Here is a 56,014-nt window from a genome sequence, read left to right as displayed (position 1 = left end):
CCCACGACCGCGGGTCGTACGCTTTCTTGTTGCCGTACTCGCCGTCCACCTTGAGGACCTGGTCGTACTTGCTCAGCATGTGACCGGCGATGGACCGGGTGAAAGCGTATTGGGTGTCGGTGTCGATGTTCATCTTGATCACTCCGCTCGCCACCGCGGCCGCGATGTCTTCTGCACTGGATCCGGATCCACCGTGGAACACCAGATCGAACGGATTGTTCTTGCCGGTCTCGGCTCCGACGACATCCTGAATCTCGGCAAGGATTTCGGGGCGCAGGTGTACCGAGTCGGGGTTGTAGACACCGTGCACGTTTCCGAACGTCAGGGCAGTCATGTATCGACCGCGCTCCCCGGTGCCGAGCGCTGCGATGGTGGCCCGCGCATCGTCGACGGTGGAGTACAACTGTTCGTTGATCTCGTGTGAGACTCCGTCCTCCTCGCCGCCGATCACGCCCACCTCGATTTCGAGGATGGTGTTCGCCTGAACCGACAGATCGAGCAGTTCCCGTGCTACACGCAAATTCTCGTCCAGCGGCACCGCCGAACCGTCCCACATGTGCGACTGGTACAGCGGCTCGAGTCCACGTCCGCGTCGGTCGATGGAGTCGGCCAGCAGGGGCCGCACCCAGTCGTCCAAATTCTCGGCGGGGCAGTGATCGGTGTGGAGGGCAACCGAGATCGAATAGTGTTGCGCCACTTCGTGAGCGTACTGGGCGAGCGCTTTCGAGCCGGCGAACCGGTTCTGCACGGCGTTGCCGGACAGATAGAGCGCGGTTCCGACCGACACCTGAATGATGCCGTCGCTCTCGGCCTCGGCGAAGCCCTGCAGCGCTGCATTGAGCGTCTGCGAGCCGGTGACGTTGATCGACGGGTAGGCGAACCCGCCCTCCTTCGCACGGTCGAGCATGGCCGCGTACTGATCCGGACTGGCGATCGGCATGGTTGGTCCTATCTTTCGGGTGCGTCTGGTATTGCACTGCAGCCGCAGGAATTTCGGTGGTTGAAGGTGGTCGGCACACGGATGGACCGGGGTGCGTCCTCGTGCCCCTCGATACGTCCGAGCAGCAGGTCGGCTGCGGTTCTGCCGATCGTCTGCACGTCCTGCGCCGCCGCTGTCAGCCGAGGCTCGAACAGATCCGACCACTCGAAGTCGTCGTAACACACGAAGGCGAGGTCGGCAGGGATCGACAAGCCCAGTCCACGAACCGCTTTCAACGACCCGATGGTCATCGAGTTGTTCATCGACACCAGTGCCGATGGACGATGCGGACTCGACATCAACTCACGCACAGCAGACTCGGCCACCTCCACGTTCGATCGACCGTCGAGGATCAATTCGGGATCCAATTCGATACCGCGATCGGCGAGCGCGCGGGCATAGCCGTCGAATCGTTCTGTGGTAGAGGAGATTCCCGCGATACCGCGGACGATCGCAATGCGGCGATGACCGGAATCGAGCAGGTGGGCGGTGAGGTCGTACGCCGACGCTTCGTTCTCGGGGCCTACTTGATCGCAGGGGAGATCGAGCATGCGATCGATCAATACCAAGGGGGTCCCACTACGCACGATCTCCGGAATGGTCGACGACTCCGATCCCGCTGCGGGAGCGAGGATCATGCCGTCGACCTGGCGGTCCAGCAGCGATTGGGTCACTCGGCGCTCGGACTGGGGCTCATCGTGCGAATCACCGAGAATCAACACGTAGCCGGCCTCGGACAGTCGCCGCTCGACGGCATGCACCAGACTGCCGAAATAGGGGTTGGTCAGCGCGGCGATCGACAGCCCCACCGTATTGGTCCGGCCGGCGGCGAGCGAGCGCGCTACGACGTTGCGTCGGTAGCCGATCTCGACGATCGCCGCGTCGACGCGTTTCCGGGTAGCCGGGTTGACCTTGCGGGTGCCGTTCAGGACGTGCGACACAGTCGACACCGAGACGCCGGCGATGCGTGCGACGTCGTCCATCGTGGGCACGTCAGCGGACCCGTCGTACTCGGATGTTCGCAGACCTCATGTCAGACGCAGTATTCGATCGGCTCGGCCCGCTGTAGACCCGATCAGTTCGGCGTTGCGTTCGTCCGAGCCCAACGCCCAGAACTCTGCGTCCTCGTGCGATTTCCCGTAGGCCTCGTGCCGAGCGACCAGCCGCTCGTGCCGCACCCTCGTGTGCGGAGCCAGAAACCAGACCTCGTCGATCAGCGTCCGTGCGGCAGGCCACGCATCGGACTCCATCAACAGGTAATTGCCCTCGGTGACCACCAGCGGAACACTCGACGGAACCGGGATCGCCGAACCGATGGACTCCTCGATCTCGCGCCTGAACCTCGGTGCGTACACGATGGGATCACCGGGGCGTTGCGCGTGAATTGCCGCGATCAGTCTCGCGTAGCCACCGTCGTCGAACGTGTCGTGGGCACCTTTTCGATCGAGCCTGCCTAGGTCGATCAACACCTCGTTGGCGAGGTGAAATCCGTCCATCGGAACCAGTACCGCCAGCTCCGGCCCGAGAGCATCGACGAGTTGCTGCGCCACCGTGGACTTTCCGGCTCCGGGAGCCCCGGTCAGGCCGAGTATGTGCCGCTCTCCGGTGACCGCGAGTGCCCGGGCCAGCTCCACGAGCTCGCCGAGGGTCGCTCTCTGTACGTCCTGATCAGTGCTCACCGTTGTCGCTTCCGGGTTCATGGGTAGTGAAGAGTGTCAGTGGAAAGTCGGCCGAGCCACGCTCTGGGACCGATCACCGAGCAGCGCAGTGCAGCAACGTGGGCCGCCCCAGCGATGCGCTCGGGAACGGCATCCGTTTGCGTGGAGTAGTAGGCATACGCGCCGTGGAACGCATCCCCGGCACCCAGAGTATCGACCACCGCGACCGGCTCCACATCGACCGATCCCGAGAACCCTTCGGACCACCACTCCACGGGCTCGCCGCCGTGGGTGGTGACGACGGTGCGTACCCCGGATCCGACGATCGCGGCAGCCGTGGTGGCCGTGTCCGACGTGCCGGGAATGCGAAAGTCCGCCGAGCACACCACATCCGTGGCGTGCGGGATCAGCTCACTCATCACCGGCTTCCAGCGACCGGCGTCCACGACCGACGTGGTAACCCGCGCCGCCGCATGTTCCGCGGCGGCGCAGGCGATCAGGGGGTGGTGCCCGTCGACGAGAACGACGTCGGCACCGGCAACGACGGCCTCGAGATCCGCGGGCGGCGAGGCGTCGGAGTTCACGGCGTCGGCCGAGACGACCGACCGGTCGCCGGTCGATTCGATCACCGTCACCGCAGAGACGGGTACGGACCTCATGGAGCCCTCGGCCGCGTCGATCACTCGTACTCCGAAGGTCAACAGGTCGGCCTTGACCAGCGCTGCCACCGGATCGTCTCCGAGCGCGGTGACGAGCACAGCCGTCCCGCCCAGTGCCGCGAACGTGACGGCCGCGTTGGCCGCAGGTCCGCCCGCTGCCACGAACTGCGTGCTCGAGGTGATCTTCTGGTTGGGCGCCGGTGCTGCCGACACTCGATGGATCACATCGAGTGTCGCCAGCCCGACGAAAACACCGACCGGAGTTGTCGATTCAGACGCCGGCGCGTTCATCGTCGGTCGGCTCCTCCGCGCCGGTCATCAGTGCAACGACCTCGGACATCGTGCGATTCTTCGGATCGACGACGCCCGCACGCTTGCCGAGGCGATGAATGTGGATTCGATCGGCAACCTCGAACACGTGGGGCATGTCGTGGCTGATGAGCACCACCGGTATGCCGCGGTCGCGAATGGTGCGGATCAGATCGATCACCATGCCCGATTCGCGCACGCCCAGAGCGGCGGTCGGCTCGTCCATGATGATCACTCCGCGTCCGAATGCTGCGGCCCGTGCTACCGCCACACCCTGACGCTGACCGCCGGAGAGCGTCTCGACAGCCTGGTTGACCGACTTGATTCCGATCTTCAAGTCCTGCAGGTGCTTCGACGACTCCTCGCGCATCCTCGGCATGTCCAGTCGACGAAACAGCGCGCCGCTGATGCCTTTTCGCTTGATCTCACGACCGAGATACACGTTCGACGCGATGTCGAGAGCGGGTATGACGGCCAGGTCCTGGTAGACCGTCTCGATGCCGGCTGCCCGCGCATCACGGGTGTTCTTGAAAGACACCGGTGATCCGTTCATCAGGATCTCACCCGAGTCGGGAATGACGGCCCCGGCCAAAGCTTTGATGAGACTCGACTTTCCGGCCCCGTTGTCGCCGATCACCGCCAACACCTCACCGGCCCGCAACTCGAAATCTGCACCGTTGATGGCCGTCACGCTGCCGTAGGTCTTGACCAGACCGCGCGCTTCCAGAGCGAGGGGGGCACTCACTGGGACCTCCTACGTGCGAATTGGTCGACGGCCACCGCGACGATGACGAGAATGCCGGTCGCGATGTTCTGGTACAGGCTGTCCACGCCGGCCTGAGTGAGCCCGTTGCGCAGCACACCGACGATCAGAGTTCCGATGAGTGTGCCGATGACGGTGCCGCGGCCGCCGAACAGGCTGGTTCCACCGATGACGACCGCGGTGATCGACTCGAGGTTGGCATTCTGATACGCGTTCGGATCGGCATTGGGAATCCGCCCGAGCGCCGCCCACGCCGCGATCGCCGCGATGACTCCCGTGACGATGTACACCGAGAACAACACGCGACCGGACTTGATACCGGATCGATCCGATGCCTGCGGGCTACCGCCGACCGCGTAGATGTGCCTGCCCCAAGAGGTTTGGGACAACGCGTACCACATCACCGCGTACACCAGCAGCATCACCACCACGCCGTACGTCGTGGAGAAGCTGCCGATCTTGAACGAGTTTCCGAGCAGCGTCAGCGGTCCGCTCGGCACCTGGTAGGTCTCGGAACCGGCCAGCAACCGGGTGGCTGCTTGGATCGCGGTGAACGTACCGAGTGTGACGATGAACGGCGGCAGTCGCAGAACCGTCACCAATCCACCGTTGATCGCACCGAACGCCACGCAGACGGCGAGCGTCGAACCCAGTGCGACCACCGGACCGTTCGCGCCGGCCGACTGCGCCATCACGATGGAACCCATCACCGCCACCGCGCCGATCGACAGATCGATTCCGGAGGTGAGGATGATCAGCGTCTGGCCGACGGCGAGGATGCCGACCACCACCGACTGCTGCAGAATCAGAGACACGTTCTGCGGGTTGAGAAACGAGCTCGAGATCGAGCTGAAGACGATGACGGCTATGAGGAGAGCTGCCATCGGCCCGAGCAGCGGTTCACGCAGGATGGTCCCCACGTCGAACCGGCTCGAGGCCTTGGGCTTGGCAGCGGTGTCGGTACTCACGAATCAGTTCCCTGTGTTCGCCGGTACTCCGCGATCAGCCCCAGCAATTCTCTTCGCCCCATGCGGTGTCCTGCGAATCGATACCATCGACGGGCTGATCGGTGACCAACTGCGAGCCGGTGTCGTTGAAGCCGCTGGGCTTGGTGCCGTCCTCGGCGAACTTCACCACCGCGTCGACACCCTGCTCGGCCATCTTCGCCGGGAACTGCAGCACCGTCGCGCCGATGATGCCCGACTTGACGTTCGCGATGCCGGTGCAACTGCCGTCGATCGAGCCGATGGTGATCTGATCGGCACGGCCTGCGGACTGAATCGCCTGGTAGGCACCCGCGGCTGCGGGCTCGTTGATGGTGTAGAGCGCGTTGACGCCGGGAGCGCGCTGCAACAGATTCTCCATGGCGGTCTGCGCCTTGGTCTGATCGCCGTTGGTGTTCTCCTGGCCGACGATCTCCGGCGAGCTGTCGGTCAAGTCCATGCCCTCGAGGAACCCGTCGTGACGGAAGGTGTCCACCGTGCCGCCCGCGGTGCCGTCGAGCATGATGACCTGGGGTGCGGTGGTTCCGAGTGTGGCCTTGACCCAGGCACCCTGGCTCACACCGGCCGCCTTGTTGTCGGTGGCGAACGTGGCGTCCACCGCATCCTCGGGGTCGGTGGCGGTATCGAGAGCGATGACGACGACGCCGGCGTCACGGGCTTTTTTGATGGCGTCCAGCACTCCGGTCGAGGAGTTCGGGGTGATCAGAATTCCCTTGACGCCCTGGCCGATCAAGTTCTCGATGGCCGCGACCTGGCCCTCGTTGTCACCGTCGAATGCACCGGCCAGAGCCACCAGCTCGGCCCCGCTGGAATCCGCCTGAGCCTGCGCTGCCTCGCGCAGCTTGACGAAGTACGGGTTGGAATCCGTCTTGGTGATGAGCCCGACCTTCACGCTGTCCGAGTCCGAACTGCTGCAGGCGGTGAGGCCGAAAACGAGGGAGCCGGCCATGAGCGCGGTCCCGATCGTCAGCGCGGACTTCCGACGGTGATTGAACATGTGTGGACTCCCTTGTCCCCTGGGCCACGCGGTTCGCGTCGCTCGATTGCAGGAGCCTAAAGCGCATACAAGCGCTTGCGCATGCGCTTTCGCGTAAACAAACCTGGATTCTTTTTCCACCGACCGGCTGACCGGTTCGTGATGGGGGTCACTTGCTCGACGGCTCAGCCTCAGCCCCCGCCACTCCCAATCTCCCGCCACCCCCGATCCCGCCACCCCCGATCCCGCAAACGCACGCGCGTTTGCCATGCGCGAGCAAAGTCGCGCCCGATCCCCTCACCATTCCGCTCGCAGCTGGCGAACGCGCACGCGTTTGCGCCACCCCGACCGGCCCCGGCTCACCGCACCATCGGCGCGCGACTGCGTTCAAGAAGTCGCAGCGATGCTCGCCATCCCACTGGTGTCAGAAATGAGGTCGAGGCGGGCTGAGTGTCCACAATTCGCCGCTGGTTACGGGATCCCGCTCGCGAGCACAGATTGTGGACACTCAGCTCAGTTGGTCGAGGAGTCCTCCCCCGCCACCGATTCCGGCTCGTCGTACGTGACCGTGATGTCCTGGAATCCCTTGTTGCGCTGAGCTTCTGCTTGACCGGTGTAGGAGTTCTTGTCACCTTCGGTGAGTTCGACGTTGTCGGTGAATGGGGTGAGCAGTGCCCGGGGATGCAGGTGATCGACTCGTACCGCATTGATTTCGATGCACAGCACGATGAGGACCGATGCGACGTACAGGAAGCCCAGCAGACCGAGGACGATGGCGAAGATTCCGTTGGCGGCGCTGGCATTTCCGACAACGTAGCGAATGTAGATTCCGCCGAACGATTGCAGCGCCTGCCAGATCACAGCAGCGATCGCGGCGCCGGGCAACACCTCGCGAACAGTCAGCGCGCGTGCGGTTCCGATACGGAATGCCGCCGTGAACACCACGACGTTGACGAGCACTGCACCGATCAGCGCCAGCGCTCCCCCCGCGAATCCGAACACGCCCGAGGACGCGACGCCGTTGAGGACCGTCAATCCGATGACCGCAGTGCCGACGGTGCTCAGTAGCACCAGCCCGCGCAAGCGCCCCTTGATCGGATCCGGTTGCTCGTTTCTGGGCACCGACCACGCAGTGTTCATGGCGTATTGGGCGGCCAGCGAGACGCCGAGTCCGCCGTACAGCGACCCCACGATGCCGATGACGATGGCGGTGGTTCCGCCGCTGAGGCGATCCGGCTGCGCGAGTTGATCACCGATGACGGGGATCTGGCTCATCGCCGAATCGATGATCCGGGTCTGCAGTTCCGGGTCACCGGCCAGCACGATCCCCAGCACTGTGGTGAACAACAGCAGCAGTGGAAACAGCGACAAGAACGAGTAGTACGCGATCAGCGCTGCGAGATAACCGCCTCGGTCGTCGAGAAACTTGTACAGCACGGCCAACGGAAAACCCGCTGACGGGTGTTTGCGCTGATAATTGTCCACCTTGGCGACCATCATCGGTCGAATGTATCCACAGCCGACCTCGCGGAAACGTCGACGGTGCGTGTGACCCAGATCTCACCGAAGACGCGTGCGGTTTCGCAGACCGCCCTCGACTAAGTCTTCAGTACCAACTCGGAACGAGGAAAGGAACTCACATGAGCTTCATCGACAAGGCCAAGAACGCAGCAGAAGATGCCATCGGCAAGGCCAAGGAGGTTGTGGGCGACGCAACCGACAACAAGGACCTCGAGGCCGAGGGCAAGAAGGATCAGGGTTCTGCAGGCGTGAAGAAGGTTGGCGAAAACGTCAAGGACACCTTCAAGTAAGTAGTTATCCAGCCGAGGGCCGTCGATCGAGTGATCGACGGCCTTCGCTGCGCTTCGGGCGTATAAAGTGCTCAGAACCGGCCGAAATGTCGGTTGGCGTCCAGCAAAAGGCGCATGTTCGTGGATCTCTTCGGCGAAGAGCGGCTGGGGTCCCATGCGAGAGGACTGTGAATGTCGCACCCATCGACAGATGTGCACCCTGCCGATTCGGCCCGCGCTGCCAATTCGTCCCCCGCATCGACGCTGGCCGAGTTCGCGCGCTCCTTGCGGGACACTCGCCGTTCGATGCCCGAAACGATGAGCGAAATTCTGCGGACAGCGATCCGGCTCATTCCGGGAGCAACCGTCGGCTGCGTCACCACGCTGAGCAAGGGTGAACGATCCGTTGTAGCGTCCACCGATCCTCTCGCCGAGGAACTGTGTCGACTTCAGTACGAACTCGACCAGGGCCCGATCCCCACCGAGATTCATCACTTCGACGTCGTCGTCTCGGAGGACCTCAGGTCCGAGCCGCGGTGGCCGGAATTCGCCGTGCTCGCCGTCGCCGAGGGATTCAAGTCGTTGGCCGCCTTCCACCTGTACAGCAACGCCGACGACCTCGGCGCGCTGGTGTTGTACAGCAACGAACCGGGAGCTTTCGACGCCGACGCGGTCGAAATCGGTGAGGCGCTGGCCGCTCACGCCGCCATCGCCATGCTCAGTGCCCGAGACAACGAACAGTTCCGCACGGGCTTGGCGAGCCGAGACATCATCGGCCAGGCCAAGGGCATGATCATGGAACGCTACGATCTGGACGCCGTGCAGGCGTTCGAGCTCCTGGCGAAGTTGTCGCAGCAACAGAATCTGCCCCTGCACAAGGTGGCCCACGATCTGATCGAGACCGATCACCCCACCAATTCGACCTTCTGACGCCTCGTCGGTTTCGATAACCCGCTCACGAGGAAGGCTGTCGGCGGTATCGCAGTGCAATTCGCGATATCCGCGGGCGGTTATGTCGTTGAGCCAACAGCGATCGACCGCCCGTCGCTACTGCTCGGGTTGGCACCTGGGACACCACCAGGTGCGACGCCGATCGGGGTCACCCGGGACCTCCGCCACGACCCGTATCGGCACCCCGCATCGCAAACACGGCTTGCCCGCCCGTCCGGCAACCCAGTGCGACCGGCCCTTTCGAGTGTCCCCGGTGGTGACCTGCATCGCTCCCGGCATCGTCGCCGAATGACGCATCGCTCGCTCGAGCAGCCCAACCAATTTCTCCGCATTCACGTCACCCGACGGGGTCCACGGCCAGAGCCCGCGTAAAAAACACAATTCGTTCGCCCACAGGTTCCCAGGACCGGCGATCACCCGCTGATCCAGCAGAGTGGCGATGATCGGGCGGCCCTTCTGGGCAACCACGTTCGCGGCCGCCGTGTCTGCATCGAAGACCGGCTGCAGTGGGTCCGGCCCGAGATGCGCGACCAACGCATTCATGTCCGCGGCCCATCCGTAATCCACCACCGGCAGGAGGATGCCGTACGCGGTGGGCCCGTCGACCACTCCCAGCTGCACGCGAACGTCGGGACGGACACGCTGTGGGATCGATCGACCGGCGCGCACCACCGTCCACGAACCGCTCATTCGCAGGTGCGTGTGCAGCGTCGTGCCGTTGTCGAAGTCGGTGAACAGATGCTTGCCGTGGGTTCGATGCGCGACGACGGTTCGCCCGGCCAGATTCTCCACCGCATGTGCCGGCACGTTCAATCTGCCGGTCCGCAACGTCGCGCCGTCCAATGCTCGACGCAACCTCGTGGCCAGCACGAACACGGTGTCGCCTTCTGGCATGCCCATCGTGTATCCCGCTCGACGCGGCGGTAACCGCACTCGGGCGGCGGATCCACCTTCAGCTCCCTTCGATGTAGCAGATTGCTACACTGCAACTGTTGCCGAAAAGGGAGTAGCCATGACCAATGTCGCCGACCGAGTGACACGATTTGCCTCGGACCTCGTGGATGATGCGGCCGCCGAGGGGGAGCGCGAGAACCGATCGGCGAGGCAGCAACTGGAACATTGGGCCCGCATCGGCCGCGAAGTGTCGAGTCAGCGAGCGGTGGCTCGACGGCGCGTCGAGGCTGCGCTTCGCGGCCGAACCCCACTTGCGGAGCTGTCGCCGGAGGAAGGTGTGGTCTTCAACGCCGAGACTGCCGCGGCACTCGAAGAATCGCTGGCTACCGGCAACCACCTCTCCGAGCGCACCGCGCAAGGGAGAACGACTGTGTTCCTCGATGACCTCGGACGGGTTGTGAAGAACCTGCCCGACGGTACTCAGATCGTGTTGTGAGGCGCCTCGATCTTGTCATCGGGCCGAATGGTTCGGGCAAGACCACGCTCGTCGAGCAGAGGTTGTTTCCTCTACTGCCGATGAGCACCTTCGTCAACGCGGATATCATCGCCAAACAAAATTGGCCGGACGCCCCGGAAAGTCACTCGTACGAAGCCGCCCGAATGGCTGCACGCATTCGTGATTCGCTCGTGGGGCGTGGTGAGTCGTTCATCGCCGAGACCGTGTTCTCGCATCCGTCGAAGCTCGACTTCGTCGCCGCGGCAAAGCAAGCCGGCTACGTCGTCGTGCTGCACGTGATCGCAGTGCCTGTCGAATTATCGATTGCGCGAGTTGCTGTTCGGGTGGAGGAAGGTGGCCACCACGTCCCCGAGGACAAGATCCGTGAGCGTTACACGAGACTGTGGCCGCTGGTTTCACAGGCGATCGATCTGGCAGATCACTCGACCGTGTACGACAATTCGCGCCCGGATGTGACTGTAATCGTCGCTCGTTACGTCGACGGTGACGCTGTCGGCGAAACCCACTGGCCGGCGTGGGCTCCCAACGAGCTTGTCGACAGACCGTAAATCTACGGAGCGGATCACCACGTCGCCGTTTCAGAGCGAGGACGGTTTCGAGGTGTTGCTGACCGAAGCGAAGTCGCTGTTCGGCGTCGACCGCATCGACGTCACGGAGCGCTGGCAGGGCACCTACTGCTCGGCACCGGGTTCGGAGTTCCTGCTGGAACAGCCCATCGATCGCGTGCACATCGCCACCGTCACCACCGGAATCGGCATGACGACCAGCATGGGCCTGGCGCTGTCCAACGTGGACAGCGCTCTGGTACCGGCCTGAGCGCACCCAGTTGTTCACGATCGAACCCCGGCTGCGGGATCCCGCGAGCCGAGGACGATCGTGAACGCTCAGGTGCGGCTGACCCGGCCGAGCACGACGTCGACAGCGATGAAAGCCACCAAGCTCAGTCCGAGGAGCGGGACGAACCAGCCGACGGCGACCGCAACGATCACCAGTACGACGACGGACATCGGTGACATGCGGCGAAGACCACCGCGCAGCGGCGGACGTCCCGTGGTGAGGCCGGTTGCCTTGGTGGGGCGGCGTTTCCACCACATCATGTATCCGCGCACGATGACCGATGCCAATGCGACCGCAAGAGCAAGCAGGACAAGCTGATTGGCCACACCGAACAGCGTCCCCATGTGCAGTTGAATACCCCAGGCCGACAGCTTGGCTGGGAGGGGCCAGTCGGAGAACAACGAGGTGTCGACCACCGCGCCGTTGCTGCCGTCGATCGAGATGGAGTTGTTCGACAGCACCCAGGGCTGACGAGTTTCGGCGACGACGAACGCCGTGTCGTCGGACGCCGGGATCGATGCCTCCACTGCTCCGTCGATGCCGTTGGCCTCGGCAACGGCGAGAACCGAATCGATGCGCCCGACGTTGCTCTCGATCGTCGACGCATCGGCGGGCATGTCCATCGAATGCCCGCCGTGACCGGCATGATCGGTCGATACCGCGTCGGACGATCCGATGGTCTTGCTGACGGCGGGGGTAGTCCAACTCAGTGCCGTGCGCATGTCGGTGACGTTCTCACCAGCGTAGGTGGACCAGGTCAGTCCGGTGGCGGAGAGGAAGATCAGACCGACGGCGACCCACATTCCTGCCACACCATGCCAATTGAGAGACCTGTTGCGGCCCTTCGACTTCCGATCGAAAGTGAGAAGTCGTGCCATGGAACGATTGCGTCGGTAGCGCTCGAACCACAGATACAGGCCACCGAGCGCGATCACCCACAGCCACGACGCGGCGAGTTCACTGTAAAGACGTCCGGGCTCACCGAGGTGCAGGTGACGGTGCAATTCCGAGATCCAGGTGCGCAGCGGTAATGCACTGGACGAGCCGTAGACCGGAAGTTCACCGACGGTCGTCGCGGTCGCTGGATCGACGAAGACGGCCAACCGCTGGGATTCACCCAGTCCGGGGTCGGTGAACAGCACTCGGGTGGTGTCGCCGGGGTCGGCGGCGGGACGCACTGCGGCGACGGTGAGATCCGGCCGCTGGGCCTGCGCTGCCCCGATCTGATCCGCCACCGGAGCGGCCGGGCCGGTGTCGTCGACGTGCAGGTAGTCGCGGTACATGACTTGTTCGAGGGTCGGCGCGATGGCATACAGCCCGCCGCTGATGGTGGCGATCAAGATGAACGGGGCAATGAGGATGCCCGCATAGAAGTGCAGGCGCAGGATCAGCGGACGCCAATTGCGTGGACTGGTGGGTGGAGATGGATCGGCAATGCGTTCTTTTTCCGGTGTGGACACGGGGACTCGTTTCTACAGAAAGTTGATGGGCGCGCGAGAGGACATCGCACGATGGATCGAGCCGCGCGTCATGGCAGCGCGAATCACCAGGGGTGAGATGCGAAGGACGGCAACAGCCCGCCACCTGACGCCTGACGATCAGGTCGAGTGAGACAGGGGGTTGCGCTCAGGCAGTGCGAGTCGGTGGTCCGCGGTTTCCGCAGCCCGAGAGGTCGAGCAGTCGGGATGATCCCGGGATTCGGTACACCGGGAGCGGCGGAGCGATGCGGGAATCGTCGACCACGAGCGCAGTCAGCAGGGGCAGCGCCCTGCGAAGCGAGGTGACCGCACGTCGGATTCCGTGTTCGGCTCCGCGGATGGCAAGTGCTCCGGCCAGGACGGCCACGGCATGCGCGACGAGCATCTGCTGGGTGAGCATCGAACCGTGATGGTGGCCGTCGACGGCCGTGAGCAGTAGGTGTCCGATCGCCTGAGCCGTGGCCAGAACCGCCAGGAGCTGTGCCCTCGGTGCCATCGCGGTCGGCATCGCCGATGTCGCATACCCGACGGCCGCGCACACGAGCACCAACAGAACCACCGCCGCGTCGGACGGGAACATCCCGCCGCCGAATGTGTGCGCGGTGGTGGTGACCAGCGCGGACAGAGTACCCACGGAGGCACCGCGCAGTGGCGCGAATGCATCCGTGTCAGACATGACCGGGATCCTACTATCGACTACGCCGCGTAGTAATCGAGGAGTTGCGCTCACCGAGACCGAGAAGACGAACGCGTACAGCGTGGGTCAGGCGTCGCCGACGACCGCAACTATCAACTTCGCCAATTCCCCGGTTGCGTCCTCGGGAGCAAGCACCCCCGATACCGCAGCGTGCGACAGGGCGTCCGCGGCCCCGAACACTGCTGTGAGCGACGGCGTCGAGACACCGCCGGCGGCAAACGGCTCGAGGATCGTCCGACACCGATCGGAGTATGCCCGCTCGGATGCGCGCTTGACCTGTTCGAGTTCGGGCGAACCCTCCAGCGCCGCAAGTACGCCCGTCAATTCGCGCCCCTGAGCCAGCGCGCAACCGACGTACGAGTTCGCTATGGCCTTCGCCCGTCCGTCCAGGGACTCGGGCGCGGCAGCGAGGCTTTCCTCGAGCATCGCCGTCGATCGATCGTCGAACTCGGTGAACAATGCGGCCAGGAGTTCGGCTCGCGAACCGAAGTGGCTGTACACCACAGGTTTTGCTACACCGGCGTGTTCCGCGAGTCGGCCGAGCGTCAGGGCGTCGGCACCCTCTGCTCGCACGAGAGCCCACGAGACCTCGACCAACTGGTCGTACCTGTCCGATCGGGACAGTCTCGTTCGAGCCATCGCGATCCTCCTTGCGCTATATACGAATAGTAACCTACTCTTGGTACATAGCCGCTCGCATCGAACGAAGGATCAGCCATGACCGCACTCGTCGTAGTCTCCCACTCCGATCCCGATTCACTCACCCACCATGTCGCCACAACCGTGTCGGACGCGATCCGCGCCGCAGGCGGCACTGTCGAGACAGCCGACCTCGCTGCAGAGAACTTCGATCCCCGATTTTCCACCGCAGACCTGGATCTGTTTCGCGGTAACGGCACCCCGCCCGCGGACGTGATCGCCGAGCAGGAACGAATCGATCGCGCAGACCATCTGGTTCTTGCATTTCCGATGTACTGGTGGTCGATGCCCGCCCTGCTCAAAGGCTGGATCGATCGCGTCTTCGTCAGCGGATGGGCGTTCGATTACGACCCCGGAGTCGGCTTGGTCAAGAAACTGAACCGACTCACCGTCCACCTGGTGGTCGTTGCCGCCGAGGGCTCCGAGAGCTTCGCACGTCACGGCGTCGACGAGGCGTTCCGGACGCAGATCGAACGCGGCATTGTCGAATACTGCGGGGCGAGCGTCGGATCGACGACATTCGTGCACGGATCGGACACCCGGGATCGTGACGATCTCCGTGCCGAGATCACCGAGGTCGGCGCTGCCGTTGCCGCGCGCGTACTGGGCCGAAATCCTCGCACGGATGGCGCACTGTCCGTCTCGAATTCACCAGCGACGGTGTGACTCTCGGACAATGTGGCGATCAGGCAGGTATCAACCGGAAGATCGGAAACCGGCGCCCCTCGGCGGTCTCGACGTACTTCGCGAAGCCCTCGGACGCGTCCAAGAACTTCTGCCAGTTCGCGTCCCACTCGTCGTCGGGGATCTCCGACACGGTAACCGGAATGGTCCGGACGGCACCGTCTTCGGGAATCTCCACGTCGATGGCGGGGTGGGCCCGCAGGTTGTGCACCCACGCAGGATGTTTCGGCGAACCTGCTGCGGACCCGACGATCAGCCAACTGCCGTCCTCGGGAATTGCCATGAGCGGATTCAACCGGATCTCACCACTCTTGGCACCGATGGAGTGCAGAACGACCAGCGCATCACCGAAGCCCGCCGTCGACACGTGCCCGCCGTTGCTGCGGAACTCGTCGATGATCATCTCGTTGAAGTCGGCCATAGCAAAAGTATGACGCGCAGCACGTTACTTCGGACCCGATCGGATCCCACGATTTCCGTCGGAGCTACCCAAAGGTTAGCCTGTGCTCACACGTACCTCACGTACGGTGCGCCGTCGGGAACATCCCGGTGGCTCAGTGCTGTCTGAAGCAGAAGGACATCCTCGAGTGCTCAACGTTCGTCGCCGCGCCGGCATCCTTACCACCGCGATCGCCCTGGCCGGATCGCTGGTCGCTTGTGGGTCCTCGGAGGAGGTTCCCGACGCGGTTTCCGACGCCACCGCCGGTGGGACGTCCTACCCCCTGACGATCGAGAACTGCGGCGAGTCGGTGACGTTCGCCTCGGCACCGCAGCGAACGGTGTCGCTGGATCAGGACGCCACCGAAATTCTTCTCTCACTCGGCGTGCAGGATCGCCTGGTGGGCACCGCGTCGTGGACGGATCCGGTCCGGGAAAACCTCGCCGAGGCGAACGCGTCGGTTCCCCGACTCGCCGACAACGCACCTACCTACGAGGTGGTGCTGGATACCGAACCCGACTTCGTCACCGCGTCGTTCGGACGGCATTACGAGCAGGGCGGCGTTGCCGAGCGGTCTCGTTTCACGGAAACCGGCGCTGCGACCTATCTGTCACCCACCGATTGCGACGCCGGTCGCAGCGTGAACGCTGGCAACACTCGCACCCAGACCCTGACCATGGATTCGCTGTACCAGGAAATCACCGAGCTGGCGGCCATCTTCGATGTGAACGAGCGCGGTGCCGAGTTCGTCGAGGAACTGAAGAACCGCATGGCCGACGCTACCGCCAAGACTGCGAACTCCGATGTCTCCGTAGCTTTCTGGTTCGCGGACACCAAGAGTCCCTTCTTCGCAGGCGAACGTGGTGCGCCCGGTCTACTGGCCGATCTGGTCGGAATGCCGAACGCATTTCCGGAGATCGACGATGACTGGTCCGCCGTCGGGTGGGAGACAGTGGTGGACAAAGACCCCACAGTGCTCGTCCTCGGAGATCTGGCTCGAAACCGGTTCCCCGGCGACCTACTCGCCGACAAGATCGCGTTCCTCGAATCCGACCCCGTCACCAGCACCATGGCAGCTGTGCGCGACAAGCGCTACATCTCCCTTCACGGTGCCGAGATGAACCCGTCCATCCGACTGGTCGACGGTGTCGAGAAGATGCTGGCTGGCTTGAGCGATCTCGGGCTCTCGTCCTGATCACCACCGCAGTCCGCCGCCCTACCGTCGATCGCTCGCCGTCCTCCCGTCATCTGTGGCGGTGGGTGCTGGCAGCGATCGCCGGAATCGCACTGTGCGTGGCGTCGGTTCTCGTCGCCATCACCCTGGGGCCGGCCAACATTTCGCTGGTCAACGTCCGAGACGTGGTGCTCAACAATCTCGGCGTCACCGATGTGCCGGTGAAGATCTCGAAGAACGCGATCATCTGGGAAGAGCGGCTTCCTCGGGCACTCGTCGCTGCGGCCAGTGGCGTCGGACTCGGCATCTGCGGAGTCATCATGCAATCGCTACTGCGTAATCCGTTGGCAGATCCCTTCGTGCTCGGGGTCTCGTCCGGTGCATCGACGGGTGCAGTGGTGGTCGGTGTCCTGGGTGTCGGAGGTGCCGCCCTCGGCCTGTCCGGCGGAGCGTTCATCGGCGCACTCGTCGCATTCGCACTGGTGCTGTTCCTAGCGCGGATGTCCGGCAGCGGAACCGACCACATCATCCTCGCCGGAGTCGCGACCACTCAATTGTTCTCGGCACTGACTTCTTTCGTGATCTTCGCGTTCGCGGACTCCGACGAAACCCGCGGAGTGATGTTCTGGCTGCTCGGATCGTTCGAGGGTGTGCGGTGGAACGACGTCGTGCTCTGTGTGACCGTGGCCGGCATCGGCGCAGTGGTGTGTTGCTACTACGCCTACGTATTGGATGCGTTCGCGTTCGGCAACTCGGTCGCGTCCTCGCTCGGCTTCGATGTCAAGAAGGTGCGCCTGGCCCTGCTCGTCGGCACGGCCCTGATCACCGCGACGTTGGTCAGCGTGGCCGGGGCGATCGGTTTCGTCGGACTCATCCTGCCGCACGCCGCGCGGCTGCTGGTGGGCCCCAACCACAGTCGACTCGTACCGGCCACCGCGATCGTCGGTGCCGTCTTCATGGTGTGGGTCGACGCCATCTCCCGAGTCGCGTTTGCCCCAACGCCACTTCCGGTCGGCGTCGGTACGGCACTCGTCGGAGTCCCGGCCTTCATCGCGATCATGGCTCGTAGAAGGGGAACTCGATGACACTGCACGCGTCGAACGTGTCGTGGAAGCGCGGCGGTGTCATGGTGGTCGACGGGGTGACCCTGCATCCGAGTCCCGGCCGCATGGTGGGACTGTTGGGGCCCAACGGTTCCGGCAAATCCTCGTTGCTGCACCTGATGGCCGGGGCGGTGACACCCACTGCCGGTGTCGTCGAACTCGACGGCACCGAACTGGCGTCCCTCAAACGCAAACACGTCGCCCGCGCCGTTGCCGTCGTCGGTCAGCATGCCCATACCGACGTCGACGTGACGGTCCGCGACGTCGTGCAGCTCGGACGCATACCGCACCGCGGGGCATTCGGTGGCACCGATGCCGACGAGGATGCAGTCGACGACGCGCTCGCACAGACCGGGCTGACGGACAAGTCGAATCGTCTGTGGCGCACGCTGTCCGGCGGTGAGCAGCAGCGGACGCACATCGCCCGCGCTCTCGCTCAGCAGCCTCGAGAGATGTTGTTGGACGAGCCCACCAACCACCTCGACATCCATCACCAGCTCGAGCTGCTGGCACTCGTCGCCCGTCTTCCGATCACCAGCATCGTTGCGCTGCACGACCTGAACCTGGCCGCGATGTTCTGCGACGAGGTGCTGGTGCTGAAGGCCGGAAAGGTCGTCGCCGGCGGTACTCCAGCGGCCGTACTGACCGAGGAACTCATCGCCGACGTCTACGAGGTGCGGGCCCGAGTGTCCGTCGACGGCGACGACGGACGCGTACACATCAGATTCGACGCGGCTGCCGGGTACGAGTTCGGCAGAGACGACCGAGCGCGCGGAACGCGGGCACTACTGCACCCGTGATCCGGGGCGGGCGAGTCGGTGTGCAGGGTTGAGGACGGCACCCGGTGGCTACCCTCGAACCATGAGTGGATCCCCGACAGACTCGGCAGCAACCACCACAGATGTGCCCGCATTCGGGTTCGAGTCGACCTTCGTCGACGACGTTCCCGGCGTCACGGTGCCGTGGCAGGGTGCCCACGCGCCGGATCCGCGAGTGCTGATACTCAACGATCGGCTGGCTCGGTCGCTTGCGCTGGACCCGGCGTCCCTGCGCGGCCCAGGCGGTGCGGGCGTGCTGTCCGGGTCCGTTCCTCCGCCGGGCACCGCCACCGCGGCGATGGCCTACGCGGGTCATCAATTCGGGAACTTCGTCCCGCTGCTGGGGGACGGACGAGCTCTGCTGCTCGGCGAGCTTCACGACGACCAGGGCCGTCGAGTCGATCTGCATCTCAAAGGATCCGGCGCGACACCGTTCTCACGAGGTGGTGACGGCCGCGCCGTGGTCGGAGCCATGCTGCGTGAGTATCTGATCAGCGAGGCCATGCACGCGCTGAACATTCCCACCACCCGCTCGCTGGCTGTCGTCACCACCGGGGAACAGGTCGTCCGAGAGGGAGGTCCACAACCCGGTGCCGTCCTTGCCAGAGTCGCGTCGAGCCATCTACGCGTGGGCACCTTCGAGTTCGCAGCTCGACGGGAGGGGCTCACGCAGCCCCTCGCGGACTACGCGATCGCTCGCCACTACCCCGCCTTCGTCGATCTTCCGGCCGAAGACCGCTACCTAGCCTTCTTCGAGGCCGTCGTCGAGGCCCAGGCGTCTCTCGTCGCGCAGTGGATGTCGGTCGGGTTCGTCCACGGTGTGATGAACACCGACAACACGACGATCTCCGGCGAGACCATCGACTACGGGCCCTGCGCATTTCTCGACGCCTACGATCCCGCAACGGTATTCAGCTCGATCGACCACGGCGGACGCTACGCCTACGGCAACCAACCGGCGGTACTCGGGTGGAACCTGGCACGCTTCGGTGAAACCCTTCTGCCGCTGGTGCATTCGACGCCCGATACCGCCATCACCGCTCTCACCGCCGTGCTCGACACGTTCGGAGAACGCTACCTCCGGCACTATTCGGCAGTGATGGCCGAAAAACTGGGTCTGAACGGGAGCTCTGGAGACGAGGCACTGATCAGTGACCTGCACCGGCTACTTACCGACCATCGCGCCGACTGGACCCTGACCTTCCGCGCCCTCGCCGACCACCTCCGCGGACACACGTCCTCTTTCGACTCCCTCGTTCCGCCCGACGCGTCGGCGAATTGGCTTGAGCGTTGGCGCACTGCGGTGTCCACTCGGGACGCTCGTACGGTCGCCGACGATATGGATCGCGTCAATCCGGTCTACATTCCGCGGAATCACGTGGTCGACGCTGCCCTGAAAGCCGCGACCGACGGCGATCTCGAACCTTTCGACCAGCTGCTCGCGGTCGTCACGTCACCGTTCGATCGACGGAACGACCGGTCGAACTACGCTTCACCTGCGCCCGAGAACTTCAGCGCCGGATTCCAAACCTTCTGTGGGACCTGACTTCCTGGGTGATCGGTTGTCACTGCGGCGGCTCCATGAATTCGATCGTCTCGCCATGCGGACCCACCGCGTACATCACCCGGGTACCAGCCTTGGCCCCGCCGGCAATAGGTTGAGGAGTTCCCTGCGCCGTCCACCCGAAGTCCGCGATGCGCGTCAGGACCGCGTCGATGTTGTCGACCTCGAAGGCAAGATGCGCGAAACCAGGATCGTAGGGTCGAGAGGACCCCTGCTCTCCCTGGACGTTGCGATATTCCAGCAGTTCGATCGTCTGACCCGCAACGGATACCACCGCCATGCGGACTGCAGCACCGTGCGCTCCGGTGACCTCTCCCAGAAACTCTCCACCCATCTCACCGGTACGTTCGAGGACCGCGCCGAGACCATCGATCCAGAACCGAAGGGCGTCATCGAGGGAACCGACGGAGAAGCCGACGTGGTCGGAGCGAAGGATTCTGAACGACATGCCAGGACCCTACGCCTGGCATGTTCACGAACTGCGCTTCTGTTCGGCTCTGATCAGTCCGCCGCCGACGATCAATCGTTGTATTTCGCTGGTCCCCTCGTACAGCCGCAGCAGTCGCACGTCCCGGTAGATACGCTCGACCGGCACCTCACGCATGTATCCGGCACCGCCGTGGATCTGGACGGCGAGATCGGCCACCCTACCCACCATTTCGGTACAGAACAGTTTCACCGCGGACGGCGCGATACGCCGATCGGTCCCCTCCACCCACGCACGGGCAGCCTCACGCACCATCGCCCGGCCCGCCATGACACCGACCTGCTGATCGGCGATCATGGCCTGCACCAGCTGAAAATTACCGATCGGCTCACCGCCCTGAGTGGACGCCGCAGCGTGCGACACCGATTCGTCCAGTGCACGCTGCGCCTGACCGACAGCCAGCGCCGCGATATGCACCCGCCCCCGCGCCAACGACGTCATCGCCGCCTTGTAGCCGATATCGATCATGGGTCGTTCCGAAGGCTCCACTCCTGCCTGAATGGGTCGTTCCGCAGGCTCCACTCCTGCCTCAATGGGTCGTTCCGCAGGCTCCACTCCTGCCTCAATGGGTCGTTCCGCAGGCTCCACTCCTGCCTCAATGGGTCGTTCCGCAGGCTCCACTCCTGCATCGCCGGTACCGCCGACCAACGCATCGGCCTCGACCCGCACGTCGGTGAAGTTCACGTCGGCGGTGCCGGAGCCCTGCTGCCCCATCTTCGCGTCCTTGACGCCCACCTCGATACCGGCGGTGTCGGCGGGAACCAAGAACACGGCGATGCCGTTGCCGCTCTCCGGTTTCGGGTCCAACTTGGCGAAGACGACGAACATGTTCGCACTCGGCGCGTTGGTGATATAGCGCTTGCTGCCGTTGATGACCCACCCGCTGCCATCCACCTTCGCAGTGGTCTTCAAGCCCGCCGGATTGGATCCGGCCCCGTCCTCGGTCAGCGCGAACGAGGCGACAATCTCGCCGGTTGCCATGCCCGGCAACCACTTCGCCTTCTGCGCTTCGGTACCGAAGCCCACCAAGACCTGCCCGGCGATCCCGTTGTTGGTGCCGAACATCGATCGCAACGACAACGAGGTGTACCCGAGCTCCATCGCCAACTCGACGTCCTGAACGAGGTTCAGACCCAATCCGCCCCACTCCTGGGGAATCGCGTACCCGAACAACCCCATCTCGGCGGACTGCTGCCGAAGATCGTCGGGAATCGAATCGGTGTTCATGATCTCGAGTTCCCGCGGCACGACACGCGACCGCACGAAGTGCGAGATCTGCTTCAGCACGTCCGCGAAGACGTCATCCGGTACTTCAGAGGCCATCGTGTCCATAGGACAACTATCGGGTACGCGGTCATCGTTCGTCCACTACCCAGCGGGCCGTACCTCAGGGGCCGGACGTCGATCCCAAGACGCACCGCCCGGCCCGGATGCCACCGAAGTGCTCCGGGCCGCGCGGTGTGACTCTGTCGATCAGGTCTCGTCCGGATCCAGTGCGTCCTTGATCTTGCCGACGACACCCTTTTCCGTGCCGAGTGCGGGCGAAGACGGGTCTCCCTTCGCGCCGTCGTACGTGGCATACAGCTTGGGATCGGGAGCGGGAGCAGATGCTTTGCCGCCCAGCGGTTGTGGATCGGCAAGGAAGCCCATTTGCCGCTTGCCGTCGGGTGCCAGCCGATTCGCCCAACCGCCTGTTGCCGAGAATTCACCGTCCGACAGATGCCACAGATCGGTGGCGTGCTCCGAAGCCTCCTCGTCGAGAAGCGCATTCGGCGCGACGACGTCCTCGACGCCGTCTGCTTGCAGTTCTTCGATTGCCGCCAACCACAGGTTCTGATGGTGAGTATCGCGCGCCAGATTGAATTGCAACATTGCCTTGACGCCCGGATCGTCCGTCATGTTGTACAGACGCGCAGTCTGCAACCGACCCTGCGCCTCGGCAGCGACATTGGCACGGAAATCAGCAAGAAGGTTACCGCTGGCGACGATGTACCGTCCGTTCCACGGGTAGCCGTTCGAGTCGGCAGGAAGCGCTCCCCCTCCTGCCACGATCGCCTGTTGTGGATCCATCCCGCCCATCACGGCCGCGACGACGGGGTCGGCGGCAGCATTCTTGGTCGACTCGGTGGCCGGTGCGCCCTCGAGCAGACGGGCCACCATCGTGGCGAGCATTTCGACATGACCGATCTCTTCGGTGGCAATGTCCATGATCAGATCTTTGTACTTGCCTTCCATGCGACAGTTCCACCCCTGGAACAGGTATTGCATGGTCACCGTCATCTCGCCGTATGCGCCGCCGATGAGTTCCTGAAGCTTGTGCGCATATACCGGGTCTGGCTTCTCGGGCTTGGCATCGAATTGCAGGTAGTCGGTATGACGAAACATGTAGTCTCCACTTCGGTTCGTGATTCCAGCCAGTGACTAGATCCGGCTACCCGACCGATTTCGCGGCAAACACTGTGGGCGAAACAGTTTGAACCCGTAAACAGCTGCGAGGCAACAGATCACCGGGATTGCATTCTCACAGATATGTTCCGTGTAAGGCATCCACGGTTCGCGGATTCGTCCGAGCGGCCATTGCGCTGGAATGGCCAGGGCACTCGATGTGCACATGTTCGGCCAGCGCTCGCATGTACTCGTCGGCCGTGACCGACGGTACGACGGTAAGCCGAAAACCCCGGCACGACACTCGACGCGCCGCAGCCACGATGACGTCGACGGCATCGCTGCCGATGTCGGTGACGTCGGTGAGATCCACGATCGCCGGACGGTCGGCCGCACCGATTGCCGTCAGACAATCCGCCAGAAACCGGGCATTCGTCGGAGGGACCAGTGCACCCCGCACCGAAACTACGATGGGGCCGTCGTCAGGTCTGTCGACCGACAGTGAGAAAGAAGCAGACTCGGACGTCATCGACATCCATCTCCTCGAGGCAGAGACCGAGGATCTCGAAGTATCGGACGCCGCGGCCAGTTGGCGGGCGTCGTCTCCACCCAATCATTGTGCACGATACCTCGACTCGATCGGTTACGCGACGAACCGGCACCCGTCTCGAGTACCGACGGCGTGCTCCGGTCTCTGGCGAACCCCGGTCTCGAGTTCTGTATATTGGGCCCGTTCGGTCGAGTCGGGGCCGGTGAATCACGAGAGCCTGCCTGCGTACGCCGCGGCAGCCCGACCGAAGCGAGCAACGAAGATGAGTGACCTGTCCGGCAGAGACGATGTCGGTCCAGATACGACTGTCGATTACCCACCCACGCCGTCTACCCGGCTCGAGCTCTACACACAGGCGCTGCGGCGCATCAAGAGCAAGATCCTCAGCGGAGCCCACATCGACGTCGTTCTTCAGGCAGTGTGCTCGGAGGTCACGGCCGTGGTACCCGGCGCAGACCTGGTGGGGATAGCCGTGCTCGACGAGTCCGGACGACCGATCACCATTGCATCGACCGACGCCGCCGTCCACTACATCGACTCCGACCAGTACCGCACGGGTGAGGGGCCGTGCCTGGAGGCCGCGGTCAGTGGCCGGATGGTTCGTGCCCAGGCCGATGAAGCGCGCAGACGGTGGCCCCGTTTTGCTGCGGCGGCGGCCGATCAGGGGGTGGACAGCTACCTTGCGGCACCGCTCACCCTCGACGAGAGGCGCTCCGGGTCGCTGAACATCTACGGCGGCGCAGCAGCCGGCTTCGATCACGTCGACGAAGTATCGGTTGGCCTGTTCGCCACGTCGATCGAAACAGCGGTCGCCGTCGCGGAGCGCACTCGAGTGGCCGAACAGGAGATCGACGGACTTCGCACCGCCATGCGAACGAGATCGGACATCGACCAGGCCAAGGGAATCATCATGGCGATGCGTGGCATCTCGGCCGACGACGCATTCGCTCTACTCTCGGAGCAGTCCCAGAACCGGAATGTCAAGGTCAGTGAAATCGCGGCGTCGATGATCGATTCCATTGCCGAACAGACGGTTTCGCCGTCCAACAGCCGTCGTCGTGGCGATCGAACCGACCGACACCCGACCGGCCAGGACTCATTCGGCCACGAGAGCAGACCGCCAGACCTGAAGGACTGAGTGCACCGGACGGCAGGTATGCGGATGCGTTCTCGATTGGGCCGCGAGTCGGGCTCTCCGTTGCTGGAACCGGACAATGCCTTGCCTCGTCGGCGAGGAAGGACGAGTGACGTTGCGTGGCTCCGAAGTTCGCTGGCACAGTTCGTCCGAGTGTGGTTATGATCGCATCAGCGCGGTGTAGCCCTTGCCCGTAGTCGACGTTCGAGGCTCCCGAATTCGTTCCGGTACGGCCCGTGTATTTGTCCGGCCAAGGCATGAAGTCCGAAGCACGTCCGTCGACGTCGATATCACTGCACAGGTAAGGACGGTACTTCGCCATGTACGACAAGCAGCTGCTAGGCCTCGAGATCACCAGTGAGCGGAACGGGGACGCCGTCGTTCTGTACGTTCACGGAGAGGTGGACCTTGCGACGTCCTCCGAGCTTGCGCACCACATCGAACGCGCCTTGACCGAATCGCCGGTAGCCGTCATCGTCGATCTTTCGGGGGTGTCGTTTCTCGCGTCGGTCGGGATGAGCGTACTGGTCTCTGCCCGTCGGAAGGCCTGTTGCTCAACCGCATTGGTGGTGGTGGCGTCAGGGCCCGCAACAACGCGTCCGATGCATCTGGTGGGTCTCGACGCCGCCGTTCCGATCTACACCGATATCGACTCTGCGCTCGAGGCGACGAATTCGGTCCGGTCGACCGAGTCCGATCCGACCTGCCCGGACTGCGATGCGGGCGAGTCACCCGAGAGCGCCTACTCGGCCTGACGGAGCCGAGATACCTGTCGAACCCGAACAACACTGTGACGCAGGCTCTTTCCTGCGTCACAGTGTCAGTAGATGCTGCTACTTGCTGCTGCCGTCGTCGACGGCCGTTCGCCACCACCGATCGTCCGGCCCCACTGGGGTGGTGCGCTTGTGCCGGGTCTTGTCGTACCACCGCTCGATAGTTCTCGCCGCGTCGTCCTCGACCGGCCCGCCCTGCAGGTAGGCGTCGATCTGCGCGTAGGTGACGCCGAGGGCCTGCTCGTCCGGCAGCGCCGGGCGGTCGTCTTCGAGATCGGCGGTCGGTACTTTGCGCCATGTCGACTCCGGCGCGTTCAGTTGCCGGAGAACCTGCGCCCCTTGACTTTTGGTGAGACCGCTCAACGGCGTGACATCGGCACCGCCGTCGCCGAACTTGGTGAAGAAGCCCGTCACCGCCTCGGCTGCGTGATCGGTACCGACCACCAGTAGATTCTCCTGGCCGGCGATCGTGTACTGAGCGATCATCCGTTCACGCGCTTTGATGTTGCCCCGCACGAAGTCGGATATGCGTTCGACACTCAGTGCGGACGCCGCAGCCCGGGCCGACGCGTCGACCGCATCGCGGATGTCGACCGTCACCGTCCGATCCGGCTCGATGAAGTCGAGCGCGACCACCGCATCGGCCTCGTCCTTCTGACTTCCGTAGGGAAGCCGCACCGCGACGAACGATGCGGGCGTGCCGAGATCAGCGGCCTCGCGAACAGCGAGCTGCGCCAACTTTCCCGCCAGCGTGCTGTCCTGTCCGCCGCTGATACCCAGTACGAAGCCCGTCGTTCCACTCACCTTCAGGTAATCGGTGAGAAACGCAACCCGACGGCGGATTTCGTCGTCCGGATCGATGGACGGCCGGACCCCCAGCTCGTCTTGAATCTGTTTTCGGATAGTGGAATCGGTACTCATCGTGCTCTCCGATCTCGAAATAGGAGCGAGGGACTATGCGTGCGCCCGTTTCCTGACGTGACGCAGCAGCGTGTCGAGGGAGAATGCCAGAGTCTGTGCCAGGACTTCCTCCGGTTCGCCCTCGAACTGCTTGCGCTCGGTACTGACCTCACCGCGGTCGTACACGGCGGCCCACACCGTTCCCGGCGGTTGGTCTTCCTGGCTCTGCGGCCCGGCCTCACCGGTGACGGCAACGGTCAGATGCGCCCCGATCAGCGATGCTGTCGACCGCGCCATCGCCGACGCGGCCTCCTCGGTGACGACCGGACCGTCGGGAACGTTCAACAACGTGTGTTTCACGCTTTCGTGGTACGCGACGATGCCGCCGCGGTACCAGTTTCCCGACGACGGTGCCTTGCCGAGCATCGCAGCAAGGTTGCCCGCGGTCAGGGATTCGGCGGTGCCGATGGCAATGCCGTACGTTTCGGCCAACTCGGCGATCTTTCCGCAGACGGAAGCAACGTCCGATTCGGTCGGTAGCCGTTGTTCTGAATCGATGTCCATCACATACTCCGCACATCACTGGTCGAAGATGTTCGCCGGATGTCTTCAGCGAAAAATTCGTACGGTCGCGGAACCGGAGGCTGTAGGGGTTTTCAACCTCCGGCCCCTGACTCGACCGCAATGCCCGAGCACTCACGTCCGAGCTGAAATGTGATTTCCACACACCTACACGATTCAAACAACGCACTTTGCGAACTCGTTGTTGCGCAACCAGTTCATTGGGTGCACTTACCGAGCGTCGAACCGATCGTTGTCTGCCAACTTGGCCCACGCTGCCACGAAATCGTCGACGAACTTGCCGCCGTTGTCTGCTTGCGCGTACACCTCGGACAACGCTCGCAGCTGCGAGTGTGAGCCGAACACCAGGTCGATCGGTGTGGCAGTCCATCTCTGTTCACCGGAGCCGCGGGCCGAGCCGACGTAGATGTCGTCCTCGCCCTTCGTCCATTCGGTGTCGGAATCGAGCAGCTGGACGAAGAAGTCGTTGCTGAGCACTCCGGGACGGTCGGTGAACACTCCGTGGGTCGACCCACCGTGATTGGCCCCCAGCACGCGCAGTCCTCCGGTCAGTACCGTCATTTCGGGCGCGGTCAGATTCAACATGTAGGCGCGATCGAGGAACAGCACCTGCTGCGGAGTCGTCTCTCCGTCCGCAACGTAATTGCGGAACCCATCGGCTCTCGGCTCGAGAACACCGAAGGATTCGACGTCGGTCTGCTCCTGGGTCGCGTCGGTCCGACCAGGCCGGAACGGTACGGTGACGTCGAAACCTGCGTCTCGTGCGGCCTTTTCGACTGCCGCGTTTCCGGCCAGCACGATCGTGTCGGCCAACGAGACCCTCTTGCCGTCCGAGGCCGAGTTCTCGAAGTCCAACCTGATTCCGTCGAGGACCGGAATTACCTCGTCGAGCTCCGTGGGTTCGTTTGCCTCCCAACTCCTCTGCGGCTCGAGTCGCACACGGGCACCATTGGCACCACCGCGGAAATCGGTGACTCTGAAGCTGCTCATGGACGACCAGGCAACACCGATGAGCTGACGGACCGTCAGGCCCGAGTCCAGGATCGCGGACTTCAACGCAGCGGCATCGGCCTCGTCGATCGGCCGGCCTTCCGGTGCCGGCACCGGGTCCTGCCACAGCTGTGGTTCCGGAACCCACGGTCCGAGGTAGCGGGAGACCGGTCCCATGTCGCGGTGCAGCAACTTGTACCACGCCTTGGCGAATGCGTGCGAGAGTTCATCGGGATGCTCGAGCCAACGCCGAGTGATCTTTTCGTACGCCGGGTCGGCACGCATCGAGATGTCGGTGACGAGCATCGTCGGAGCACGTCCTGGGCCGCCGAACGGATCGGGGATGGTGCCCGCACCCGCCCCGTCCTTCGCGGTGAACTGCCATGCCCCGGCCGGGCTCTTGGTGAGCTCCCACTCGTATCCGTACAGGTTTTTCAGGTAGCCGTTCCCCCACTGGGTGGGGGTCTCGGTCCAGACGACCTCGAGGCCGCTGGTGATCTGATCCTCGGCTATGCCCTTGCCGTACCCGTTCTTCCATCCCAGACCCTGTTGCTCGATGGGGGCACCTTCGGGTTCGGGCCCGATCTTGTCGGCCGGACCGGCCCCGTGTGTTTTGCCGAAGCTGTGTCCACCGACGATGAGGGCGGCGGTTTCCTCGTCGTTCATCGCCATCCTCGCGAACGTCTCGCGGATGTCGTGCGCCGCAGCCACCGGGTCCGGCTCTCCCTCGGGCCCTTCGGGATTGACGTAGATCAGACCCATGGTGGTGGCACCGAGCGGCTTGGCGAGCTCCCGCTCACCGGAGTAGCGCTTGTCGGTGCCCAACCATTGATCCTCCGGGCCCCAGAACACCTCCTCCGGTTCCCAGATGTCCTCACGTCCGAAGCCGAAACCGAATGTCTCGAACCCCATCGACTCGAGCGCTGCGTTACCGGCGAACACCAGGAGATCGGCCCATGAGATCTTGTTTCCATACTTCTGTTTGACCGGCCACAGCAGTCGACGCGCCTTGTCGAGATTGGCGTTGTCCGGCCAACTGTTCAGTGGCGCAAAGCGTTGCGCACCTTGTCCCCCACCTCCGCGTCCGTCGTAGGTGCGGTACGTTCCCGCCGCGTGCCAGCTCATCCGGATGAACAGGCCACCGTAGTGGCCGTAGTCGGCCGGCCACCAGTCCTTCGAGGTCGTCATCACCGAAATCACGTCCGCTTTGAGCTCGTCCACGTCGAGCTTCGCGAATTCCGCTCGGTAATCGAAACTCTCGCCGAAGGGGTTCGATTTCGAGGTGTGCGCGTGCAGAATGGACAGGTCGATCTGCTCGGGCCACCAGTCCTTGTTGGTGAGCGGAGCGTGCGCCTTGGGTTTCGGCGATTCGATGACCGGATTTTCGCTCTCGCTGGTGCTGGCGGTCCGGGTGTCGGAGTGGGGTGGGCGAGCGTCGGAGGTCACGAGCGGTCCTTTCCGATGGACGTGTTCTGTGGGCGATCGCGGGTTGCAATCGACTGTGTCGGTGCACAATCGGGGCACACACCCCAAAAGGTCACCTCGGCCTCGTCGAGGACGAAACCATGATCGTGGGCAGGTTGCATACACGGCGGCTCGCCGGTCGCGCAGTCCGCGTCGACGATGACACCGCAAGTGCGACAAACTATGTGGTGATGATTGTCGCCGACCCGCGTTTCGTAGCGGGCCGAATGCCCGGCGAGGCGAATGCGGCGCAGCAGCCCCGATGTCGTCAGCGCCTCCAGTACGTCGTACACGGCCTGCTTGGACACCCCGGGCAGCGTCGCACGTGCTGCACGCAATATTGTCTCGGCGTCCGAATGCGGTTGTGTCGTAACCAAGTCGAACACCAGGACTCGAGGACGAGTAACCCTCAAACCTGCATCACGAATCATGCCGGCGGAATTGCTTGCCATGACTTTCACGATAACCACCCACGGTCGGTTCGTCGATTATTTTTGGAACGAGTCGGGTCTGGAACGGGTCGAGCGCTGTCACGAACGATCGCGCGACGGCACCGATTCGATGATCGAGGCGGCGATGTCGGCAACTTTGATGTTGCGTTGCTGCGACTGAGTCGCCATTATCGCGAACGCCTCGTCGGCGGTGCATCCCCGGAGCGCCATGATGACGCCCTTGGCCTGCTCGATGGCAGCGCGGGTCTTCATCGCCGTGGTCAGACCCTCGACCTCGTCCTCGGCCGAGGTAGCGCGCCGCGAAATCCACACGGCCGCTTCGATAGCCGTGACGAACAGCCTTACGAGTGCCTCGTCGACATCACTGAAGCCGTGGTCGCTGTAGCTGTAGATGTTGAGCGCTCCGAGGTGCTTGTTGTCGACCGTCAACGGCGCGGACAGATAGCTGGCGATTCCGATGTCGGCGACGTTCGACGCGAAGGTGGGCCACCGGTCTGCCGCTTCGCTGACCCGCACGCGCACCATCGTCCGCGTCCGCGCGGCTTCCAGGCACGGCCCCTCGTCCGCACGATACTGATCGGCGTCGACGTCGTGCACTCTGGGATCCGTCGACGCCGTCGTCTCGGGGTGCCGGCCGCATTCCTCGAGAACGGTGATGCCGGCCATGTCTGCGCCGGCGACCGCGGAAACCACTTCCGTGCACACGGCCTGGAGAATGACCGACAGCTCACGCCCTTGGAGCAGCATGACCTTGACTGCGTCGAGCGCATCGGCGTACTCCCCGATCCGGGCAGACATATCCGATCGAACGTGCACCGCACCCTCAGGTATCGAGGTATCCGTCATCGAAGTCGCTCGCTTTCGCCGACCCCAACGCACCGACCGACACGCCCGAGGCAGCTTTGTCTTCGCGGCGCGGGCTCGACCACTGCCAGTCCAATTTACCCCACTTCACGGACCCGGTCAGGTCTTGCGCGGTGTCCGTTCACGGTTTTTCGGCTCGGCTGAGAACATTGGAGACTTTCGGCCGCCGGCCGGAGAATCACGTCTCGGGGCGAAACTCCCGGTCGGCGACGATACGTCGTGCTGTGGATCTGCGTCGTTCGGTGTCGTGACCGGCGACGGTGTCGAAGATGTGCACCGCCTCCTGCTGGGTACAGCCGCGCGACTGGGCGATGATTCCCACGGCGAAGTCGACTGTCGCACGATCTTCGAGAGCCGAGCGGAGTACTTCGGCCTGCCGAGCTGCGGCAAGGTTGTCGCTGTAGTCGGCCATTCCACTGTCGAGGTGCTCGAGCAACGCGAGCAACGCCGGTGAGGTGGAGGAGACGACCACGGTGGTGCGAGAGTCGGTGTACAAATTCAGCGACCCCACCGATTCGTCGTGCCGATGCAGCGGTGCTGCGAAGACCCTCGAGATTCCGCACTGTCTCGAGACTTCCGCGAGCTCCGGCCACAGCCTGCTCATCTCACGTAGGTCCACGTCCACGAAACGATCGGTTCTGGTCGCCAGCAGGCACGGCCCGACGTCCAGCTCGTATTGGCTTCGATCGAAGACCTCGACCCGCTCGTCCGTCGGACCGACTGTCAACGGTGCCGAGGTGTCCAGGACCACGGTGATACCGGCATGATCCGCACCGGCTATGTGCTCGACAGCGAGTTCGGCCACGCGGGTCATTAATTCGACGAGATGGTCCGCGTCGAGCATCGACAGTGCCAGACGAGTGTCGAAGAGGTCGGCCAACACCGGATCGGTCGCACGCAACCCGGACCTGTGGTTGCCGTCTTCGTGATCGACCATGATCGTGCCGCCCAACATCGTGTTACGAAGGAGCCGGCCGGTCGTAGCGGTCTGTGTGGACCGAAGGTCGAGATGAACGCCGTGCTGCTGCAGCTGCGCGATCGGTAACGATCTCGGCTGCGCGCCCCACTGGTGCCGACACTACTCGCGATGTCGGTCTGCGGTGTCGCTCGCACGGGCCCGGGTGCAGCCGATACTCTCAACGGATCAGCGCTTTCGGTGTACGTCGCGTGCACTCGAACGGTTCGAGCAGAAGGAACGCACGACGATGACCCCGCTTTCCCCGGTGACCGCGAACGGCCGTGTGCGGTGAAGACCGAGAGCACCGGCGAAGGCGGTCATGACGGCAGCCGACGAGACTCGGCCGCGGTGGCACCGCAATTGATGCTGCACCGGACATGCGATGCCGTTGCCGAGGATGCCCGGGTCGACGGCCTGGCGGTCGCACTGATGTCCCCGAGTGGTGCCCGCGAGCTCGTCTACGCCAGTAGTGCACTGGCGCAGTACCTCGACGACATCCAGTTCACGAGCGGCGTCGGTCCGTGCCTGGACGCCTTCGACACCGAACAGGCCGTACTGTGCCCCGATCTGAACGAACCTGCCGTCCGTCAGCGGTGGCTCGGCTTCACCGAGGACGCCCTCGATGCAGGAGCCGCAAGCGTTTTCGCGTTTCCCCTCACCAGTGGCAACACTGTTTTCGGTTCGCTCGAGCTCTACCGGACGCACACCGGTGATCTCACCGAACCCGAGCACCACGCCGCGGTGCGTGGATCCGCCACGATCGCGCACGTGTTGTTGACGTACTTCGCGGCGTCCGAGAAGGCGTCGGACGGAACCCACATTTCCGCCCGTGAACAGAACGAAGTGTTCACGTCGGAATTCTCGCGACCCCAGGTCAACCACGCAGCAGGAATGGTGTCGGTCCAACTGGGCGTCGACATCGACGACGCAATGGCGACGATGCGCTCACGCGCGTACCTGGAGCATCGTTCCCTCGCCGACATCGCCGACGACGTCGTGGCTCGTCGACTGAGCTTCGAGAACAGTGATGCCGACCCCGAAGGCAGACACGATGAGGGCGGTGGCTCTTAGATGCCTGCACCGTGTTCGACTCGCCACAACATTTCATCCGTCCGTACGTTCGGTTCGCAGACCAGGAGGCATCCATGATCGACGACCATGTCTTCGGGCCCGTCACGACGCAGCTCGCGACCGTCAGCCGCATGCTCACCGACTTCGACAGTCTGCGAGACATCTGCGAGACGGCGAGCGAGCAGGCCAGGGTGGTCATGGCCGGAGTGTTCGCCGGCGTGGTCCTCGGCTTCCAGCTGGACGAGCGTGAGGTTCTCGCGACTGCTCCCAGCGCCGATCCGTCACTTCCCGACTCGGTGCTGATACGCATCGCATCGGCGGGAATCGACCACAACGCCGTCGTGGTCGTCGACGACACCGAACATCCGCCCTCCCGGTGGACACAGTTGGCCTCATCGGCAGCCCAGCACGGCATCGGAGGCCTGCGTGCCTACCCGGTTCGCTACGGCTCGATTGCAGTCGGTGCGCTCGTCGTCGGCACGGCGCAACCATGGTTGGCACGTCCGGGCGCACCGGATCCGGTCGGTCGACGCGACCCGATGGCAGGGCAGATACTGGCCGATCTGATCGCGGGAGCAGTTCGCCTGACTGCGGACGACGCAGCCGGCGAACGGTGGGCCGAATCCATTCGATCACAGGCCGCCGTGACCGCGGAGGTCGAGCAAGCCGCGGGTGTCATCGCCCAACGACACGCACTGACCATCACTGCTGCGGTCGACGTGCTCGACGGCACCGCGCGCCGCATGCGGTCGACGACAGCAGACATCGCTCGAAAGGTGTTGTCCGGCTCCACGCTCGACGCCATCGTGTCGGGAGCCGCCGAACGTTGACTCCGATGTGCATGATCGCGCGATCGGCGGGTACAGAAATCGAGTGGCGACAACAACCGAACTCCATGTCCTCGATCCACGCACCGGAAGCACCGTCTCTCGTCTTCCGGTCGCCGAAGCAGCAGACTGCGAGGCCGCAGCACAGCGCGCCCGAAGGGCTGCTGCCGAATGGGCTCGTGTTCCTGCAGTCGAACGCGCCGCCGCAGTCCGAGCCGGCGCGGAGTCGGTGCGGGCAGCGGCAGACGAACTGGCCGATCTCAACGAGAGCGAGACCGGCAAACTCCGTGCGGACTCGCTCGGCGGTGTCGGGGCGGGAGCCGACACGTTGTCCCAGTACGCAGAATTGGGGCCCGTGCATCGTGGCCGTAGCCTGCAGGGAGCGTGGACGGCGACGGATCTGATGGTCCCCCAGCCCCGCGGGGTTGTTGCGGTGCTGACGCCGTGGAACGATCCGGTCGCGGTCGCCGCCGGTCTCATCGGAGCCGCACTGGTCACCGGGAACACCGTGGTGCACAAACCCAGCGAACGGTGTCCGCGCACCGGACGGCGATTCGCCGAGCTTCTGGCGCAACACCTTCCGGACGGTGTACTCGAAATACTCGACGGCGACGCCTCGGTCGGCAGCCGTCTGGCGTCCTCGCCCCAGGTCGATGTCGTCGCCCAGGTCGGCAGCTCCGCAGCCGGCCGCGCGATAGCGTTCGCCTGCGCTGCTCGGGGCGCGAAAGCGCTCTTGGAGAACGGCGGCAACGACCCACTGATCGTCGACGACGGAGTCGACCCACGTTGGGCCGCGTCGCAGGCAGCGTTGGGTGCCTTCGCCAACGCAGGCCAGATCTGCGTGTCGGTGGAGCGCATCTATGTAGTGGAAACGGTGGCCGAGAATTTTCTCGCGCAGTTGACGGAGAAAGCGCGGTCCTGGGCCGACCGAATCGGCCCGGTCGTGGACGCGCGGCACCGCGACGGCATTCACGACCAGGTGAGCGACGCTGTGCGCGGCGGCGCGTCGGTACTGACCGGCGGCGAGCCGGTGCCGGGAGCCGGCACGTTCTACCCACCCACGGTGTTGGACGGGTGCACCGAGACGATGACTGTGATGCGTGAGGAGACGTTCGGTCCGGTAGCGCCCGTCCAGGTGGTGCGCTCCTTCGAGGACGCACTGGCGCGTGCGTGCGACGACCGATACGGCCTGGCCGCCACGGTTCTGACGGAGAACATGGAACACGCGCAACACGCGTGGCGAACACTGCCGGTGGGCACCGTGAAGATCAATTCTGTGTTCGGCGGTGCGCCCGGCGGGGCGGCGCAGCCGCGAGGTGCCAGCGGCAGTGGATTCGGTTACGGCCCCGAGCTTCTCGATGAACTGACGACCACGAAGGTCGTGCATTGGTCGTCACCGGGCATCGTCGGTCAGTAGGCGCGCCCCCGTTCGGATCAGCTCTCGGCGACGCCGATCCTTCGAAACCTCAGGCCTGCCGCCCGGACTGCCCGTGCATCCACGACTCCCCGGGTGTCGAACACGAATGCGCGCGGTGATCTGTGCGCCACAGCGGACCAGTCGACCGACCTGTAAACCTCCCATTCGGTCGTCACCACGATCGCGTCCGTGCCGGGCACGATGGAGCTGGGATCGGCGAGGATGTCGAACGACGGCATGCGCGCACTCTCGGGAGTGAACTCCACAGGCAGTCGCGCCGAGAGAGCGAATCGGTCGGTCACCGTGGGGTCGTGCGCGGAAACCCGCATTCCTTCCTTGCGCAATGCTCCGACGATCTTCAGGGCGGGTGACTCTCGGAGGTCGGCGGTACCGGCCTTGAAGGTCAGACCCCACACTGCAACGTGCCCGTCGACGCCCACGGTATCGACGACGATGTCGACGATTCGTTCGGACTGAGCCTCGTTCGCATCGATGGCCGCTGTCACTGTGCGCATCGGAAGTCCCACCGCCTCGGCAATACTGGCCAGTGCCCGAATGTCCTTCGGGAAGCACGAGCCGCCCCACCCGGGCCCGGGGCGCAGAAACTCGCGGCCGATTCTGCTGTCGCGCCCCATGATGTCGGTGACCTCATCGATGTCGGCACCGATTCGCTCTGCGAGAGAGGCCAATTCGTCGACGAACGACAGCTTCAGAGCGAGAAAGGAATTGCAGGCGTACTTCGCCAACTCGGCGCTGCAGCGATCGACACAGCTGGTCGGTGCACCGACGTCCCGGTAGAGTGCCGCGACTCTGCCTGCAGGTTCGGCTTCCCCTCCCACCACGACGCGATCCGGATTCAGAAAATCTCGGACGGTGTGGCCTTCGCGCAGGAACTCCGGGTTGTTGACGACGTGCACGCCGAGATCTCGAACCGCCTCGTCCACCGCATCACCCGTACCGACCGGCACCGTCGATTTGAGCACGACGATGTTTCCGGGACCGAGCGTCGGCCTCAACCCACCGATCGCAGCGTCGATGAACGTCAGGTCCGCCGCACCGTCGGAACGCATCGGTGTCGGTACACAGACGAATACGATCGTCGCCTCGGCCAGAGTCTCGTAGTGCTCGGACGCCGTCAGCATCTCGGCACGCACGGCGGCGTCGATCATCTCGTCCAGCCCCGGTTCGGCCAGCCCGGAATGCCCGGTCGAGATGCCGTGCACCTTTCTCGGGTCGGTGTCGACCACCCCGACCCGGTAGCCGAGGTGCGCGAATCCCGCTGCGGTCGTGGCACCTACGTATCCCGCGCCCACGACTCCGATGATCTCGGTCATGGTGCCGCACCGGCCTTCTCGATTCGGCTGTCCGTTCTCAGTGCAGCCTGGACCGCATCGAGTACCTCGAGCTCGGAGATGTCGGTGAGGCCGGGGTCCGGAAGATCGGCGTGTGGATCGCCGGTGGTGCCGCGCCACAACACCCGATGCGGTCCGGATGCGGGCGGCCCCCACCGATCGGGAGGTGTGGGGCCGAACAGCACGACGGACGGGGTGGCGTACGCGGAAGCGAGATGGGCCATGCCGGTGTCGCCGCAGAGCACCAGGCGTGCGTCGGCGACCAGAGCCGCCAGGTCCACGAGCGACAATCGCCCTGCCATCGACGACGCGGCGGGCAGGCCCGCGGACGTGACCACCTCGTCGGCAAGTGAAGTCTCGGCGGCACTGCCGGTCACCACCACGGTATGACCGGCCTGTCGCAGCCTTCTCGCGACGGCCGCAAAACGGGGCGCAGGCCACCGGCGCGCCCGTGATGCGGCACCGGGATGCACGATCACCGCGCCGGGTACAGGGGAGCGCTCCGCCGGTGCCACGAGAGCCAAATCTGTCGGGTCGGCCGCGATGTGGTGCTCTCGAAGCAATCGACACCATCGGTCGACCTCGTGCATCTCCGGCCTCCAGGCGCTGCCGGGTATGCCGGGCCGATCCCGATGTGCATGAGTCACAAGCACTTCGGCACCGGTAGCCGCGAGCAGATCGATACTCTGCGGACCACAGCCGTGCAGATTGACGGCAACGTCGACCGGCGTGTCGATATCGATTCTCGACAGATCTCGGGTGGCCAGCACGTCGTCGACACAGCCGGACAACTCGACCAGAGGCGTCAACCACCCGCTCGTGGCCAGCACGAGATGGGAGTCACGGTAGTGCTCACGTAGGGCGCGCAGGGCAGGAACGGCAGTCAGGAAGTCGCCGAGCCCCAGCGCCCGTAGAGCCAACACTCGGTGCATGCCGTTCAGGGCCAGGAGGATTCGGTCGAATGCGCCACCACGAGCTCCCGTAGCTCGCACCCGGCAGGCTGAGCGAGAGCGAACACAACGGTCTGCGCCACGTCCTGCGGTCGATTCAGCGTGGCATCCACCGGAGGCTTGTACTGCTCGGTGCGGTCGTCGAAGAAGGCGGTGTGCATTCCGCCCGGAACGAGCAGTGTGACCCCTACCGTGCCGGCTGTCTCTGCGGCCAGCGCGCGGGTGAAACCGACGACGCCGAACTTCGACGCGCAGTACGCGGTTGCATCACCGACCGCCTTGATGCCCAACGTGGACGAGACCGTCACCACCCGTCCGTGCGACTGCTCGAGGTACGGAAGTGCGGCCCGCACAACGGCAACCGTGCCCAGCAGATTGACGAACACGACACGTTCCCAGTCCTTGGTTGCGACCGCTCCCAGCGGACCACACGAGTCGATACCGGCGGCGGTGACGACTCCGTCGAGCTGTCCCCCGTTGTCGGAGACGATCTGTTCCACAGCAGCCTCGGCGGCGGACGAATCGGCGAGATCGACGGCAATGAAGGGCACGTCCGCGGCGGGCCGCGTCAGATCGAGAACCAGCGGCGTCCCTCCGGCCGCCACGATCGCGTCGACCGTTGCGGCTCCGAGGCCGGACGCGCCGCCCGTGACCAGCACGGTGCCCAAGGTCTTGTCGGTATTGTTCGAGATCATCGGTGACTCCAATCAGGAATGTCGAAATGTACTGTCACACCGCGGAAAACGTCGTTGTATGAATGCTGTTGACGATGCTGCTGGTCGAATATCCCTGCACGGTGGGGACTATGACGGTGTCGCCGCCGAAGTGCGCCACCACCTTCGCCTCGGGCAGATCCTCGGGCGCGTAGTCTCCGCCCTTGACCCAGACGTCGGGCCGCAGGAAGGCCAACGCCTCTTCGGGTGTGTCCTCGTCGAATACGAGAACCGCGTCGACGGAGCCGAGTTCGCACAGCACCCGTGCGCGGTCGGCCTGACTCACCGCCGGCCTGCTCGGGCCTTTCGCGCGCCGCACCGAGGCATCGGAATTGAGGCAGACGATCAGGACGTCCCCCATGAGCCGCGCCTGGCGCAGCAGGCCGACGTGCCCACGGTGCAGCAGATCGAAGCACCCGCCGGTCGCCACCACTCGGCCGCCCGTCCTGCGCACGTGCTCGGCCAGTGCGACGGCGTCGCGAGTGTCATCCGTCGAGCCGCCGGTGTGGCCCAGCGAACCTGCGCAGGTCGACACCCTGACGGCACCGCCGTCGACCACGAATGCCGAGGCCGAGTCGACTGCGTTCTGTACGGCGTCGTGCACGGGCATACCGTCGAGCAGCGCAGCCGTCGCCGCAGCGGCGAATCGGTCACCCGCGCCGCAGGTGTCGGGATCGGTGGCACCCGACACCCCCCGAACGGACGGAACGACGTCGACGGTTCTGTTGTCCGACGCAGTGGTCAGAACGGCACCGCGCGGCCCCACCGTCACGGCCGCGGCTCGCGCGTTCCAGTGCCTGCACAGTCGCGCTCCGCGCTCGGTGTCATGGCACGTCCGCCCGAGTTCCCGGTCGGCCTCGGCCGCGTTGGGAGTGACCAGTGCGGCACCGGCCACCGGCGCAGGCCCCCGCGGGTGCGGATCCCAGACGACCGGGATCTCACGGGCTCTCGCGGCGACTGCCTCGCGCAGTGCAGGCGATCGCGCAACGCCCCTGCCGTAATCGGAGACCAGAATCGCTCCTGCCGATGCGATGAACTCGGCTGCCGCGGAAGGGAGAGGAGCGTCGATCGGGTGCCCCGCACCCGAATCCAGTCGCAGCATGGGATGTCCGTTGGCGTGTACCCGCGTCTTGCAGACCGTGTCTCCCTCGTACGGAAGAGCGACCACTTCCGTCTGCGAGCCGAGAAGCGACGCCAGCCGAATGCCGTGTTCGTCGTGGCCGAGGGCGGTGATGAACACGACGTGATGCCCGGTGCGTGCTGCCAACACGGCCGCCAGTCCTGCGCCGCCGGGACGCTGCCAGTGCCGGTCGATATCGACCACGGGCACCGGTGCTTCCGGGCTCAGACGCGTTGCGGTGCCGTCGATGTCCACATCGAGCAGCGCGTCACCGATGACCACGAGAGGCGGCTTCATACGCGCACCCCCAGTGCGCGGTCGAGGGAGATGCAGAGTCCGTGCACCAGCGCGAGGTGTATTTCCTGCACGGTGGCCGTAGTCGCCGCTTCCACTGCGATAGCCGAGTCCGACATCTCGGCCAGAGGATTGGGCGCGGGGCCGGTCATGCTCCAACCGGTCACGCCGATCTCCTGAGCGGCCTTGGCTGCGGCCAGCACATTGCGGCTGGTGCCACTGGTGGACAACAGCACCAGAACGTCTCCGGGGCGCCCGTGGGCACGAACCTGGCGAGCGAACAGTTCTTCCTCACCGTAATCGTTGACGATCGCTGTGCCCGCCGATGTGTCGGCGTGCAGAGCAATGGCGGACAACGGGTGCCGATCGTGGCGAAAGCGACCGACCAATTCGCCGGTGAGGTGCTGGGCTTCTGCAGCGCTGCCACCATTGCCGCACGCCAACAGCCGCCCGCCCGCCGCGAACATCTCGGCGAGGTGGCGACCCCACCGATCCAGTCGATCGCTGTGTTGCCCGGCCGCGCGGGCTGCGGTGCACAGAGCATCGAAGTGACCTTCGACGAGCTGCCTGCTGTGCTCGGCCGCATCTGCGCCGGCGATGTGTTGCTCGATCATGTGTCTACCTCCCACTGTCGGCGGTGACCGCCGGCGTTGTCGGCATCTCATCTGCGCCGAAGTTGTTGCGCAGCAGAGCTCGAACCGCGTCGACCACGTCCGCCGGGGTGACGCTCCCGAGGCAGGGATGCCCCGAGACCGGACATGTTCGCGCGCGCGTGTTCTTGCATGCAGCGTCCTGATCGCCGAGCAGAATCATGGGCGTGCGGTGCGGAGCCCACCGCACCGCCGGTACCACCGGCGCGAACAGCGAGACCGTCGGTACGCCGACGGCAGCCGCCAGATGCGCCGGGCCGGTGTTGGGTACGACGACGGCGTCGGCACCGGCATACACAGTCGCAAGCTCGTCGAGCGTCAATTGCCCCGCGAGGTTCTCAGCTCGGCCGCCGGCCGCACACCGCGCCAGTTCGAGCTCGTCCGGACCGCCGGTGACGACGACACGAAACCCGTTGTTGCAGAGCGCATCGACGATCGCGCGACTGTGCTCTGCAGTAGGCCGCCGAGCGGGCACCGCCGCACCCGGGTGATACACCACGTACGGCGACGGTTGCCCGGCCGGCTCGGTTGCCCGGGAACGCACTCGCAAACTCGACCCCTCGCCGTCCCGCTCGCAACCTGCTGCTTCGACGAGCGACAGCGCCCGCTCCGATTCGGGAATGTCGTCGGACACACTGTGCCGCAGGTCGAGCAGGGATCCCGGATAGTCGACGCTGATCGCACCGATCCACCCGATGCCCGCCATCCTGAGCAGCAGCGCGAGCGGCAGTGGAGATTGATGGAACGACGTGAAAACGAAAGCGGCGTCGTAGTTCTCGGCTGCAGTGTCTGCAACGAATCGCTCGATGGCCTGGCGGTCCACGGCTCCCGGCGACAGTGACACCCACGGAGCATCGAGTATCCGAATGTCGTCCACCCCGGGCAGCAGCTGGGCCGCGGCCACACCGCGCGGGCCCACCAGTGCAGTGACCCGGGAGGCGTCGCGGGCGATCGCTCGGATCGCCGGGCCCGTCAGAAGCACGTCGCCCATACTGTCCAACCGCGCCACGAGCACCTTCGCTCCCCGCACCGGCCCAGCCGCAGCGGCCGGGGCACACCGGGTGTTCATCGCACCCGCCCCAGTGCGAGATCGACGGCCTCACGCAAGGTATGGGCAACCGCAGCGCAGCTGTGTGCCTCGAGGACTTCCTCCGGACGAGTACGGGCGGTCGGTACGAGCACGGCCCGCGCTCCTGCGGCCGACGCTGCGCGTACGTCGGCTCCGATATCGCCGATGACGACGCAGGCCGACGGTTCGACGCCGAGTTCTGCGGCCGCGTCGACGATCATCCCGGGCATCGGCTTACGGCATCGACACGCGGCCTCGGCGTCGTGTACGCAATACTGCCGTGTATCGAACGGTCCGAGGAGTTCGACGATGCGCGCATCGATCTGCTCGAGCTCCCGCGGACTGATCAGCTTCTTGGCCACACCCGACTGATTGCTGACGATTCCGACCCGAATGCCCTCGGCGCGTAGTGAATCGAGAACTCGACGCGCGTCGTCCACCGGCTCGACGCGGTCCGGATCGGCCAGGTACGGCACATCCACGATGAGAGTGTTGTCGCGGTCGAACAGGATCGCGTCGACTCGCGGTACCCGCGTTCGAGCCCGAACCTGCCACTCGCCGAGCACCCGATGTGTCACTGCCACAGGCGGAACGAGGACGCTCGTCACCGCCATGCTCGCAATTTCACGACCCGTGCGCGGACCGGGAATGGTGCGGCGAAGGGCGAATTCCAGCGTCGACATCGACCACACCGCCGCTGCTGCGAAACCGGCTCGACGGCGCCCTGCCGACCAGAGTCCGGCCGCCGCCACCGCCGCCAAGGTGGTCGCCGCGTGCTGCCTCGTTCGGCCCGGGCCCTCGCCCACCTTGTCGCGCCACTGCGGGCCGAACTTGTGCCGCATCAACGCGTTGTCACGGTTGCCGCGTTGGGCTCTCACACTCGCGAAGAACGAACCGGTGGCAGGCGGATGGTCGGTGACGCGGGAGCCGCGTTCGATGCGATAGCCGGCATCGATCACCCGGGCCGCCACATCGGAATCCTCGCGATAGGCGCGCGGAAAACGTTCGTCGAACCCGCCGACGCGCGCGAGCACATCACGTCGATACGCCATGTCCGCCGTGATCCAGCGCGCGTGGGCCAGCGAGGCAGTACGCCGCTCGTCGTCGGTCGGACGACGAGACGAATCGATCGGCACATGGATGCGACTCTGCGACGCTGCGACGTCGGGGGCGAGCCCGTCCAGGTCTGCCACGAGTTGCGCGGCCCAGTCTCCGGGTACCCGAACGTCGTCGTCCACGAACGCAATCCACTCGGTACGGCATGCTCGCCATCCCGCGTTACGGGCAGCGGCAGGACCCCGGCCGCCGCTGCGCACGACAACGACGTTGCTGCCGGTCTCCGGAACCGCCAACGGCACCGACGTCGACTTACGATCGTCGACGACCACGATGACGGCGGGCGCAGGTCCGACGGAATCGGCAATCGAACGCAACAACGGGCCCAGGTTCTCGCGACCGACGGTGGGCACCACGACCGAATAATCGACGGTCGCGACGTCGACGGCTCTGTGTTTCGCCGCGGACGTCATGGTCGACGTACCAGGAACGGTCCCAGGGCGAGTGCATCGACGGGAGCAGAACCGAAGAGCTCGAGGGCGTCGTGTGGGCTGTCGACCATCGGACGGCCCGCGGTGTTGAGGCTGGTGTTGACGATGACGGGAGTGCCGGTGAGACGGTCGAATTCGGTCAGTACCGAAGCAATGGCCGCGTCGCGTTCCGGATGGATGGTCTGAATGCGTGCCGTTCCGTCGACGTGCGTCACGGCAGGCAGTCGGTCGCGCCATCGCGGTGCGACGTCGTGGACGAACAGCATGTACGGGCTCGGGATCGGACCCCGAGAGAAGATGTCGGCGGCTCGTTCTTCGAGCACCATCGGTGCCACGGGCCGGAACTGCTCGCGCCCCTTGATGTCGTTGAGTCGCTCGATGTTCGACGCGTGCCCCGGGTGGGCGAGCAACGACCGGTTGCCCAGAGCACGAGGGCCGAATTCGGACCTGCCCTGGAACCACCCGACGACGCCGTTACCGGCGAGTACCTGCCCCACGGCTGTTCCGATGTCGCCGGGCCGCTCGTATCGCACGCGTGCGGTGCGCAGCATGGACTCGACCTCGCCGTCGGTCCACGAACGACCGAGTGCGGCACCGATCATGGGTTCGATACGATCCCCCGCCTCGGCCGCCAGAGTCAACGCGGCACCGAGGGCGGTTCCCGAATCTCCCGACGCCGGCTGCACCCACACGCTCTCGAAGGGGCCCTCGGCCTGAATACGGGTGTTGGCAACGCAATTGAGCGCTGTACCACCTGCCATCGTCAAGTGCCGGGTACTACTGCGCTCGGCCAGCCACGCGCACAGACTCAACAGTGTTTCCTCCAGCACCGTCTGCACGCTCGACGCCAGATCTGCGTGCTCCTTCTCGAAGCCGTCACCGCGGGCACGCCTGGGCGCGAGGGCACTCCAGTCGAAGGGTTCGGTGCGGAAGCCGCCGTCACCGGTTGCATACACCCGCTGCCGTAGTTCCTCGGCGAAGCGCGGCGTGCCGTACGACGCCATGGCCATGACCTTGTACTCGTCGCTCGACCGTGCAAAGCCGAGATGTTCGGTCAGATCCTCGTAGAGCAGCCCGAGTGAATGCGGAAGTTGCTGTGTGGCAAACACATCGAGCTTGCCCTGGCGGTACTCGCCGGCGAGCATCGATCCTCGTTCACCGCGCCCGTCCAGTACCAGTACTGCGCCGTCACCGTGCGGACTCGCCAGACCGGCGGATGCGGCATGCGCGACGTGATGACGCACGAAGCGAAACTTCGCCGGATCGAAGTTCGGGAAAGCGCTGCGCAGGAACAAGGGAACGCGGGAAGCATAGCTGGTGCGTAGGTGTTCCCAGTTCTCGTCGAGACCCGCGAGGGCCGGATCGACGTATGCGGGATCGTACGAGTACGCCACCGCATCCACATCGGCCATGTCGAGCCCGCCTGCGTCCAGACACCACGCGATGGCCTGCTCGGGCAGTTCCCATGTCGAGAACGGCACCGGCCGCTTGCCGTGCTTGCGTCTGCTGAACCGCTCTTCCTCTGCAGCTGCCACGGTTCGACCGTCCACGACGAGCGCTGCAGCGGAGTCGTGAAACACGGCGTTGATGCCGAGAACTCGCATGGATCACTCCCAACGATCTGGGCCGGGTTGCCGGCCTACTCGAGTCGACTACCCGGCAATTTTCGAGAAAAACACCTATGGGTGATTCAGTGTTGTTGCCGTGTCACCGCTGGTGAGGCGCGGTCCACGAACCATTCGACAGTGCGTTTCAGTCCGGTGTCGACCTCGACCACCGGTTGCCACCCGAGCTCGACGCGCGCCCGAGTGATGTCCGGACACCGGCGCCGTGGATCGTCCGGGGTGGCGTCGACGTAGTTCACTCCGGCCGAGGAGCCGACGACACCCGCGACGCGACGGGCCCATTCCTCCACCGTCGCCTCGATCGGGTTTCCCAAATTCACCGGGCCACCGTGCGACGACGCGGCGAGCGCAACAAGCCCGGCGACAGTGTCGGAGACGTAGCAGATCGACCTTGTCTGAGTGCCCGATCCGGTGACGGTCAAGGGTCTTTCGGCCAGGGCCTGTCCGATGAACGTCGGAATCATTCTGCCGTCGTCACTACGCATCCGCGGGCCGTAGGTGTTGAAGATTCGTGCGATGGCCGTGTTCACTCCGTAGGTTCTGCGATACGCGGATGTGAGTGCCTCGGCGTACCGTTTGGCTTCGTCGTACACACTGCGTGGTCCGATGGGATTGACGTTCCCGTAGTAGTTCTCGACCTGTGGGTGGACCTGTGGGTCTCCGTAGACCTCGCTCGTCGAGGCCAGCACGAAGCGCGCGCCGTGGGCCGACGCCAGGTTCAACAGGTTCTCGGTGCCGATCGAACCTGCGTGCAACGTCTCGATCGGCAGACGGAAGTAATCGACGGGCGAGGCCGCGGACGCCAGATGAAACACGACGTCGACGGGACCCACATCAGGGAGCGCGGACGTGATGTCGTGCTCGACCAACTCGAACAATGCGTTGCCCAGGCAGGATTCGACGTTCTCTTCTCGCCCGGTCTCGAAATTGTCCACACACACCACGGCCGTGCCCGCGTCGATCAGCGCCTCGCACAGATGCGAGCCGACGAAGCCCGATCCGCCCGCCACCAATGCCCTGGTGAATTGTTTCGTGGATTGTTGTGACCTCACGTGGCGGGTGATGCCCTGGCGAAAGCGATGTAAACGCGGTGAATCCAACTTTGCAAATATGTGATTGACCGCGTTTTTCGGGGGTAGCACATCGTGGTGAGCTCTCCCACGACCGTTGTCGTCGTCACCCGGAACCGCGCGGACGAACTCGGTACGACGCTGTCGCACTTGACCGAACTACGGCCACGACCGCCGGTGGTGGTGGTCGACAATGCGTCGTCCGATCGAACGGCCCAGGTCGTCGGCGCGGCAGCGACCACGAACGAGCAGGTGTCCTACATTCGCCTCGATCACAATGGCGGCGGAGCATCGCGGAACGTCGGAGTGCGCGCAGCGCAGACACCGTATGTCGCGTTCAGTGACGACGATTCGTGGTGGGAGCAGGGGGCGCTGCCCCGGGCCGAGCACCTGTTCGAGCAGTACCCCGGATTGGGTTTGATCGCCGCCCGCACCCTCGTCGGTGCCGACAACCGCGAGGACCCGGTCAATGCCCTGATGGCGAACAGCCCACTCGGCCGGTCACCGGATTCGCCCGGTCCGTCGATCCTGGGATTCATCGCCTGCGGGGCCGTGGTGCGTGCTCGGGCCTTTGCGCAGGCGGGAGGCTTTTCCGACGTGATCGGATTCGCTGGTGAGGAGGAGTCTCTGGCCGTGGACCTGTCGGCAGCGGGGTGGGAGCTGTGCTACGTCGACAGCATCGTCAACCATCACCACCCCTCGACATCGCGGTCCTCGACGCATGATCGCCACAGCGCTTCCCGTCGTAACGAGGTGCTGACCGCGTGGATGCGGAGGCCGCTTCCCCGTGCCGTGGCCGACAGCGCACGGCTCGCTCTCGATGCCTGCACCGACACTGCCGCACGGCGCGCGCTGGTGCCGACGCTGCAACGGCTTCCGTCCGCGATTCGTCGGCGGCAGCGGGTTCCGCGCGATGTCGAACGCAGACTTCGACTGCTGGAGAGGTACTCATGACACAGAAGAACCACGTCACCGTCGTGGTGATCACCCACAATCGCTGCGAAGAACTACGGCGTACGTTGCACCACATGACCACACTGCCCGATGCCGCGCCGATCATTCTGGCGGACAACGGGTCCGAGGACGGTACGGCAGAGATGGTGCGCTCGACCTTCCCGTCGGTCAGGCTGCTCGCCTTCGAGGACAATCTGGGGGCCACGGGACGCAACCGAGCTGTGGATTTGGTCGACACCGAATTCGTCGCTTTCTGCGACGACGACACACGCTGGCAGCCCGGGTCTCTGACTGTCGGTGCCGACATCCTCTCGCGGCACCCGTCGCTCGGATCGGTGACGGGCAAGTGTCTGGTCGCTCCGTCGCTCGTCGAAGATCCCATCACGCCCGAATTCCGCGAGTCACCGATTCCTGGGCCCGACTGGTTACCCGGGCCGGCGGTGCTCGGCGTGATGGCCGGCCTGTCGATGTTCCGCGTACAGGCCTTCCGCGACGTCGGCGGATTCTGCGAGAAGATGTGGCTGGGGGGCGAGGAGGAACTACTGGCGCTCGATCTTGCTGCCGCGGGATGGTGGATGGTGTGGGAGGAATCCATGGTCATCCATCACGAGCCCTCGGTCAGCCGTCAGCGTGTTCGCCGCCGACAACTCGGAATCCGCAACACGTTGTGGACGCTCTGGCTCAGGCGCCCTGTCCGCAGCGCACTCCGTCGATCACATGTGGTGCTCCGTTCCGCCCCGAAGGACCTGAAAACGGTTGCTGCAGTGCTGGAAGCGTTCGCCTCGGCACCGTGGGTGCTACGCAACCGACGCGTGGTACCGAACGAAGTCGAGGCCGGGCTGGTGCTCCTCGAGCAACCGCAGGCTAATTCCGTCGGCCGCCGGTACGTCGACTGATCCCGGTCTGGGCGCAGCGCAGTTCGGCACGGTGTCAGCGCGACTCACCGACGGCAGTGGTCTCGGACACGGTGCGAAGGATGCGCGAGTAGACCCGCACGGTGTCGTCGGCGATCCGAGACCAGGAGTACCTGTGTGCCCGCTGCTGTGCTTCGGCCGAACAGCTTTGTCTCAGTGAGTGATCGGCCAACAGTCGATTCACTGCGTTCGCGACGCTCAGTGCGTCACGAGGTGGAACCAACGTTCCGGTACGCCCATCCACCACGGTATCGAGCAATCCGCCCACGGCGGAGGCAACGACCGGTACCCCGCACGCCATGGCCTCGAGCGGAACGATGCCGAAGGGTTCGTACCATGGGGCACACACCACGGTATCGGCCGATCTGAGCAACGAGGGCATGTTCTCGCGGGATACCTGACCCACGAATCGGACCCGATCTCGAACGCCGAGGCGCACCGCTGTTCGCGTCAGCCGGACCACTTCCGGATCCTTCTCGAACTGGCCGGCCTCCGGGCCACCGACCACTACCAGTTCGGCATCGGGTATGTGAGCAAGTGCCCCGATGGCGGTCGCGAAACCTTTGCGGCGCACCATCCGTCCCACCGTCACGACGCGATACTGTTGCTCGGTGGGTCGACGGAGTGTGGGCCCGGTCGGGCCGAACATGTCGAGATCGACGCCGCACGGAACCACCGCGATGCGTGCGCGGTCGGTACCCATTCGCGTCAGCTCGAACGCTTCGTCCGAGCAGGTGGCTATGACGCGCCCAGCACCGCAGGCCAGTTCGCGTTCGATCGGAATACGGTCCCGTGGACTGGTGTCCGCGGCACCCTGATACCGCCGCTTCACCTCTCCCAGTGCATGAAAGGTGATGGCATGCGGGATGTCGAGCCGTTCCGCCGCCCGTCGAGTGGCGATGCCCGACATCCAGAAGTGAGCGTGAGCGACGTCCGGCCTCGACACCGACCACCGATCTGCGAGGAAGTCACCGAATTGCACCATGTGCGGCAACATGTCGTCCTTGGGAATCGAGCAGGGCGGGCCCGCCGGGACGTGCACGACGGTGAAACCCGCGTCGGTGGTGACCGTCTCGGGCGCGGTGGCGCTGTCGCGGCGCGTGTACACGGTGACGTCGTGGCCGAGTGCGGCGAGCGCCTTGGCCAACTCCGCCACGTGCACGTTCTGCCCGCCTGCATCGACGCCGCCCAGTGCGGCGAGCGGATTCGCATGCTCGGAGACCAGAGCTACCTTCATCGACAACGTCCTTTCCACGTGACCGTCACAGCGTCGGGCGATGCGTCTGTCACCGCGCCACCTCGCCGAGGATTCGGTTCCAGTCGGCGACGAACCGATCGAGGCCGTGTCGCTCGAGTGCCACTGCGCGCGCTCTCTTTCCGACGAGCGCCGCGGCCTCGGGGTCGGCGGTGAAACATCGAATCGCCGAGGCGAGTACGTCGAGGTCGTTGGACAGCACACCGGCATCGGGCGGAACGGTGACCGGAGCTTCCGTACTCGCGAGCGCAACCACCGGCATGCCCATGTGCATCGCTTCGAGCAGAGACAGACCCAACGATGTCCACCGGGGCGTATGGACGTACACCCGGCGCTCGGCAACAGCATCCAGCAGTGCATCACCTTGTACATCGCCGTGACCACGTATGCCGTCGACGCCGAGAATCAGCTCCAGTCCCGCAGTTCCGAGCCCATACACGTCCATCGGTACGGACCGTGACAGCGGCCGGAGCAGGTCGGTACCGGTGGTACGACCGCGGCGGACCGGTTCGTTGATCATGGTGGCGGCACGTTCGAGGTGCCCGGTGTATCGCGGCCCCGGGTCCGCAATGCCATGCCGGACAACATGGGTGAGGGCCGCACCGTTGTCCCACATCAACCGGTTGAAGTCGGTGACGTGCACGACCGGGATGTCGCGCCGTTCGGCCATGGGATGTCGAGAGTCGACGGCGTTGGGCTTGGGCGTGTTGTGCTCGACGTAGACGGCGGGCACATCGATGCCGGGTCGGCGGCCCGTCCACTGCCGGAACAGATTCACCTCATGGGGCCGCTGGAGTACGACCACATCGATGTTCCGTTCCGCGAGCTCGCGTGGTGACACCTCCACGGCAGCGGGCCCCCACCGACGGCCACACAAACCACGACCCCACTCGCCGCCCTGCGGCAACACCGGAACTGCGTAGCAGTGCGGGCCGGCCACGAACGATGTGGACCACGACCCGTGCACATGCCATACCGCGACATCGAGTCTCGAAGAGCCGGTACGTCCGGTGGCAGTGGAGTCGTTCATTGAAATCGAGTGCCCTGATCGACACGAGATAAACGAACGGCGGTGGGATTCTTCCGCGTCGGTGCAGTTCGTTTGTCGCCATGATTGCCGGGTAGCTCTTCCTTGCAACACAAGTCACGACGAGAAAGGACAACCATGAGCGATCGAGAAGCGAGCAGCATCACCGGCACCCGAGACAAGGATTACAACCTGGTGTGGTTCCTCGAAGCCTCGCTACGCAACGCGGTTCAGCTGGACGAGTACATCGGCGACGCCGAACGTGACGGTGACGACGAGCTCGCCGATTTCTTCCGGCGCGCGCAGTCCGAGAGCCGGAAGGGCGGCGAGCAGGGCAAGCAATTGTTGGCGGCCAGGCTCGGTCGGTCCGACGGCTGAGACGCTTGCGCGCACGTGAAATGTGGGGGACGGCAATCGGCGTCCCCCACCTTCGCGTGTGTGTTCGCTGTCAGCCCCCTGCGCCGGTGATCTCCGATTCCATCGGCACGACACGGACGAGCTTGTGGTTGGCGAACTCACCGATTCCGTAGTGTGACAACTCGCGTCCGTAACCGGAGTTCTTCACACCGCCGAACGGCAATTCGGGTGCGGTGGCGGTCGGATGGTTGATCCACACCATGCCGACGTCGAGACGGTCCGCGACCGCCCGAGCCGCATCGACATCTTTCGAATACACCGTCGAGCCGAGGCCGTAGGGCGATGAATTGGCCAGCTGCACAGCTTCATCGGCGTCTTTCACCGAGTACACCGCCGCAACGGGACCGAACAGCTCTTCACTGAACGCGCGCATCTCGTCCGACACTCCGGTCAGTACGGTTGCCTCGTAGTAGGAACCGTCGCGATCGAGGCGATGCCCTCCGACGACGGCGGTCGCGCCCTTGTCCACTGCATCACCCACCAACTCGTCCAGATCCTCTGCAGCCTGCTCGGAAGACAGCGGGCCCAATGTCGTGTTCTCGTCTGCCGGATCTCCCGGCACCAACTCACCGAACGCCCGCGACAAAGCCGACACGAAGCTCTCGTAAAGATCATCCACGACGAAGAAGCGCTTCGATGCGACGCAACTCTGACCGGTGTTCGCCATACGCCCGGTGACCGCCGCGACGATCAGTCGATCGAAGTCGTCGCCGTCGTCGAGCACGATGAAGGGATCGCTGCCACCGAGTTCGAGGACCGACTTCTTCACATTCTTGCCGGCTCGCTCGCCGACGCTGGCACCCGCACCCTCGCTTCCGGTCAGTGACACCCCCCGAATCTTGGGATGGTCGATGATGCGCGATATTTTCGATCCGGACAGAAACAGATTGGTATAGACGCCGGCCGGCGCACCGGCGTCGCGGAACAGTTCCTCGAGGGCCGCTGCCGACTGCGGGCAGATGCTGGCGTGTTTGATCAGAACGGTATTGCCCAGCAACAGATTCGGGCCGACGAATCGCACCACCTGATACAGCGGAAAGTTCCACGGCATCACTCCGAGTAGTGGTCCGATCGGTAGCGTGCGGACGATGGCCGAACCGTCGTCGACCTGCAGCGTCTCATCGGCAATCATGTCCGGTCCGTTGTCTGCGTAATACTGCAGAATCGACGCGGCCAGGGCAACTTCGCCTTTCGCTTCGCCGATCAGTTTGCCCATCTCCATCGTGAGCAGCGACGCGAATCGGTCACTGCGTTCCATCATCAGCTCACTCGCCCGAGCCAAGAATGTCGCTCGCTCTCCGACATCGACATTGCGCCAGTGCTTGTACGCCAAGTCGGCGGATGCAATGCAGTCGTCGACGTGTTCGTCGGTGAATTCGTCGAATTCCTCGATGGTCGTGTTGTTCGCAGGATTGATCGTGGCAATGGCCATTGGTTCTCCCGATCGAAATCGTCGTACTACGGGGCTGCCTCGAACGTCAGACCGAAATGGTCGAATGTCGGCGGCAGTGGCCGGTCTGAACCGAGCCGTGGGTGTGAGGTCTGTCGGCAGTCCGAGAACTGCGCGACCAGACGCGAGAGGGCGGTACTCGACGTGAACAGGGCAACGTTGCGGCCCGGGCAACCCGCAGGGCCCGAACTGAACGGGAGGAAGCCGCGCTGACTTTCCGCACGACCGTCCAACCACACGTCGGGGTCGAATGCATCCGCGTAAGCGAGAGACCGACCATCGCGATGAAACGCGGGGGTATAGATCAAGAAGGCGCTACCCGCATCGATGCGCTCACGCTGGGCACCCCATTCGGTGTCCACGGTCGAATCCCGCAGGATAGCTGGGGTCGTCGGCCACAGGCGCAGCGACTCGAGAATGCAGCTGCGCAGAAACGGCAGGGGATGCGGGGAGCGCGGGTCGACCCGGCGCACCTCATCGCGCGCTCGACTCATCTGTTCGTCGTGACTTGTCAACAAAGCAAACGCGCGCAAGGTCGCAATCCCTGACGCATCGAATGCGAACAGCCAGTGCGGTATCTGGCCCACAGGATCGGTGGCGGCACCGGTTGTTCTGGCGTCCAGCGCCGCCATCAGCGTGTTCGGTTGCACGTCTTCGGCATACCGATAGAGGCGGTCGAAGAATTTCTCTCGCAACCGAGTGCGGGCGGGAAAGAAATACGACCAGTTGCCATTCGCCCGCAGTGACCACAATTGGTCCGTGACAACCGAGTCGTCGCGTGCCGCGTCACCGAGCGTGATGCGCCGAACCGCCCGCCACCAGGCCCGGGTGAACGAGCTCGCGTTCAATTCTCCACTGCGGCGAGCGTCACTGGTCAGCCTGCCGAGTTCGTCGTCGATGACCGCAGCGAACGCGCCCGACAGCGAGTGCAGAGCATCCGGAGTTTCGAGCGCTGCCTCGTTTACCGGGCGCCGGTAATCGCGTCCCGGACGATCGGAGATCAACACCCCTCGAGGCTGGAACGGCCTCAGCGCACCGCGCTTCTCACGGTTGGCCGGTGTGAACGACGACGGGGTCTCGTCGAGAATCCTGGCTGCATCGTCCTCGTCGAGAACGATCACCACCTTTCGGCCCGGCAGCACCAGTTCCACCGGTCCACTGCCGAACTCGGCGCGCAGCTCGTCGACAGTGTTCGTTGCCATCGAATCGGCGTTCATTTTCTCCAGCAGCGACATCGCCTTGCGTCGACGTGCGATGACTCCGGAGGCAACCGGTGGAAAACCTATGGCAACAGTTGTTTTGACCGCCCGTAGCCCGGTCAGGCGAGCAACGTGAGAACGCCGCGGGTCGGCGTCCGGACCGGCACTGACGGGTGTGTCGTACTCGAAAGTCGTCATGAAGGTTCGCTCCTGGGCTCGGTGGTTCCGACCATCACATCGGGACCGTCGTCTTGAGCCAACCGTCCTCGCGCCGGTCGAAAGTCTCGTAGGCATCGATCATGGAGGTGGGTTCGACGTGCTGCGTCACGAATGCGGTCGGGTCGATATCACCCCGGGCCACTCGTGCGAGGAGACCCGGAATGTAACGGCGATGATTGCAATTACCCGACTGCACCGTGATGTTTCGATTCATCATCTCGCCGACGGGAAACGAATCGAACGTCGGCGGGTAGACGCCGATCATCCCAATGGTGCCTGCCTTGGCACTGGCACGCACCGCCCAACGGGCCGCCAGCGTCGGGGCGTCACCGACGAGCCACTGACCGGACTCGGTGTTACCGCCTGGGCCGGCCTTTTTCTGCTCGGCTTCGAACGTCGCTTCGTCGACGGGAAGAGAGTCCAACGCCGGCCCGGACGAAGGCTTCTGTGCGTCCACACCGACTGCGTCGATCACTCGATCGACCCCGATACCGCCGGTCAGCTCCAACACCGTGGCAACAGGATCCTCCACGTTGAAGTTCACCGGCTCGGCGTTCTGGCGGCGTGCCATCTCGAGTCTGGATTCGATTCCGTCGACCACGATCACTCGTGACGCGCCCTGCAGCTTCGCCGATGCGACGGCGCATTGCCCGACGGCACCGGCACCGAGGACCAGCACGGTGTTGCCGGGACGTACTCTGGCCAGCACCGCACCGAAGTACCCGGTAGGGAGGACGTCGGAGACCATGATCGCCTGTTCGTCGCTCACGGCATCCGGCACCTTGACGAGAGTGGTAGCCGCGTAGGGGATTCTGGCGCGCTCCGCCTGCAGGCCGTCGACCGGCCCTGTCGACTCCGGTCCTCCGAAGAAGCACGTGCCCGCCTGCGCACCGTTGGGGTTGGCGGTGTCACATTGTGCGAAATACCCTGCACGACAATACGAACAGGTGCCGCAGGCCACCGTCGAGCCGACGACCACTCGGTCTCCCGGCGCGAACCCACGAACCGCAGACCCCACCTCCTCCACGACTCCCACTGCCTCGTGCCCGACGACGGTTCCCGGGACCATTCCCGGCATCGTCCCGCGTACGAGGTGCAGATCGGTTCCGCAGATGGCGGACGTGGTGACCCGGATGATCGCATCGGTGGGTTGCTCGATCCGTGGATCGGCGACCTCATCCAATCGGATATCGCCTACCTCATGCCACACAACAGCTTTCACAGCTCCTCCTCTCGATTTTTGCTGCGGTACTCACGGGACTGCGCGCGTCTTCATGCGCGATGTCAGCACGCCCAGCGCGACCATCACGACCGCCAAGCCGAGATGGAGCCAGTTGTCGGCCTGGTTGACCGGGACGAAATTGGCGCTGCTGTCGCGGTCGATGAACAGTCCGTACAGGAAAAGCACGAAGTACACGACCCCGCCGCCGATCAAGTACGCCCTCGCAGTGGCAGCGGTTCTTGCCAAGGCGACACCGGCGACACCGAACAGAAGGTGCACGATGTTGTGTAGTACCGACACCTCGAAGATCCCGAGCAGCTCGGCTCCAGAATGGTGCCCGGCGAAGGTGAGCATGTCGTAATCGGTTGTGACGCCTGGAATGAAGCCCAGCACGCCCACAACCAGGAAGACAGCCCCCATCGACAGGGCTGCCCACCGGATCGGTGACCGTGTCTCTCGTGCGCTCGTTGTCATCTCGGTCCTCCCGTCGTCTTCGGTTCGGTCTCTGAAGTCGTTCTAGCTCTGATCACTGACAGCAGCGCTGACTGCGTCGGGACCGTCGAAGCTGTCGCCCTTCATGTTTCGAAGCGCCGACATTGTGTCCTCGTCCGCGCCGTTCTTCTCGGCCAACTCGCACAATTGGTCCTTCGACGCCGGGTAGTCGGCACCGGCGAGGTGCCTCTGCAGTTCGATGGGATTGATGGTCATGCCGTGTCCTTTCGTTCGTGACTACGCCTGTCTTGTCGCTATCCCCGAACGAAATCGACTCAAACAATCGAATGCGGATCGATGAATCAGAGTGTCGAATCCAGTAGCTCGTCCAGGCGAACCAGTTGTTCCGGAGCGTGTTCCGCCCCCAGCGACGCCTCACGGGCGAACCACTGCCCACGATCGGACAGTGCCCACCGCAGATTGCGGTCGAGGGCATCGGCCGTCGCCGACTCACCCGCGATCAGCGCCGGCCACGACCACGCGGAGGCCTGATCACTGACCTTTCCGCCTCCCTCGACCGGATCGACGGCAACAACGGGAACCGCGTTCTTGAGCGCCAGCACCAACCCGTGCATGCGCATCGTCACGACGGCGTCGCATCGCGCAATCAACGATTCCGTCTGCGCTGGAACCGATGCCGACCGCCAAGTCCGCGGGTCGAGGCGAGTGTCGATCTCCACGAACACACAGTCGGTCCGGCTCGTCAACCACTCGTCCAGCGTCTCCAGAACGGTTTCGTGCGCTCGCTTGTCGCCGTATTCCTTCTGGCCGGTGGCCAGAAGGACTCCGACCAGGGGCATACGGGGGACGGCCACGGTCGCGGACAAGTCGGTCGACGGACTTCCGGACGGCGCGTCGCGGGCGATGACAGCATCGAAATCCACGACCTCCGGGGCGGACTCGTCGATGACCGTCACCCCGATCGCTATGCGCCGACAGCGACCGAACCTAAGATGCATCTGAGCCACGGGCGCGCCGTGAATCGGACCGCAGACGAAGATCACATGCGTGTAGAGCGCGGGATCGGCGTCGTCGTACCGCACGTCGCGGCGTCGGCCGTGCTCGTCCGATCGGGGTGGGTGGACTGCTGCCATGACCGGACTCCACGCAATGTCGTGCTGAATCCCTTTGCTGCCCAGGTGCTTCGATACCGCGTCAGTGGCCAGGACATCGCCGGCAGTACACTCGCCGTGGACGAAGCTGGACCAACCGAGTATTAGCACTCGGAGGCTCTCACGCACGGTTGTCGATCACCGATGTCATCGGCCACCGTCAGCACTTCGTCGCCTCGTCGCACCGTGCATGGGCGCGGTTCCTCCGTGCCCGCCGACGAGACGTCTGACTTCGCGGCGACGCACAGTGTTGCTGGGTCGTCCGTGCAGCAGGTGTAGGACGTCCGACAGCTGCCACGCGCGACACGGCTCCATCCCGAGCCACATCAGTCTCAGTTCGATACGACGCCGATCGCGGGGCCAGCTCACTCCGAACGCATCTGCGACGCAGAACAATTGCTCGGCTTGGTCGAGATCCGTCAGATGGGGACGCGGCAGGTTGCGCTTGTTCGTGAATCGCCGTACCGCGCGCCAACGGAAGACGCTCATCGCATCATCACCCATCCCAAGCCGAG

At 64.5% G+C, this 56,014-nt stretch carries 58 protein-coding genes and 1 pseudogene (2 of these 59 cut by a window edge); 18 read left to right on the top strand and 41 right to left on the bottom strand.

The features are described 5' to 3' along the window. The 8 genes from fbaA to ACIGGF_RS10960 form a co-directional block, all read right to left on the bottom strand. A protein-coding gene (gene fbaA, locus ACIGGF_RS10995) for a class II fructose-bisphosphate aldolase (RefSeq protein ID WP_397521353.1) crosses the window boundary here: on the bottom strand, positions 1-940 show its 5' portion. It extends 83 nt beyond the left edge of the window; only the first 940 of its 1,023 coding nucleotides appear in the window; it begins with the start codon at positions 938-940; the stop codon falls past the left edge of the window. Between the two features lie 8 nt (positions 941-948). Further along, positions 949-1,962, bottom strand: coding sequence for a LacI family DNA-binding transcriptional regulator (locus ACIGGF_RS10990; RefSeq protein ID WP_397521352.1), 1,014 nt, complete (start codon positions 1,960-1,962; stop codon positions 949-951). A 45-nt stretch (positions 1,963-2,007) separates the two neighbouring features. After that, positions 2,008-2,658, bottom strand: coding sequence for a nucleoside/nucleotide kinase family protein (locus ACIGGF_RS10985; RefSeq protein ID WP_397521351.1), 651 nt, complete (start codon positions 2,656-2,658; stop codon positions 2,008-2,010). A 17-nt stretch (positions 2,659-2,675) separates the two neighbouring features. Next, the gene (locus ACIGGF_RS10980; protein ID WP_397521350.1) at positions 2,676-3,587 is read right to left on the bottom strand and encodes a PfkB family carbohydrate kinase; all 912 of its coding nucleotides are present in this window, start codon (positions 3,585-3,587) and stop codon (positions 2,676-2,678) included. Beyond that, the gene (locus ACIGGF_RS10975) at positions 3,568-4,350 is read right to left on the bottom strand and encodes an ATP-binding cassette domain-containing protein (RefSeq protein WP_397521349.1); all 783 of its coding nucleotides are present in this window, start codon (positions 4,348-4,350) and stop codon (positions 3,568-3,570) included. Before ACIGGF_RS10975 ends, ACIGGF_RS10980 begins: the two co-directional genes overlap by 20 nt. Further along, complete coding sequence (locus ACIGGF_RS10970; RefSeq protein ID WP_397521348.1) at positions 4,347-5,336, bottom strand: ABC transporter permease; 990 nt, start codon at positions 5,334-5,336, stop codon at positions 4,347-4,349. The genes ACIGGF_RS10975 and ACIGGF_RS10970 overlap by 4 nt, the downstream gene beginning before the upstream one ends. Positions 5,337-5,370: 34 nt before the next feature. Further along, positions 5,371-6,369 carry a substrate-binding domain-containing protein gene (locus ACIGGF_RS10965; protein WP_397521347.1) on the bottom strand — a complete coding sequence of 333 codons (999 nt, stop codon included), beginning with the start codon at positions 6,367-6,369 and terminating at the stop codon, positions 5,371-5,373. A 492-nt stretch (positions 6,370-6,861) separates the two neighbouring features. Beyond that, entirely contained in the window at positions 6,862-7,848 is a 987-nt protein-coding gene (locus ACIGGF_RS10960) for a YihY/virulence factor BrkB family protein (RefSeq protein ID WP_397521346.1), read from the bottom strand. Between the two features lie 140 nt (positions 7,849-7,988). On the opposite strand from ACIGGF_RS10960, the gene ACIGGF_RS10955 reads away from it, so the two are divergent. Both ACIGGF_RS10955 and ACIGGF_RS10950 read left to right on the top strand, forming a co-directional pair. Continuing rightward, the gene (locus tag ACIGGF_RS10955; RefSeq protein WP_397521345.1) at positions 7,989-8,159 is read left to right on the top strand and encodes a CsbD family protein; all 171 of its coding nucleotides are present in this window, start codon (positions 7,989-7,991) and stop codon (positions 8,157-8,159) included. A 171-nt stretch (positions 8,160-8,330) separates the two neighbouring features. Then, positions 8,331-9,068: a GAF and ANTAR domain-containing protein gene (locus tag ACIGGF_RS10950; RefSeq protein ID WP_397521344.1), complete on the top strand. Its 738-nt coding sequence runs from the start codon at positions 8,331-8,333 to the stop codon at positions 9,066-9,068. 117 nt (positions 9,069-9,185) lie between these two features. Here ACIGGF_RS10950 and ACIGGF_RS10945 read toward each other — a convergent pair whose 3' ends face one another. Continuing rightward, entirely contained in the window at positions 9,186-9,989 is an 804-nt protein-coding gene (locus tag ACIGGF_RS10945) for a DNA-formamidopyrimidine glycosylase family protein (RefSeq protein WP_397521343.1), read from the bottom strand. Positions 9,990-10,101: 112 nt separating this feature from the next. Here ACIGGF_RS10945 and ACIGGF_RS10940 point away from each other — a divergent pair, with 112 nt between their 5' ends. From ACIGGF_RS10940 to ACIGGF_RS10930, 3 genes and pseudogenes are all read left to right on the top strand, one after another. Next, entirely contained in the window at positions 10,102-10,479 is a 378-nt protein-coding gene (locus ACIGGF_RS10940; RefSeq protein WP_397521342.1) for a hypothetical protein, read from the top strand. Next, the gene (locus ACIGGF_RS10935) at positions 10,476-11,048 is read left to right on the top strand and encodes a zeta toxin family protein (protein ID WP_397521341.1); all 573 of its coding nucleotides are present in this window, start codon (positions 10,476-10,478) and stop codon (positions 11,046-11,048) included. Before ACIGGF_RS10940 ends, ACIGGF_RS10935 begins: the two co-directional genes overlap by 4 nt. Positions 11,049-11,061: 13 nt before the next feature. Then, positions 11,062-11,316, top strand: a pseudogene (locus tag ACIGGF_RS10930) (TIGR03364 family FAD-dependent oxidoreductase); the annotation flags it as partial. Between the two features lie 68 nt (positions 11,317-11,384). On the opposite strand, the gene ACIGGF_RS10925 reads toward ACIGGF_RS10930, so the two are convergent. From ACIGGF_RS10925 to ACIGGF_RS10915, 3 genes are all read right to left on the bottom strand, one after another. Beyond that, positions 11,385-12,797, bottom strand: a complete 1,413-nt coding sequence (locus ACIGGF_RS10925; protein ID WP_397521340.1) for a PepSY-associated TM helix domain-containing protein — start codon at positions 12,795-12,797, stop codon at positions 11,385-11,387. 166 nt (positions 12,798-12,963) lie between these two features. Then, positions 12,964-13,491 (bottom strand): hypothetical protein, encoded by a 528-nt coding sequence (locus ACIGGF_RS10920; protein ID WP_397521339.1) that lies wholly within the window; start codon positions 13,489-13,491, stop codon positions 12,964-12,966. Positions 13,492-13,578: 87 nt separating this feature from the next. Beyond that, the gene (locus ACIGGF_RS10915; protein WP_397521338.1) at positions 13,579-14,151 is read right to left on the bottom strand and encodes a TetR/AcrR family transcriptional regulator; all 573 of its coding nucleotides are present in this window, start codon (positions 14,149-14,151) and stop codon (positions 13,579-13,581) included. A 78-nt stretch (positions 14,152-14,229) separates the two neighbouring features. Between ACIGGF_RS10915 and ACIGGF_RS10910 the strand changes: the two genes are divergently transcribed. Further along, positions 14,230-14,877, top strand: coding sequence for an NAD(P)H-dependent oxidoreductase (locus ACIGGF_RS10910; protein ID WP_397521337.1), 648 nt, complete (start codon positions 14,230-14,232; stop codon positions 14,875-14,877). A gap of 19 nt (positions 14,878-14,896) precedes the next feature. Here ACIGGF_RS10910 and ACIGGF_RS10905 read toward each other — a convergent pair whose 3' ends face one another. Next, positions 14,897-15,316, bottom strand: coding sequence for a nitroreductase/quinone reductase family protein (locus ACIGGF_RS10905; protein WP_397521336.1), 420 nt, complete (start codon positions 15,314-15,316; stop codon positions 14,897-14,899). A gap of 166 nt (positions 15,317-15,482) precedes the next feature. Between ACIGGF_RS10905 and ACIGGF_RS10900 the strand changes: the two genes are divergently transcribed. From ACIGGF_RS10900 to ACIGGF_RS10885, 4 genes are all read left to right on the top strand, one after another. Next, positions 15,483-16,529 (top strand): ABC transporter substrate-binding protein, encoded by a 1,047-nt coding sequence (locus tag ACIGGF_RS10900; protein ID WP_222092076.1) that lies wholly within the window; start codon positions 15,483-15,485, stop codon positions 16,527-16,529. A gap of 65 nt (positions 16,530-16,594) precedes the next feature. After that, the gene (locus ACIGGF_RS10895) at positions 16,595-17,593 is read left to right on the top strand and encodes a FecCD family ABC transporter permease (protein ID WP_397521335.1); all 999 of its coding nucleotides are present in this window, start codon (positions 16,595-16,597) and stop codon (positions 17,591-17,593) included. Then, entirely contained in the window at positions 17,590-18,411 is an 822-nt protein-coding gene (locus ACIGGF_RS10890) for an ABC transporter ATP-binding protein (RefSeq protein WP_397521334.1), read from the top strand. The genes ACIGGF_RS10895 and ACIGGF_RS10890 overlap by 4 nt, the downstream gene beginning before the upstream one ends. Before the next feature lie 28 nt (positions 18,412-18,439). Further along, positions 18,440-19,975: a YdiU family protein gene (locus tag ACIGGF_RS10885; RefSeq protein ID WP_397521333.1), complete on the top strand. Its 1,536-nt coding sequence runs from the start codon at positions 18,440-18,442 to the stop codon at positions 19,973-19,975. A gap of 19 nt (positions 19,976-19,994) precedes the next feature. Here the strand turns inward: ACIGGF_RS10885 and ACIGGF_RS10880 are convergent, their stop codons facing one another. The 4 genes from ACIGGF_RS10880 to ACIGGF_RS10865 form a co-directional block, all read right to left on the bottom strand. Next, positions 19,995-20,441, bottom strand: a complete 447-nt coding sequence (locus ACIGGF_RS10880) for a VOC family protein (RefSeq protein ID WP_397521332.1) — start codon at positions 20,439-20,441, stop codon at positions 19,995-19,997. Positions 20,442-20,465: 24 nt separating this feature from the next. After that, a complete protein-coding gene (locus tag ACIGGF_RS10875; protein ID WP_397521331.1) occupies positions 20,466-21,812 on the bottom strand; it encodes an acyl-CoA dehydrogenase family protein in 1,347 nt (448 codons plus the stop codon). A gap of 141 nt (positions 21,813-21,953) precedes the next feature. Then, positions 21,954-22,865, bottom strand: coding sequence for a manganese catalase family protein (locus ACIGGF_RS10870; RefSeq protein WP_397521330.1), 912 nt, complete (start codon positions 22,863-22,865; stop codon positions 21,954-21,956). Positions 22,866-23,001: 136 nt separating this feature from the next. After that, positions 23,002-23,394 carry an STAS domain-containing protein gene (locus tag ACIGGF_RS10865; protein ID WP_397521329.1) on the bottom strand — a complete coding sequence of 131 codons (393 nt, stop codon included), beginning with the start codon at positions 23,392-23,394 and terminating at the stop codon, positions 23,002-23,004. Positions 23,395-23,677: 283 nt separating this feature from the next. Between ACIGGF_RS10865 and ACIGGF_RS10860 the strand changes: the two genes are divergently transcribed. After that, positions 23,678-24,553, top strand: a complete 876-nt coding sequence (locus ACIGGF_RS10860; protein WP_397521328.1) for an ANTAR domain-containing protein — start codon at positions 23,678-23,680, stop codon at positions 24,551-24,553. Positions 24,554-24,870: 317 nt separating this feature from the next. Then, complete coding sequence (locus tag ACIGGF_RS10855; RefSeq protein WP_397521327.1) at positions 24,871-25,305, top strand: STAS domain-containing protein; 435 nt, start codon at positions 24,871-24,873, stop codon at positions 25,303-25,305. A gap of 78 nt (positions 25,306-25,383) precedes the next feature. On the opposite strand, the gene nadE is transcribed toward ACIGGF_RS10855, so the two are convergent. The 6 genes from nadE to ACIGGF_RS10825 all read right to left on the bottom strand — a co-directional run bounded on the left by nadE (position 25,384) and on the right by ACIGGF_RS10825 (position 31,512). Further along, positions 25,384-26,244 (bottom strand): ammonia-dependent NAD(+) synthetase, encoded by an 861-nt coding sequence (gene nadE / locus ACIGGF_RS10850; protein ID WP_397521326.1) that lies wholly within the window; start codon positions 26,242-26,244, stop codon positions 25,384-25,386. A gap of 33 nt (positions 26,245-26,277) precedes the next feature. Further along, a complete protein-coding gene (locus ACIGGF_RS10845) occupies positions 26,278-26,787 on the bottom strand; it encodes a CinA family protein (protein WP_397521325.1) in 510 nt (169 codons plus the stop codon). A 228-nt stretch (positions 26,788-27,015) separates the two neighbouring features. Further along, positions 27,016-29,241, bottom strand: coding sequence for a catalase/peroxidase HPI (gene katG, locus ACIGGF_RS10840; RefSeq protein WP_397521324.1), 2,226 nt, complete (start codon positions 29,239-29,241; stop codon positions 27,016-27,018). After that, positions 29,238-29,711, bottom strand: a complete 474-nt coding sequence (locus ACIGGF_RS10835; protein ID WP_397521323.1) for a Fur family transcriptional regulator — start codon at positions 29,709-29,711, stop codon at positions 29,238-29,240. The genes katG and ACIGGF_RS10835 overlap by 4 nt, the downstream gene beginning before the upstream one ends. Positions 29,712-29,789: 78 nt before the next feature. After that, positions 29,790-30,557, bottom strand: coding sequence for an ANTAR domain-containing protein (locus tag ACIGGF_RS10830; RefSeq protein WP_397521322.1), 768 nt, complete (start codon positions 30,555-30,557; stop codon positions 29,790-29,792). A 196-nt stretch (positions 30,558-30,753) separates the two neighbouring features. Further along, complete coding sequence (locus ACIGGF_RS10825; protein ID WP_397521321.1) at positions 30,754-31,512, bottom strand: ANTAR domain-containing protein; 759 nt, start codon at positions 31,510-31,512, stop codon at positions 30,754-30,756. A 309-nt stretch (positions 31,513-31,821) separates the two neighbouring features. Here ACIGGF_RS10825 and ACIGGF_RS10820 point away from each other — a divergent pair, with 309 nt between their 5' ends. The 3 genes from ACIGGF_RS10820 to ACIGGF_RS10810 all read left to right on the top strand — a co-directional run bounded on the left by ACIGGF_RS10820 (position 31,822) and on the right by ACIGGF_RS10810 (position 34,848). Then, positions 31,822-32,604 carry a GAF and ANTAR domain-containing protein gene (locus ACIGGF_RS10820; RefSeq protein ID WP_397521320.1) on the top strand — a complete coding sequence of 261 codons (783 nt, stop codon included), beginning with the start codon at positions 31,822-31,824 and terminating at the stop codon, positions 32,602-32,604. 74 nt (positions 32,605-32,678) lie between these two features. Continuing rightward, complete coding sequence (locus ACIGGF_RS10815) at positions 32,679-33,434, top strand: hypothetical protein (RefSeq protein WP_397521319.1); 756 nt, start codon at positions 32,679-32,681, stop codon at positions 33,432-33,434. A gap of 43 nt (positions 33,435-33,477) precedes the next feature. Continuing rightward, positions 33,478-34,848, top strand: a complete 1,371-nt coding sequence (locus tag ACIGGF_RS10810) for an aldehyde dehydrogenase family protein (RefSeq protein ID WP_397521318.1) — start codon at positions 33,478-33,480, stop codon at positions 34,846-34,848. Between the two features lie 17 nt (positions 34,849-34,865). On the opposite strand, the gene ACIGGF_RS10805 is transcribed toward ACIGGF_RS10810, so the two are convergent. The 9 genes from ACIGGF_RS10805 to ACIGGF_RS10765 form a co-directional block, all read right to left on the bottom strand. After that, positions 34,866-36,182: a UDP-glucose dehydrogenase family protein gene (locus tag ACIGGF_RS10805; RefSeq protein WP_397521317.1), complete on the bottom strand. Its 1,317-nt coding sequence runs from the start codon at positions 36,180-36,182 to the stop codon at positions 34,866-34,868. Next, positions 36,179-37,192 (bottom strand): glycosyltransferase family 9 protein, encoded by a 1,014-nt coding sequence (locus ACIGGF_RS10800; protein ID WP_397521316.1) that lies wholly within the window; start codon positions 37,190-37,192, stop codon positions 36,179-36,181. The genes ACIGGF_RS10805 and ACIGGF_RS10800 overlap by 4 nt, the downstream gene beginning before the upstream one ends. Further along, a complete protein-coding gene (locus tag ACIGGF_RS10795; protein ID WP_397521315.1) occupies positions 37,138-37,845 on the bottom strand; it encodes an SDR family oxidoreductase in 708 nt (235 codons plus the stop codon). The genes ACIGGF_RS10800 and ACIGGF_RS10795 overlap by 55 nt, the downstream gene beginning before the upstream one ends. Positions 37,846-37,879: 34 nt before the next feature. Next, entirely contained in the window at positions 37,880-39,280 is a 1,401-nt protein-coding gene (locus ACIGGF_RS10790) for a PfkB family carbohydrate kinase (RefSeq protein ID WP_397521314.1), read from the bottom strand. Next, the gene (locus ACIGGF_RS10785; RefSeq protein WP_397521313.1) at positions 39,277-39,891 is read right to left on the bottom strand and encodes an SIS domain-containing protein; all 615 of its coding nucleotides are present in this window, start codon (positions 39,889-39,891) and stop codon (positions 39,277-39,279) included. Before ACIGGF_RS10785 ends, ACIGGF_RS10790 begins: the two co-directional genes overlap by 4 nt. Positions 39,892-39,895: 4 nt before the next feature. Further along, a complete protein-coding gene (locus ACIGGF_RS10780; protein WP_397521312.1) occupies positions 39,896-40,996 on the bottom strand; it encodes a glycosyltransferase family 9 protein in 1,101 nt (366 codons plus the stop codon). Then, complete coding sequence (locus ACIGGF_RS10775; protein ID WP_397521311.1) at positions 40,993-42,525, bottom strand: HAD-IIIA family hydrolase; 1,533 nt, start codon at positions 42,523-42,525, stop codon at positions 40,993-40,995. The genes ACIGGF_RS10780 and ACIGGF_RS10775 overlap by 4 nt, the downstream gene beginning before the upstream one ends. Beyond that, a complete protein-coding gene (locus tag ACIGGF_RS10770; protein ID WP_397521310.1) occupies positions 42,522-44,147 on the bottom strand; it encodes a carbamoyltransferase in 1,626 nt (541 codons plus the stop codon). Before ACIGGF_RS10770 ends, ACIGGF_RS10775 begins: the two co-directional genes overlap by 4 nt. A gap of 86 nt (positions 44,148-44,233) precedes the next feature. Next, entirely contained in the window at positions 44,234-45,220 is a 987-nt protein-coding gene (locus tag ACIGGF_RS10765) for an NAD-dependent epimerase/dehydratase family protein (RefSeq protein ID WP_397521309.1), read from the bottom strand. Positions 45,221-45,316: 96 nt separating this feature from the next. Here ACIGGF_RS10765 and ACIGGF_RS10760 point away from each other — a divergent pair, with 96 nt between their 5' ends. Together ACIGGF_RS10760 and ACIGGF_RS10755 are read left to right on the top strand one after the other, a co-directional pair. Then, positions 45,317-46,192, top strand: a complete 876-nt coding sequence (locus tag ACIGGF_RS10760) for a glycosyltransferase family 2 protein (protein ID WP_397521308.1) — start codon at positions 45,317-45,319, stop codon at positions 46,190-46,192. Next, positions 46,189-47,088 (top strand): glycosyltransferase family 2 protein, encoded by a 900-nt coding sequence (locus ACIGGF_RS10755; protein ID WP_397521307.1) that lies wholly within the window; start codon positions 46,189-46,191, stop codon positions 47,086-47,088. The genes ACIGGF_RS10760 and ACIGGF_RS10755 overlap by 4 nt, the downstream gene beginning before the upstream one ends. Positions 47,089-47,122: 34 nt before the next feature. Here the strand turns inward: ACIGGF_RS10755 and ACIGGF_RS10750 are convergent, their stop codons facing one another. Both ACIGGF_RS10750 and ACIGGF_RS10745 read right to left on the bottom strand, forming a co-directional pair. Next, the gene (locus tag ACIGGF_RS10750) at positions 47,123-48,343 is read right to left on the bottom strand and encodes a glycosyltransferase (RefSeq protein ID WP_397521306.1); all 1,221 of its coding nucleotides are present in this window, start codon (positions 48,341-48,343) and stop codon (positions 47,123-47,125) included. Between the two features lie 49 nt (positions 48,344-48,392). Next, a complete protein-coding gene (locus tag ACIGGF_RS10745) occupies positions 48,393-49,391 on the bottom strand; it encodes a glycosyltransferase (protein ID WP_397521305.1) in 999 nt (332 codons plus the stop codon). A gap of 135 nt (positions 49,392-49,526) precedes the next feature. On the opposite strand from ACIGGF_RS10745, the gene ACIGGF_RS10740 reads away from it, so the two are divergent. Further along, entirely contained in the window at positions 49,527-49,766 is a 240-nt protein-coding gene (locus tag ACIGGF_RS10740) for a hypothetical protein (protein WP_397521304.1), read from the top strand. A 70-nt stretch (positions 49,767-49,836) separates the two neighbouring features. On the opposite strand, the gene ACIGGF_RS10735 is transcribed toward ACIGGF_RS10740, so the two are convergent. The 7 genes from ACIGGF_RS10735 to ACIGGF_RS10705 form a co-directional block, all read right to left on the bottom strand. Continuing rightward, complete coding sequence (locus ACIGGF_RS10735; RefSeq protein ID WP_397521303.1) at positions 49,837-51,237, bottom strand: NAD-dependent succinate-semialdehyde dehydrogenase; 1,401 nt, start codon at positions 51,235-51,237, stop codon at positions 49,837-49,839. A 26-nt stretch (positions 51,238-51,263) separates the two neighbouring features. Further along, a complete protein-coding gene (locus ACIGGF_RS10730) occupies positions 51,264-52,652 on the bottom strand; it encodes a cytochrome P450 (RefSeq protein ID WP_397521302.1) in 1,389 nt (462 codons plus the stop codon). Positions 52,653-52,686: 34 nt separating this feature from the next. Beyond that, on the bottom strand, positions 52,687-53,895 hold the full coding sequence (locus ACIGGF_RS10725) for an alcohol dehydrogenase catalytic domain-containing protein (RefSeq protein WP_397521301.1): 1,209 nt from the start codon (positions 53,893-53,895) through the stop codon (positions 52,687-52,689). 30 nt (positions 53,896-53,925) lie between these two features. Then, positions 53,926-54,369 (bottom strand): DUF4383 domain-containing protein, encoded by a 444-nt coding sequence (locus ACIGGF_RS10720; RefSeq protein WP_397521300.1) that lies wholly within the window; start codon positions 54,367-54,369, stop codon positions 53,926-53,928. A 42-nt stretch (positions 54,370-54,411) separates the two neighbouring features. Continuing rightward, the gene (locus ACIGGF_RS10715; RefSeq protein ID WP_397521299.1) at positions 54,412-54,603 is read right to left on the bottom strand and encodes a DUF2795 domain-containing protein; all 192 of its coding nucleotides are present in this window, start codon (positions 54,601-54,603) and stop codon (positions 54,412-54,414) included. A gap of 86 nt (positions 54,604-54,689) precedes the next feature. Further along, positions 54,690-55,481, bottom strand: coding sequence for a polysaccharide pyruvyl transferase family protein (locus ACIGGF_RS10710; protein ID WP_397521298.1), 792 nt, complete (start codon positions 55,479-55,481; stop codon positions 54,690-54,692). A 503-nt stretch (positions 55,482-55,984) separates the two neighbouring features. Next, positions 55,985-56,014, bottom strand: partial view of a hypothetical protein gene (locus ACIGGF_RS10705; protein ID WP_397521297.1) — the end only. The gene runs 201 nt beyond the window's last position; only the last 30 of its 231 coding nucleotides appear in the window; its start codon lies beyond the right edge, outside the window; it ends in the stop codon at positions 55,985-55,987.

It is taken from the genome of Rhodococcus sp. NPDC078407, from assembly GCF_044542515.1.
In the GTDB taxonomy this organism is placed as follows: Bacteria; Actinomycetota; Actinomycetes; order Mycobacteriales; family Mycobacteriaceae; genus Rhodococcoides.
This window is presented reverse-complemented; position numbering and strand designations above follow the sequence as displayed.

What these genes read in the sequence shown, in the direction of transcription:
- ACIGGF_RS10860 (WP_397521328.1), top strand. Translation starts at nt 23,678, where the DNA reads ATGAGTGACCTGTCCGGCAGAGACGATGTCGGTCCAGATACGACTGTC.
- ACIGGF_RS10745 (WP_397521305.1), bottom strand. Translation starts at nt 49,391, where the DNA reads ATGAACGACTCCACTGCCACCGGACGTACCGGCTCTTCGAGACTCGAT.
- ACIGGF_RS10945 (WP_397521343.1), bottom strand. Translation starts at nt 9,989, where the DNA reads ATGGGCATGCCAGAAGGCGACACCGTGTTCGTGCTGGCCACGAGGTTG.
- ACIGGF_RS10790 (WP_397521314.1), bottom strand. Translation starts at nt 39,280, where the DNA reads ATGAAGCCGCCTCTCGTGGTCATCGGTGACGCGCTGCTCGATGTGGAC.
- ACIGGF_RS10710 (WP_397521298.1), bottom strand. Translation starts at nt 55,481, where the DNA reads ATGGCAGCAGTCCACCCACCCCGATCGGACGAGCACGGCCGACGCCGC.
- ACIGGF_RS10905 (WP_397521336.1), bottom strand. Translation starts at nt 15,316, where the DNA reads ATGGCCGACTTCAACGAGATGATCATCGACGAGTTCCGCAGCAACGGC.
- ACIGGF_RS10875 (WP_397521331.1), bottom strand. Translation starts at nt 21,812, where the DNA reads ATGGACACGATGGCCTCTGAAGTACCGGATGACGTCTTCGCGGACGTG.
- ACIGGF_RS10715 (WP_397521299.1), bottom strand. Translation starts at nt 54,603, where the DNA reads ATGACCATCAATCCCATCGAACTGCAGAGGCACCTCGCCGGTGCCGAC.
- ACIGGF_RS10755 (WP_397521307.1), top strand. Translation starts at nt 46,189, where the DNA reads ATGACACAGAAGAACCACGTCACCGTCGTGGTGATCACCCACAATCGC.
- ACIGGF_RS10940 (WP_397521342.1), top strand. Translation starts at nt 10,102, where the DNA reads ATGACCAATGTCGCCGACCGAGTGACACGATTTGCCTCGGACCTCGTG.
- ACIGGF_RS10915 (WP_397521338.1), bottom strand. Translation starts at nt 14,151, where the DNA reads ATGGCTCGAACGAGACTGTCCCGATCGGACAGGTACGACCAGTTGGTC.
- ACIGGF_RS10735 (WP_397521303.1), bottom strand. Translation starts at nt 51,237, where the DNA reads ATGGCCATTGCCACGATCAATCCTGCGAACAACACGACCATCGAGGAA.
- ACIGGF_RS10965 (WP_397521347.1), bottom strand. Translation starts at nt 6,369, where the DNA reads ATGTTCAATCACCGTCGGAAGTCCGCGCTGACGATCGGGACCGCGCTC.
- ACIGGF_RS10910 (WP_397521337.1), top strand. Translation starts at nt 14,230, where the DNA reads ATGACCGCACTCGTCGTAGTCTCCCACTCCGATCCCGATTCACTCACC.
- ACIGGF_RS10775 (WP_397521311.1), bottom strand. Translation starts at nt 42,525, where the DNA reads ATGACGTCCGCGGCGAAACACAGAGCCGTCGACGTCGCGACCGTCGAT.
- ACIGGF_RS10835 (WP_397521323.1), bottom strand. Translation starts at nt 29,711, where the DNA reads ATGGCAAGCAATTCCGCCGGCATGATTCGTGATGCAGGTTTGAGGGTT.
- ACIGGF_RS10830 (WP_397521322.1), bottom strand. Translation starts at nt 30,557, where the DNA reads ATGACGGATACCTCGATACCTGAGGGTGCGGTGCACGTTCGATCGGAT.
- ACIGGF_RS10950 (WP_397521344.1), top strand. Translation starts at nt 8,331, where the DNA reads ATGTCGCACCCATCGACAGATGTGCACCCTGCCGATTCGGCCCGCGCT.
- ACIGGF_RS10880 (WP_397521332.1), bottom strand. Translation starts at nt 20,441, where the DNA reads ATGTCGTTCAGAATCCTTCGCTCCGACCACGTCGGCTTCTCCGTCGGT.
- ACIGGF_RS10730 (WP_397521302.1), bottom strand. Translation starts at nt 52,652, where the DNA reads ATGACGACTTTCGAGTACGACACACCCGTCAGTGCCGGTCCGGACGCC.
- ACIGGF_RS10845 (WP_397521325.1), bottom strand. Translation starts at nt 26,787, where the DNA reads ATGGACATCGATTCAGAACAACGGCTACCGACCGAATCGGACGTTGCT.
- ACIGGF_RS10870 (WP_397521330.1), bottom strand. Translation starts at nt 22,865, where the DNA reads ATGTTTCGTCATACCGACTACCTGCAATTCGATGCCAAGCCCGAGAAG.
- ACIGGF_RS10825 (WP_397521321.1), bottom strand. Translation starts at nt 31,512, where the DNA reads ATGGTCGATCACGAAGACGGCAACCACAGGTCCGGGTTGCGTGCGACC.
- ACIGGF_RS10960 (WP_397521346.1), bottom strand. Translation starts at nt 7,848, where the DNA reads ATGATGGTCGCCAAGGTGGACAATTATCAGCGCAAACACCCGTCAGCG.
- nadE (WP_397521326.1), bottom strand. Translation starts at nt 26,244, where the DNA reads ATGAGTACCGATTCCACTATCCGAAAACAGATTCAAGACGAGCTGGGG.
- ACIGGF_RS10770 (WP_397521310.1), bottom strand. Translation starts at nt 44,147, where the DNA reads ATGCGAGTTCTCGGCATCAACGCCGTGTTTCACGACTCCGCTGCAGCG.
- ACIGGF_RS10980 (WP_397521350.1), bottom strand. Translation starts at nt 3,587, where the DNA reads ATGAACGCGCCGGCGTCTGAATCGACAACTCCGGTCGGTGTTTTCGTC.
- ACIGGF_RS10795 (WP_397521315.1), bottom strand. Translation starts at nt 37,845, where the DNA reads ATGATCTCGAACAATACCGACAAGACCTTGGGCACCGTGCTGGTCACG.
- ACIGGF_RS10920 (WP_397521339.1), bottom strand. Translation starts at nt 13,491, where the DNA reads ATGTCTGACACGGATGCATTCGCGCCACTGCGCGGTGCCTCCGTGGGT.
- ACIGGF_RS10780 (WP_397521312.1), bottom strand. Translation starts at nt 40,996, where the DNA reads ATGAACACCCGGTGTGCCCCGGCCGCTGCGGCTGGGCCGGTGCGGGGA.
- ACIGGF_RS10955 (WP_397521345.1), top strand. Translation starts at nt 7,989, where the DNA reads ATGAGCTTCATCGACAAGGCCAAGAACGCAGCAGAAGATGCCATCGGC.
- ACIGGF_RS10890 (WP_397521334.1), top strand. Translation starts at nt 17,590, where the DNA reads ATGACACTGCACGCGTCGAACGTGTCGTGGAAGCGCGGCGGTGTCATG.
- ACIGGF_RS10805 (WP_397521317.1), bottom strand. Translation starts at nt 36,182, where the DNA reads ATGACCGAGATCATCGGAGTCGTGGGCGCGGGATACGTAGGTGCCACG.
- ACIGGF_RS10865 (WP_397521329.1), bottom strand. Translation starts at nt 23,394, where the DNA reads ATGACGTCCGAGTCTGCTTCTTTCTCACTGTCGGTCGACAGACCTGAC.
- ACIGGF_RS10815 (WP_397521319.1), top strand. Translation starts at nt 32,679, where the DNA reads ATGATCGACGACCATGTCTTCGGGCCCGTCACGACGCAGCTCGCGACC.
- ACIGGF_RS10720 (WP_397521300.1), bottom strand. Translation starts at nt 54,369, where the DNA reads ATGACAACGAGCGCACGAGAGACACGGTCACCGATCCGGTGGGCAGCC.
- ACIGGF_RS10855 (WP_397521327.1), top strand. Translation starts at nt 24,871, where the DNA reads ATGTACGACAAGCAGCTGCTAGGCCTCGAGATCACCAGTGAGCGGAAC.
- ACIGGF_RS10750 (WP_397521306.1), bottom strand. Translation starts at nt 48,343, where the DNA reads ATGAAGGTAGCTCTGGTCTCCGAGCATGCGAATCCGCTCGCCGCACTG.
- ACIGGF_RS10740 (WP_397521304.1), top strand. Translation starts at nt 49,527, where the DNA reads ATGAGCGATCGAGAAGCGAGCAGCATCACCGGCACCCGAGACAAGGAT.
- ACIGGF_RS10990 (WP_397521352.1), bottom strand. Translation starts at nt 1,962, where the DNA reads ATGGACGACGTCGCACGCATCGCCGGCGTCTCGGTGTCGACTGTGTCG.
- ACIGGF_RS10785 (WP_397521313.1), bottom strand. Translation starts at nt 39,891, where the DNA reads ATGATCGAGCAACACATCGCCGGCGCAGATGCGGCCGAGCACAGCAGG.